Origin of the sequence: Stenotrophomonas sp. 22692 (genome assembly GCF_052045015.1) — a bacterium.
GTDB lineage: Bacteria > Pseudomonadota > Gammaproteobacteria > Xanthomonadales > Xanthomonadaceae > Stenotrophomonas > Stenotrophomonas geniculata.
On sequence record NZ_JBQEMR010000015.1, the window covers coordinates 1 to 55962 of the forward strand.

At 66.8% G+C, this 55962-nt stretch carries 52 protein-coding genes and 2 tRNA genes (1 of these 54 only partly in view); 27 read left to right on the forward strand and 27 right to left on the reverse strand.

The window, feature by feature from the left end:
- Positions 1-418 precede the first annotated feature (418 nt).
- Positions 419-1738: a M20 family metallopeptidase gene (locus ACTJJM_RS12575; RefSeq protein ID WP_418081625.1), complete on the reverse strand. Its 1320-nt coding sequence runs from the start codon at positions 1736-1738 to the stop codon at positions 419-421.
- 188 nt (positions 1739-1926) lie between these two features.
- On the opposite strand from ACTJJM_RS12575, the gene ACTJJM_RS12580 reads away from it, so the two are divergent.
- From ACTJJM_RS12580 to ACTJJM_RS12625, 10 genes are all read left to right on the forward strand, one after another.
- Positions 1927-3168: an efflux RND transporter periplasmic adaptor subunit gene (locus ACTJJM_RS12580; protein ID WP_010481017.1), complete on the forward strand. Its 1242-nt coding sequence runs from the start codon at positions 1927-1929 to the stop codon at positions 3166-3168.
- A 73-nt stretch (positions 3169-3241) separates the two neighbouring features.
- Entirely contained in the window at positions 3242-6475 is a 3234-nt protein-coding gene (locus ACTJJM_RS12585) for an efflux RND transporter permease subunit (protein WP_019336709.1), read from the forward strand.
- A gap of 31 nt (positions 6476-6506) precedes the next feature.
- Positions 6507-9629: an efflux RND transporter permease subunit gene (locus ACTJJM_RS12590; RefSeq protein WP_049453005.1), complete on the forward strand. Its 3123-nt coding sequence runs from the start codon at positions 6507-6509 to the stop codon at positions 9627-9629.
- Between the two features lie 250 nt (positions 9630-9879).
- Complete coding sequence (locus ACTJJM_RS12595; protein WP_191850120.1) at positions 9880-11940, forward strand: TonB-dependent siderophore receptor; 2061 nt, start codon at positions 9880-9882, stop codon at positions 11938-11940.
- Between the two features lie 95 nt (positions 11941-12035).
- Positions 12036-14213, forward strand: a complete 2178-nt coding sequence (gene yccS / locus ACTJJM_RS12600) for a YccS family putative transporter (protein WP_019336619.1) — start codon at positions 12036-12038, stop codon at positions 14211-14213.
- A gap of 141 nt (positions 14214-14354) precedes the next feature.
- Positions 14355-15149 carry an SDR family NAD(P)-dependent oxidoreductase gene (locus ACTJJM_RS12605; protein WP_049453012.1) on the forward strand — a complete coding sequence of 265 codons (795 nt, stop codon included), beginning with the start codon at positions 14355-14357 and terminating at the stop codon, positions 15147-15149.
- A gap of 97 nt (positions 15150-15246) precedes the next feature.
- Entirely contained in the window at positions 15247-17136 is a 1890-nt protein-coding gene (locus ACTJJM_RS12610) for an MFS transporter (protein ID WP_191863898.1), read from the forward strand.
- Between the two features lie 182 nt (positions 17137-17318).
- On the forward strand, positions 17319-17606 hold the full coding sequence (locus ACTJJM_RS12615; protein WP_005419784.1) for a CD225/dispanin family protein: 288 nt from the start codon (positions 17319-17321) through the stop codon (positions 17604-17606).
- A gap of 34 nt (positions 17607-17640) precedes the next feature.
- Entirely contained in the window at positions 17641-17919 is a 279-nt protein-coding gene (locus tag ACTJJM_RS12620) for a CD225/dispanin family protein (RefSeq protein ID WP_006473644.1), read from the forward strand.
- A 43-nt stretch (positions 17920-17962) separates the two neighbouring features.
- Complete coding sequence (locus tag ACTJJM_RS12625; protein WP_049480653.1) at positions 17963-18388, forward strand: DUF2752 domain-containing protein; 426 nt, start codon at positions 17963-17965, stop codon at positions 18386-18388.
- A 418-nt stretch (positions 18389-18806) separates the two neighbouring features.
- Here the strand turns inward: ACTJJM_RS12625 and ampE are convergent, their stop codons facing one another.
- The 5 genes from ampE to ACTJJM_RS12650 all read right to left on the reverse strand — a co-directional run bounded on the left by ampE (position 18807) and on the right by ACTJJM_RS12650 (position 22543).
- Entirely contained in the window at positions 18807-19694 is an 888-nt protein-coding gene (ampE, locus tag ACTJJM_RS12630; protein WP_010482632.1) for a regulatory signaling modulator protein AmpE, read from the reverse strand.
- Positions 19695-19840: 146 nt separating this feature from the next.
- The gene (gene nudC, locus ACTJJM_RS12635; RefSeq protein ID WP_440865677.1) at positions 19841-20746 is read right to left on the reverse strand and encodes an NAD(+) diphosphatase; all 906 of its coding nucleotides are present in this window, start codon (positions 20744-20746) and stop codon (positions 19841-19843) included.
- A gap of 160 nt (positions 20747-20906) precedes the next feature.
- The gene (erpA, locus tag ACTJJM_RS12640) at positions 20907-21299 is read right to left on the reverse strand and encodes an iron-sulfur cluster insertion protein ErpA (RefSeq protein ID WP_005419789.1); all 393 of its coding nucleotides are present in this window, start codon (positions 21297-21299) and stop codon (positions 20907-20909) included.
- A gap of 31 nt (positions 21300-21330) precedes the next feature.
- The gene (locus ACTJJM_RS12645; RefSeq protein ID WP_010482635.1) at positions 21331-21795 is read right to left on the reverse strand and encodes a bactofilin family protein; all 465 of its coding nucleotides are present in this window, start codon (positions 21793-21795) and stop codon (positions 21331-21333) included.
- 4 nt (positions 21796-21799) lie between these two features.
- The gene (locus tag ACTJJM_RS12650) at positions 21800-22543 is read right to left on the reverse strand and encodes a DUF6776 family protein (protein ID WP_019336613.1); all 744 of its coding nucleotides are present in this window, start codon (positions 22541-22543) and stop codon (positions 21800-21802) included.
- A 179-nt stretch (positions 22544-22722) separates the two neighbouring features.
- On the opposite strand from ACTJJM_RS12650, the gene ACTJJM_RS12655 reads away from it, so the two are divergent.
- The 3 genes from ACTJJM_RS12655 to ACTJJM_RS12665 are packed head-to-tail and all read left to right on the forward strand — an operon-like array spanning position 22723 to position 27504.
- Positions 22723-23340 carry a DUF4126 domain-containing protein gene (locus ACTJJM_RS12655; RefSeq protein WP_043399356.1) on the forward strand — a complete coding sequence of 206 codons (618 nt, stop codon included), beginning with the start codon at positions 22723-22725 and terminating at the stop codon, positions 23338-23340.
- Between the two features lie 44 nt (positions 23341-23384).
- Positions 23385-25271, forward strand: a complete 1887-nt coding sequence (locus ACTJJM_RS12660; RefSeq protein ID WP_010482638.1) for an EAL domain-containing protein — start codon at positions 23385-23387, stop codon at positions 25269-25271.
- Position 25272: 1 nt separating this feature from the next.
- Complete coding sequence (locus ACTJJM_RS12665; RefSeq protein ID WP_049453949.1) at positions 25273-27504, forward strand: ATP-binding protein; 2232 nt, start codon at positions 25273-25275, stop codon at positions 27502-27504.
- A gap of 1 nt (position 27505) precedes the next feature.
- Here ACTJJM_RS12665 and bfr read toward each other — a convergent pair whose 3' ends face one another.
- The 4 genes from bfr to ACTJJM_RS12685 all read right to left on the reverse strand — a co-directional run bounded on the left by bfr (position 27506) and on the right by ACTJJM_RS12685 (position 29354).
- Positions 27506-27976: a bacterioferritin gene (bfr, locus tag ACTJJM_RS12670; protein ID WP_019336610.1), complete on the reverse strand. Its 471-nt coding sequence runs from the start codon at positions 27974-27976 to the stop codon at positions 27506-27508.
- 142 nt (positions 27977-28118) lie between these two features.
- Complete coding sequence (locus ACTJJM_RS12675) at positions 28119-28328, reverse strand: (2Fe-2S)-binding protein (protein WP_010482642.1); 210 nt, start codon at positions 28326-28328, stop codon at positions 28119-28121.
- A gap of 100 nt (positions 28329-28428) precedes the next feature.
- Complete coding sequence (locus ACTJJM_RS12680) at positions 28429-28731, reverse strand: hypothetical protein (protein WP_224328682.1); 303 nt, start codon at positions 28729-28731, stop codon at positions 28429-28431.
- The gene (locus ACTJJM_RS12685) at positions 28731-29354 is read right to left on the reverse strand and encodes an RNA pyrophosphohydrolase (protein WP_010482644.1); all 624 of its coding nucleotides are present in this window, start codon (positions 29352-29354) and stop codon (positions 28731-28733) included. The genes ACTJJM_RS12680 and ACTJJM_RS12685 overlap by 1 nt, the downstream gene beginning before the upstream one ends.
- Positions 29355-29475: 121 nt before the next feature.
- Between ACTJJM_RS12685 and ACTJJM_RS12690 the strand changes: the two genes are divergently transcribed.
- Together ACTJJM_RS12690 and ACTJJM_RS12695 are read left to right on the forward strand one after the other, a co-directional pair.
- A tRNA-Met gene (locus tag ACTJJM_RS12690) sits at positions 29476-29552 on the forward strand.
- A 55-nt stretch (positions 29553-29607) separates the two neighbouring features.
- Positions 29608-29682: transfer RNA gene (locus ACTJJM_RS12695), tRNA-Gln, on the forward strand.
- A 318-nt stretch (positions 29683-30000) separates the two neighbouring features.
- On the opposite strand, the gene rpsI is transcribed toward ACTJJM_RS12695, so the two are convergent.
- Both rpsI and rplM read right to left on the reverse strand, forming a co-directional pair.
- Positions 30001-30393, reverse strand: coding sequence for a 30S ribosomal protein S9 (gene rpsI, locus ACTJJM_RS12700; RefSeq protein ID WP_005411311.1), 393 nt, complete (start codon positions 30391-30393; stop codon positions 30001-30003).
- A 2-nt stretch (positions 30394-30395) separates the two neighbouring features.
- Positions 30396-30824 carry a 50S ribosomal protein L13 gene (gene rplM / locus ACTJJM_RS12705; protein ID WP_005414692.1) on the reverse strand — a complete coding sequence of 143 codons (429 nt, stop codon included), beginning with the start codon at positions 30822-30824 and terminating at the stop codon, positions 30396-30398.
- 197 nt (positions 30825-31021) lie between these two features.
- Between rplM and coq7 the strand changes: the two genes are divergently transcribed.
- The gene (gene coq7, locus ACTJJM_RS12710; RefSeq protein WP_109815069.1) at positions 31022-31666 is read left to right on the forward strand and encodes a 2-polyprenyl-3-methyl-6-methoxy-1,4-benzoquinone monooxygenase; all 645 of its coding nucleotides are present in this window, start codon (positions 31022-31024) and stop codon (positions 31664-31666) included.
- Positions 31667-31752: 86 nt separating this feature from the next.
- Here coq7 and ACTJJM_RS12715 read toward each other — a convergent pair whose 3' ends face one another.
- A complete protein-coding gene (locus tag ACTJJM_RS12715; RefSeq protein WP_440865682.1) occupies positions 31753-32073 on the reverse strand; it encodes a DMT family transporter in 321 nt (106 codons plus the stop codon).
- Positions 32074-32240: 167 nt separating this feature from the next.
- A complete protein-coding gene (gene speD, locus ACTJJM_RS12720; protein WP_006473908.1) occupies positions 32241-33035 on the reverse strand; it encodes an adenosylmethionine decarboxylase in 795 nt (264 codons plus the stop codon).
- Positions 33036-33184: 149 nt separating this feature from the next.
- Between speD and crp the strand changes: the two genes are divergently transcribed.
- Together crp and ACTJJM_RS12730 are read left to right on the forward strand one after the other, a co-directional pair.
- A complete protein-coding gene (gene crp / locus ACTJJM_RS12725) occupies positions 33185-33874 on the forward strand; it encodes a cAMP-activated global transcriptional regulator CRP (RefSeq protein ID WP_010482649.1) in 690 nt (229 codons plus the stop codon).
- Positions 33875-33936: 62 nt separating this feature from the next.
- A complete protein-coding gene (locus tag ACTJJM_RS12730; RefSeq protein ID WP_010482650.1) occupies positions 33937-34698 on the forward strand; it encodes a sulfite exporter TauE/SafE family protein in 762 nt (253 codons plus the stop codon).
- Between the two features lie 97 nt (positions 34699-34795).
- Here the strand turns inward: ACTJJM_RS12730 and ACTJJM_RS12735 are convergent, their stop codons facing one another.
- The 7 genes from ACTJJM_RS12735 to ACTJJM_RS12765 form a co-directional block, all read right to left on the reverse strand.
- Positions 34796-35512: a haloacid dehalogenase-like hydrolase gene (locus ACTJJM_RS12735; protein ID WP_010482651.1), complete on the reverse strand. Its 717-nt coding sequence runs from the start codon at positions 35510-35512 to the stop codon at positions 34796-34798.
- Positions 35509-36303: an indole-3-glycerol phosphate synthase TrpC gene (trpC, locus tag ACTJJM_RS12740; RefSeq protein ID WP_108747535.1), complete on the reverse strand. Its 795-nt coding sequence runs from the start codon at positions 36301-36303 to the stop codon at positions 35509-35511. The genes ACTJJM_RS12735 and trpC overlap by 4 nt, the downstream gene beginning before the upstream one ends.
- Positions 36304-36377: 74 nt before the next feature.
- Positions 36378-37409 (reverse strand): anthranilate phosphoribosyltransferase, encoded by a 1032-nt coding sequence (gene trpD, locus ACTJJM_RS12745; RefSeq protein ID WP_010482653.1) that lies wholly within the window; start codon positions 37407-37409, stop codon positions 36378-36380.
- A 16-nt stretch (positions 37410-37425) separates the two neighbouring features.
- Entirely contained in the window at positions 37426-38013 is a 588-nt protein-coding gene (locus ACTJJM_RS12750) for an anthranilate synthase component II (RefSeq protein ID WP_049411794.1), read from the reverse strand.
- A 2-nt stretch (positions 38014-38015) separates the two neighbouring features.
- Complete coding sequence (locus ACTJJM_RS12755) at positions 38016-38795, reverse strand: SIMPL domain-containing protein (protein ID WP_010482656.1); 780 nt, start codon at positions 38793-38795, stop codon at positions 38016-38018.
- Between the two features lie 67 nt (positions 38796-38862).
- On the reverse strand, positions 38863-40338 hold the full coding sequence (trpE, locus tag ACTJJM_RS12760; RefSeq protein WP_049411792.1) for an anthranilate synthase component I: 1476 nt from the start codon (positions 40336-40338) through the stop codon (positions 38863-38865).
- A 178-nt stretch (positions 40339-40516) separates the two neighbouring features.
- Positions 40517-42874, reverse strand: a complete 2358-nt coding sequence (locus ACTJJM_RS12765) for an XVIPCD domain-containing protein (RefSeq protein WP_440865686.1) — start codon at positions 42872-42874, stop codon at positions 40517-40519.
- Between the two features lie 105 nt (positions 42875-42979).
- Between ACTJJM_RS12765 and ACTJJM_RS12770 the strand changes: the two genes are divergently transcribed.
- Positions 42980-43843, forward strand: a complete 864-nt coding sequence (locus tag ACTJJM_RS12770) for an ankyrin repeat domain-containing protein (protein ID WP_238379173.1) — start codon at positions 42980-42982, stop codon at positions 43841-43843.
- A gap of 15 nt (positions 43844-43858) precedes the next feature.
- Here ACTJJM_RS12770 and yegS read toward each other — a convergent pair whose 3' ends face one another.
- From yegS to ACTJJM_RS12790, 4 genes are all read right to left on the reverse strand, one after another.
- Complete coding sequence (gene yegS / locus ACTJJM_RS12775) at positions 43859-44794, reverse strand: lipid kinase YegS (protein ID WP_010482660.1); 936 nt, start codon at positions 44792-44794, stop codon at positions 43859-43861.
- 281 nt (positions 44795-45075) lie between these two features.
- Complete coding sequence (locus ACTJJM_RS12780; protein ID WP_440865709.1) at positions 45076-45558, reverse strand: N-acetyltransferase family protein; 483 nt, start codon at positions 45556-45558, stop codon at positions 45076-45078.
- Positions 45559-45570: 12 nt separating this feature from the next.
- Complete coding sequence (gene rpe, locus ACTJJM_RS12785) at positions 45571-46248, reverse strand: ribulose-phosphate 3-epimerase (protein ID WP_010482664.1); 678 nt, start codon at positions 46246-46248, stop codon at positions 45571-45573.
- Between the two features lie 57 nt (positions 46249-46305).
- A complete protein-coding gene (locus tag ACTJJM_RS12790; protein ID WP_005411327.1) occupies positions 46306-46635 on the reverse strand; it encodes a J domain-containing protein in 330 nt (109 codons plus the stop codon).
- A 141-nt stretch (positions 46636-46776) separates the two neighbouring features.
- Here ACTJJM_RS12790 and ACTJJM_RS12795 point away from each other — a divergent pair, with 141 nt between their 5' ends.
- From ACTJJM_RS12795 to ACTJJM_RS12830, 8 genes are all read left to right on the forward strand, one after another.
- Positions 46777-47703: a phosphoribosylaminoimidazolesuccinocarboxamide synthase gene (locus tag ACTJJM_RS12795; RefSeq protein WP_029379835.1), complete on the forward strand. Its 927-nt coding sequence runs from the start codon at positions 46777-46779 to the stop codon at positions 47701-47703.
- Between the two features lie 136 nt (positions 47704-47839).
- The gene (locus ACTJJM_RS12800; protein WP_049480636.1) at positions 47840-48325 is read left to right on the forward strand and encodes an Mpo1-like protein; all 486 of its coding nucleotides are present in this window, start codon (positions 47840-47842) and stop codon (positions 48323-48325) included.
- 332 nt (positions 48326-48657) lie between these two features.
- A complete protein-coding gene (locus ACTJJM_RS12805; RefSeq protein ID WP_440865690.1) occupies positions 48658-51489 on the forward strand; it encodes a monovalent cation/H+ antiporter subunit A in 2832 nt (943 codons plus the stop codon).
- A complete protein-coding gene (locus tag ACTJJM_RS12810; RefSeq protein ID WP_010482669.1) occupies positions 51489-51881 on the forward strand; it encodes a Na+/H+ antiporter subunit C in 393 nt (130 codons plus the stop codon). Before ACTJJM_RS12805 ends, ACTJJM_RS12810 begins: the two co-directional genes overlap by 1 nt.
- Complete coding sequence (locus ACTJJM_RS12815; RefSeq protein ID WP_440865692.1) at positions 51878-53413, forward strand: monovalent cation/H+ antiporter subunit D; 1536 nt, start codon at positions 51878-51880, stop codon at positions 53411-53413. The genes ACTJJM_RS12810 and ACTJJM_RS12815 overlap by 4 nt, the downstream gene beginning before the upstream one ends.
- Positions 53410-53916 carry a Na+/H+ antiporter subunit E gene (locus ACTJJM_RS12820; RefSeq protein ID WP_010482671.1) on the forward strand — a complete coding sequence of 169 codons (507 nt, stop codon included), beginning with the start codon at positions 53410-53412 and terminating at the stop codon, positions 53914-53916. The genes ACTJJM_RS12815 and ACTJJM_RS12820 overlap by 4 nt, the downstream gene beginning before the upstream one ends.
- Positions 53913-54197 carry a K+/H+ antiporter subunit F gene (locus tag ACTJJM_RS12825; RefSeq protein WP_005411334.1) on the forward strand — a complete coding sequence of 95 codons (285 nt, stop codon included), beginning with the start codon at positions 53913-53915 and terminating at the stop codon, positions 54195-54197. Before ACTJJM_RS12820 ends, ACTJJM_RS12825 begins: the two co-directional genes overlap by 4 nt.
- Positions 54194-54583, forward strand: a complete 390-nt coding sequence (locus ACTJJM_RS12830) for a Na+/H+ antiporter subunit G (protein WP_159360657.1) — start codon at positions 54194-54196, stop codon at positions 54581-54583. Before ACTJJM_RS12825 ends, ACTJJM_RS12830 begins: the two co-directional genes overlap by 4 nt.
- 135 nt (positions 54584-54718) lie before the next feature.
- Here the strand turns inward: ACTJJM_RS12830 and ACTJJM_RS12835 are convergent, their stop codons facing one another.
- Together ACTJJM_RS12835 and ACTJJM_RS12840 are read right to left on the reverse strand one after the other, a co-directional pair.
- Complete coding sequence (locus ACTJJM_RS12835) at positions 54719-55684, reverse strand: sodium:calcium antiporter (protein WP_440865695.1); 966 nt, start codon at positions 55682-55684, stop codon at positions 54719-54721.
- A gap of 74 nt (positions 55685-55758) precedes the next feature.
- Positions 55759-55962: the final stretch of a hypothetical protein gene (locus ACTJJM_RS12840; RefSeq protein ID WP_440865697.1), read on the reverse strand. Its footprint extends 453 nt past the window's final position; the window shows 204 of its 657 coding nt (coding positions 454-657); the start codon falls outside the window, past its right edge; it ends in the stop codon at positions 55759-55761.

The window sequence follows — 55962 nt, forward strand, 5'->3', positions numbered from 1 at the left end:
GTAAACCCGTCCCTGGGGGCTTGGCCGCGGCATCCATGCCGCGGACACCCCCGCCCCGCCTGCCCTCCCGGCCCCTGACAGTTCCCTGCACGCGGCTACCACCACGGGAAAGATCAGAAAATCAAGATCAAAAGCCGATCCTTCAGACGTTCATGACGTCCGCCGTGTCGACCAAGGTCGACACCTACCAAAGCAGGATGTCGTTCTGACAGCAGCAGGAAACTGTCGAAGGCGGGGTGGGTCCGGTGGCAGGGGCGTGAGCGCCATGGATGGCGCGACCGAGGCTACAGGGACGTACTTGCGCCGTCCCCTGCCACCGGACCCACCCCGCCATCCCACCGATAGCCAGCTTTTGCCGTTGCTCCGGCTGTTGCCGTTGCCTCGGGGGGTGCAGGGCTGCAAGCCCTGCCGGAAACCCTCACCCCGCCGGAGTGCCGGTACCGTGCAGGTAATCCAGGCTCACCTGCAGCAACGCGCGCAATCCCACATCCAGCGCCTTCTCATCCAGCAGGAACTTCGGCGAATGATTCGCCGGCGCCGTCGCCGGGTCGATGCCCACGCTGGTCGAACCCACGAAGAAGAACATGCCCGGCACTTCCTTCGCGTACAGCGAGAAATCCTCCGCACCCATCTGCAGCGGCGGCTCGTACACGTTGTCCTTGCCCACCACCGCCTGCAGGCTCGGCAGCATCTTCGCGGTCAGTGCCGGGTCGTTCACCGTGGCCGGGTTGCCCTCCGATTCGTAGATGTCGGTCACCGCCTTGGCACCGTGCGCAGCCGCCGTGTGTTCGGCCACGTTGCGCAGATCGGCGAAGATCTGCTGGCGCATGCCTTCGTCGAAGGTGCGGATGGTGCCGACCATCTCCACTTCGTCGGGAATGATGTTGTAGCGGATGCCGCCGTTGATCGCGCCGAAGGTCAGCACGGCAGGCTGCTTGGACAGGTTGGCGCGGCGGCTGACGATGGTCTGCGCGGTCCCCACCAGGTCGGCGGTGGCGACGATCGGATCAACCCCGTTCCACGGCGCCGAGCCGTGCGTCTGGCGGCCGATCACCTTGATGCCGAAACGGTCCGAGGCCGCCATCAGCGGGCCACCGCGCACCGCGATCTGTCCGGCCTGCACACTGGAGAACACGTGCAGGCCGAATACCGCCTCCGGCTTGAAGTCGGCGAACAGGCCTTCCTTCATCATCAGTGCGGCACCGCCCTCTTCCGGCGGCGGTGCACCTTCCTCGGCCGGCTGGAAGATCAGCATCACCTGGCCCGGCAGGTCCTTCTTCATCGCCACCAATGCTTCGGCCACGCCCAGCAGGGTGGCGGTGTGCGCGTCATGGCCGCAGGCATGCATCACGCCCACGGTCTGCCCGCGGTACTGGTCGGTGGCCTTGGAGGCGAACGGCAGGCCGGTCTGTTCGGTCACCGGCAGCGCGTCCATGTCCGCGCGCAGGGCGATCTTCGGGCCGGGCTTGCCGCCTTCGATGATCGCCACCACGCCGTGGTGGGCGATGCCGGTCTTCGGCTTCAGGCCCATCGCACGCAGGCGCTTGGCGACCTCGGCCGAGGTTCGCACCTCGCGGTTGGACAGCTCCGGGTGCTGATGGAAGTCACGGCGCCATTCGACCACCTTGGCCTGCAGGCGCTGGGCGGCGGCGGTCACTTCGGGGCGTTGCCCGTCCTGGGCATGGGCAAGGACCGGCAGGGCCAGCAGCAGGGCGGACAGCAGCAGCGAACGGCGCATCGCAATCTCCACGGCAAAGGGGGTTCCAGCTGAATGTAGGGCAACGCCGCCGCCACGGGAACCTCCGCGGCCAGATCCGGTCATAGCGCCCGTCCCATCCGTCATGCAGGAAACGTGATGTGGCGCAGGTATGCTTTGCGCATTGCCAACCGGGGCCGCGCCCCGTCCAGCCCTCTTGGAGTCCTTGAATGTCACGTGTTTGGAAGATCGTGCTGCTGGTCGTGGCGGTACTGGTGCTGGCCGTGGTCGGCCTGCGCGTACTTGGCGGGGGCAAGGAAAAGGCCGGTGGCGCGGCAGCAGCTGCGCGCCAGGGCGGTGAAGACCCGGATGCCGGCCCGGTGCCGGTCACCGTGGTGGATGCGGCACGCCAGGACGTGCCGGTCTATGCCAGCGCGCTGGGCACGGTGACGGCAATGAACACCGTCACCGTCAGCCCGCAGGTGGGCGGACAGCTGATGAGCCTGAACTTCCGCGAAGGCCAGGAAGTGAAGAAGGGCGATGTGCTGGCGGTGATCGACCCGCGCACCGCCCAGGCCAGCTATGACCAGGCGGTGGCATCCAAGCGCCAGAACGAGGCGCTGCTGGCCACCGCGCGTTCCAACTACCAGCGCTCGAACGCGCCGGAGTATCGCCAGTTCGTCGCCAAGACCGATCTGGATACACAGCGAAACCAAGTGGCACAGTACGAAAGCGCAGTCGCGGCGAACGAGGCCAGCATGCGCTCGGCGCAGGTGCAGCTGCAGTACACCAAGGTCACCGCGCCGATCACCGGCATCGCCGGCATCCGTGCGGTCGACGCCGGCAACGTGGTCAACGCCGGCACCGCGCTGGTCACCCTGACCCAGATCCATCCGATCCACGTGCTGTTCAACCTGCCCGAGCGCCAGCTCGGCGACGTGCGCCAGGCACAGGCCGCCGGTGCGGTGCCGGTGGCAGCGCTGGACCGCGCCGATTCGCACGTGCTGTCCGGTGACGGCAAGCTGGACGTGGTCGACAACCTGATCAGTGCCGACAGCGGCACGTTCAAGGCACGCGCGATCTTCGACAACACCGACAACGGCCTGTGGCCGGGCCAGTTCGTCAACGTGCGCATGCAGCTGCGCACGATTGCCGGCGGCGTGGTCATTCCGACCCAGGCGGTGCTGCGCGGGCCGGATGGCGAGTACGTCTATGTCGTGCAGGGCGACAACACGGTGAAGATGCAGACCGTGCGCAGCGGCGTGGAAGTGGGCGACAGCCAGGTGCAGATCGCCGAAGGCCTGAAGGGCGGCGAGCGCGTGGTCAGCGAAGGCCAGTTCCGCCTGAAGCCGGGCAGCAAGGTCACCGCGCTGAAGCCGGGCGAGACCCCGGTCGCACCGACCGAGGCCGAACTGAAGGCCGCCGAGCAGAAGAACGGCGGCGGTGGCCGTCGCGGTGGTGGCCCGCGCTGAGCGCAGGCTACTGACCTTCCCGCGCCGGCATGCCTGCCGGCGCTGCCATTGAAGTGCCAGCAAGGATCAGTCCGTGGGCTTTTCGACGATCTTCATCCGCCGCCCCATCGCCACCTCGCTGTTGATGGCGGGCCTGTTGCTGCTGGGCATCCTCGGTTACCGCAAGCTGCCGGTGTCGGCGCTGCCGGAAATCGATGCGCCCAGCCTGGTGGTCACCACCCAGTACCCTGGCGCCAACGCCACCACCATGGCCTCGCTGGTCACCACGCCGCTGGAGCGCCAGTTCGGTCAGATCTCCGGGCTGGAGCTGATGACCTCCGACTCGTCGGCCGGGTTGTCCACGATCATCCTGCAGTTCTCGATGGACCGGAACATCGACATCGCCGCGCAGGACGTACAGGCGGCGATACGCCAGGCCACCCTGCCCTCGTCGCTGCCCTACCAGCCGGTCTACAACCGGGTGAACCCGGCCGACGCGGCCATCGTCACCCTCAAGCTGACCTCCGATACGCGGCCGCTGCGCGACGTCAACAACTACGCCGACTCGATCCTCGCCCAGCGCCTGTCGCAGGTACAGGGCGTGGGCCTGGTCTCGATCGCCGGCAACGTGCGTCCGGCCGTGCGCATCCAGGTCAATCCGGCGCAGCTGTCGAACATGGGCCTGACCCTGGAAGAGCTGCGCAGCGCGCTGACCCAGGCCAACGTCAATGCACCCAAGGGTTCACTGAACGGCAAGACCCAGTCCTACAGCATCGGTACCAACGACCAGCTCACCAGTGCCGCCGAGTACCGCGACACCATCATCAGCTACAAGAACGGCCGTCCGGTGCGTTTGTCCGACGTGGCCGAAGTGGTTGATGGCGTGGAGAACGACCAGCTGGCCGCTTGGGCCGATGGCAAGCCGGCGGTGCTGCTGGAAGTGCGGCGCCAGCCCGGCGCCAACATCGTGCAGACCGTCGAGCGCATCCGCGCGATCCTGCCGCAGCTGCAGGGCGTGCTGCCAGCCGACGTGCACCTGGAGATCTTCAACGACCGTACCGAGACCATCCGCGCCTCGGTGCATGAAGTGCAGTTCACCCTGATCCTCACCATCGGCCTGGTGGTCGCAGTGATCTTCGTGTTCCTGCGCCGACTGTGGGCCACGATCATTCCCTCGGTGGCCGTGCCACTGTCATTGGCGGGCACTTTCGCGGTGATGGCCTTCACCGGCATGTCGCTGGACAACCTCTCGCTGATGGCGCTGGTGGTGGCCACCGGCTTCGTGGTCGACGATGCGATCGTGATGATCGAGAACATCGTGCGTTACATCGAGCAGGGCAAGAGTGGCAAGGAAGCGGCCGAGATCGGTGCGCGCCAGATCGGCTTCACTGTGCTGTCGCTGACCGTGTCGCTGGTGGCAGTGTTCCTGCCGCTGCTGCTGATGCCCGGCGTCACCGGCCGCCTGTTCCATGAGTTCGCGTGGGTGCTGAGCATCGCCGTCGTGCTGTCGATGCTGATCTCGCTGACGCTGACCCCGATGATGTGCGCCTACCTGCTCAAGCCCGACGCCCTGCCCGAGGGCGAGGATGCGCATGAGCGTGCGGCCGCGGCCGGCACGCAGAACCTGTGGACGCGCACCGTCGGCCTGTACGAGCGCAGCCTGGACTGGGTGCTGGGCCACCAGCGCCTGACCCTGGCCGTGGCCGGCGGCGCACTGGTGCTGACCGTGCTGCTGTACGTGCTGATTCCCAAGGGCCTGCTGCCCGAACAGGACACCGGCCTGATCACCGGCGTGGTGCAGGCCGACCAGAACATCGCCTTCCCGCAGATGGAGCAGCGCACCAGGCAGGTCGCCGAAGCGCTGCGCCAGGATCCGGATGTGACCGGCGTGTCGGCCTTCATTGGCGCGGGCAGCATGAATCCCACGCTCAACCAGGGCCAGCTGTCGATCGTGCTGAAGGAACGCGGCGAGCGCGATGGCCTGGATGAGATCCTGCCGCGCCTGCAGAAGGCGGTGGCCGGTATTCCGGGCGTGGCGCTGTACCTGAAGCCGGTACAGGACGTAACCCTGGACACCCGCGTGGCCGCCACCGAGTACCAGTACTCGTTGTCGGACGTCGATCCGGCGACGGTGGCCACCCAGGCCACACGCCTGACCGAAGCGCTGCGCAAGCGCCCGGAACTGGCTGACGTCGACAACAACCTGTCCAACCAGGGCCGCGCCCTCGAGCTGAACATCGACCGCGACAAGGCCAGCGTGCTGGGCGTGCCGATGCAGACCATCGACGACACGCTCTACGATGCGTTCGGCCAGCGCCAGATCTCGACCATCTTCACCGAACTCAACCAGTATCGGGTTGTACTGGAAGTGGCGCCGGAGTTCCGCACCAGCACCGCGCTGATGGAACAGCTGGCCGTTGCCTCCAATGGTGCCGGTGCGCTGACCGGTACCAATGCCACCAGCTTCGGCCAGGTCACCTCGTCGAATTCATCGACGGCTACCGGCATCGGCGCGCAGAACACCGGCATCACCGTCGGCGCCGGCAGCATCATTCCGCTCTCGGCACTGGCCGAAGGCAAGGTCAGCAGTGCGCCGCTGGTGGTCAGCCACCAGCAGCAGCTGCCAGCGGTGACGGTCTCGTTCAACGTGGCGCCAGGCTATTCGCTGTCCGACGCCGTGCGTGCGATCCAGGAGACCAAGGACAGCCTGGACATGCCGGCACACCTGCATGCCGAATTCATCGGCAAGGCCGCCGAATTCACCGGCAGCCAGACCGATGTGGTGTGGCTGCTGCTGGCCTCGCTGGTGGTGATCTACATCGTGCTGGGCGTGCTCTACGAGAGCTACATCCACCCGATCACGATCATCTCCACGCTGCCGCCGGCCGGTGTCGGCGCGCTGCTGGCGCTGATGCTGTGCGGGCTGAGCCTGTCGGTGGATGGCATCGTAGGCATCGTGCTGCTGATCGGCATCGTCAAGAAGAACGGCATCATGATGGTGGACTTCGCGATCGAGGCGCGCCGCGCCGGTGCCAATGCGCATGAAGCGATCCGCCGGGCCTGCCTGCTGCGCTTCCGTCCGATCATGATGACCACCGCCGCGGCAATGCTCGGCGCGCTGCCGCTGGCGCTGGGCACCGGCATCGGCTCGGAGCTGCGCCGCCCGCTGGGCATCGCCATCGTCGGCGGCCTGCTGCTGTCGCAGCTGGTGACCCTGTACACCACGCCGGTGATCTACCTGTACATGGAGCGCTTCTCCGAATGGCTTGCCCGCCGCCGCGAGCAGCGCGCACTGCGCGACGGATCGCTGCAGGAGCCGCAGGCATGATCCACGCCCCGCTGCCGCGGGGGGCCGCACGATGAACCTGTCCGGCCCCTTCATCCGCCGCCCGATCGGCACCGCGCTGCTGGCCATCGGCCTGTTCATGGTCGGCCTGATCTGCTACCTGCGCCTGGGCGTGTCGGCACTGCCGAACATCGAGATTCCGGTGATCTTCGTGCACGCCAGCCAATCTGGTGCCGATGCGGCAACCATGGCTTCCACGGTCACCGCGCCGCTGGAACGCCATCTCGGCCAGCTGCCGGGCATCGACCGCATGCGCTCGTCGAGCTCGGAAGGCAGCTCGTTGGTGTTCATGATCTTCCAGAGCGGCCACGACATCGATTCGGCCGCGCTGGACGTACAGACCGCGATCAACTCGGCACAGGCCGACCTGCCCTCGGGCATGGGATCGCCGATGTACCAGAAGGCGAACCCGAACGACGACCCGGTCATCGCCATCGCACTGACCTCGCAGACGCAGTCGGCCGATGAGCTGTACAACGTCGCCGACTCGCTGCTGGCGCAGCGCATCCGCCAGATCAGCGGCGTTGCCTCGGTCGACATTGCCGGTGCTTCGACGCCGGCGGTACGCGTGGACGTCAACCTGCGCCTGATGAACGCGCTGGGCCTGACTGCCGATGATCTGCGCAACGCCGTACGCGCGGCCAACGTGACCTCGCCCACCGGCTTCCTCAGCGATGGAAATACCACCACCGCGATCATCGCCAACGATTCGGTCGCGCGTGCGGCCGACTTCGCCGACCTGGTGGTGAAGACCCAGGGCGATGGCCGGGTGATCCGCCTGAAGGACATCGCCAACGTCTACGACGGCCAGCAGGATGCCTACCAGGCCGCGTGGTTCGACCACAAACCCGCCGTGGTGATGTACGTGTTCACCCGCGCCGGCGCCAACATCGTGGAAACCGTGGACCGGGTGAAGGCGCAGATTCCCGCGCTGCGCGACTACCTGCAGCCCGGCACCACGATGACGCCGTACTTCGACCGTACACCGACCATCCGCTCGTCGCTGCATGAAGTGCAGATCACCCTGCTGATCAGCCTGGCAATGGTGGTGCTGACCATGGCGCTGTTCCTGCGCCGGCTGGCGCCGACGCTGATCGCCGCCGTAACCGTGCCGCTGTCGCTGGCCGGTGCCGCGCTGGTGATGTACGTGATGGGCTTCACCCTGAACAACCTGAGCCTGCTGGCGCTGGTGATCGCGATCGGCTTCGTGGTCGACGATGCGATCGTGGTGATCGAGAACATCATGCGTCACCTCGACGAAGGCATGCCGCGGATGCAGGCGGCACTGACCGGCGCGCGCGAGATCGGCTTCACCATCGTCTCGATCACTGCCTCGCTGGTGGCGGTGTTCATTCCGCTGCTGTTCGCCAGCGGCATGATGGGCGCGTTCTTCCGCGAGTTCACCGTCACCCTGGTGGCAGCGATCGTGGTCTCGATGATCGTCTCGCTGACGCTGACCCCGGCGCTGTGCAGCCGCTTCCTCAGCGCCCACGACCACACGGCGCCGCCGTCACGCTTCGGCCGCTGGCTGGACGCCGGCCACGAGCGCATGCTGCGCATCTACACCGTGTTCCTGGACTTCTCGCTGCGCCATGCGCTGCTGCTGTCGCTGACACCGCTGCTGCTGATCGGTGCAACCATCTTCCTGTTCGGTGCAGTGAAGAAGGGCGCGTTCCCGCCGCAGGACACCGGCCTGATCTGGGGCCGCGCCAACTCCAGCGCTACGGTCTCCTTCGAGGACATGGTCAGCCGCCAGCGCCGCATCACCGACATGCTGATGGCCGACCCGGCGGTGAAGACCGTGGGCGTGCGCCTGGGCAGCGGCCGCCAGGGCTCCAGCGCACAGTTCAACGTCGAGCTGAAGTCGCGAAAGGAAGGCCGCCGCGAAACCACCGCGCATGTCCTGGCGCGTCTGAGTGCGAAGGCCGACCGCTACCCCGACCTGCAACTGCGCCTGCGCGCGATCCAGGATCTGCCCAGCAACGATGGCGGTGGCTCCAGCCAGGGCGCGCAGTACCGCATCTCGCTGCAGGGCAATGACCTGGCGTCACTGCAGGAATGGCTGCCCAAACTGCAGGCGGAGCTGAAGAAGAACCCGAAGCTGCGCGACGTCGGCACCGACGTGGACAATGCCGGCCTGCGCCAGAACATCGAGATCGACCGTGCCAAGGCAGCCCGCCTGGGTGTTTCGGTCGGCGCCATCGACGGCGCCCTGTACGGCGCGTTCGGCCAGCGCCAGATCTCGACCATCTATTCAGACATCAACCAGTACAGCGTGGTGGTCAACGCCCTGCCTTCGCAGACCGCTACGCCGGCGGCGCTCGACGAGGTGCACGTGCGTGCGCGCAACGGCGACATGGTGCCGCTCACTGCGGTGGCCAAGCAGGTGCCGGGGCTGGCGCCTTCGCAGATCACCCATGAGAACCAGTACACGACGATGGACCTCAGCTACAACCTGGCGCCGAACGTGAGCATGGGCGAAGCCAAGGCGATCATCGACGCCACCGTGGCCGGCATGCGCATGCCCGGCGACATCCGCCTGGCCGATGATGCGGGGTTCGGGTTCAACTCCGATCCCAGCGACATGCTGATCCTGGTGTTTGCCGCGATCCTGACCGTGTACCTGGTGCTGGGCATGCTCTACGAGAGCCTGATCCATCCGGTCACCATCCTGTCCACGCTGCCGGCGGCGGGCGTGGGTGCGCTGCTGGCGTTGTTCGGCACCAACACCGAACTGTCGGTGATCTCGATGATCGCGCTGGTGCTGTTGATCGGCATCGTCAAGAAGAACGCGATCATGATGATCGACTTCGCGCTGGTGGCGCAGCGCGAGCATGGGCTGGCACCGCGCGAGGCGGCACGCGAGGCCAGCATCGTACGCTTCCGTCCGATCATGATGACCACGATGGTGGCGATCCTGGCGGCGGTTCCGCTGGCGATCGGCCTGGGCGAAGGGTCCGAGCTGCGTCGTCCGCTGGGTATCGCGATGATCGGCGGCCTGCTGTTCTCGCAGAGCCTGACCCTGCTCAGCACCCCGGCGCTGTACGTGATCTTCTCCTGCCTGGCCGAGCGCTGGCGGGCACGTCGCGCGCGCAGGCGCGAAGCGAAGCTGCTCAAGCGCGCGCAGCGGGCGTAGAAGGGCCCATCCACGCACGGCGTGGATCTAGTGCAACACCTGCCTCTGGTGGGTGCGGACCGTTGGTCCGCACGCCGCTTTGGATTTGACGTGCCGTAACGAAAAGAGAACAATTCTCATCCAGCCATGGTCCTGCGCCCCTTCGCGGCGCCCCGCTGCCATCTCCGGCCAGCCTGCGTGATCCCAGCCACTGCCCCTTCCCCCACCCGTGGGCGGATGGCCTGTGGCCGTCCGTCGAGGACCACCATCGATGCTGCCTTCCCGTCTCCCCCGCCTGGCCCTGCTGGCCTCCGCCCTGTCCGCCGCCTGCGCTGCCCATGCCGAAGCGCCGGCCGTCAGCCGTAACGCCATCGATCTGGATGCGGTGAAGGTCACCGCCGAACGCACCCATACCGACGCCGGCGCACTGGGCGACCGCGCCCTGCGCGACACTCCGTTTGCGATCACCGCTGTTGGCCGCGAGCAGATCGAGCAGCGCCAGGTGGTCTCGCTGGGCGAAGCCTTCCTGCTCGACCCCTCGGTCACCACCCAGGTCAGCGCCTACGCCAGCGGCTGGAGCTCGCCCATCCGCAATCGCGGTATCGAACTGAATTTCGACAGCTATCGCGTCAATGGCCTGCAGGTCTCTTCCTGGGGTACCGAATGGCCGCTGGAAGTGATGGAACAGGTCGATCTGCTGAAAGGCCCGGGCGGTTTCCTGTACGGGTTCGGTGCACCCGGCGGCATCGTCAACTACATCACCAGGAAGCCGACGGACACGCCCACCTTCTCCGCCCAGCTGGGCTGGCGTGAACAGGGCATCGTCAGCGGCGGCATCGACGTTGGCGGACGTTTCGGCAACGAGCAGATGTTCGGCTACCGTTTCAACGCCTTCCAGGAAAAGGGCGAGACCTTCAATGGTGGGCACGTCGATCGCAAGGTTGGCGCACTGTCGCTGGATGCGCGCCTGAGCGATGTACTGACCTGGACCTTCGACGGCGTGTTCCAGTCACGCGATCTGCGCGAAGAGTCGCCGCAGTACTACTTCCGTGGCCTGACATCGCTGCCGCGACCGATTGCCGGGGATACCGACAACAGCGTACCCGGCACCTACTACGACACCCGATCCAGCCTGCTGTCGACCGGCTTGAACTGGCAGATCAACAGCAACTGGAAAGCCAGCCTGAGTTACGGCGTCACCACCTCGTGGAATGACGTCAACAAGATCTTCGCCTACATCGACAATCCCAACGGCGACTACGACGTCAACGTCTACGAACTGGGTGGCAAGAGTGAGTGGAAGCTGGCCCAGGCGATGCTGCAGGGCAGCTTCCGCACCGGCCCCCTGCAGCATCAGGTGGTGGCGGGCATCAGCCACCAGACCGGGCTGGGCTGGGACCGCCCCTACGAATGGAGCCTGATCGGCCGCGCCAACCTGTACCAGCGCCACGCGATCCGCCATGACGCCGTGGGTTTACGGGCGATGACCCGCGGCGACGAGACCGTGCAGCAGGCGGTGTTCGCGAGCGATACCGTCGATCTCGGCAGCGGCTGGTCGGTCCTGGCGGGCTGGCGCTACAACGACTACGAGACCAAGGGCCGCTACCACACCTACCCGGTCACACCGACCTACGCCGTGATGTTCAAGCCCAGCGAGGCGGTCACACTCTACGCCAGCTACATCGAATCGCTGGAAGCGGGCAGCCGCGTGGGCAACAGCTACGCCAACGCCGGCGACGTGCTCGACCCGACCATCAGCAAGCAGTACGAGATCGGCGCGAAGGTCGACGCGGCACGCTGGAATGCGAATCTGGCGGCGTTCCGGCTGGAACGTGGCGCCAACATCGACCAGCTGATCGCCGGCAGCCTGCCTCGCCTGGTGCAGGACGGCATCACGCTGTACGAAGGCATCGAAGCCAATGGCGACCTGCACGTGACAGACGCGCTGACGGTGGGGGGCGGCGTGACCTGGCTGGACCCGACCTACGACAAGTTGTCTCCGGGCAGCGCCTCGCAGGAAGGCAAGCGCACCGCAGGTGCTGCGCGCTGGAGCGGAGTACTGCATGCCACCTACCAGCTGCCATGGGTGGATGGGCTGGAGACCTACGCCGCCGTGCGCTATTACGGCGATGTCTGGTACGACGCCGACAACACCCTGAAGCTGCCCGACTACACGCTGGTCAATGCAGGCATCGGCTATCGCCTGCTCGCCTCCGGCCACCCGGTGACCGTGCGCGCCAGCGTCGAGAACCTGGCCAACCGGAAATACTGGTCCAACGCCGGCGTCGGCCTGCCGCGTACGTTCGCGGTGAGCGTGCGGTTCGACATGTAAGGCCCGGCACCGCCGGGGGTGCGGTCCGTTGGTCCGCACTCCATATTTCACGCGCAGCCCGCAATAATGGTGGGAGACCCTTCCACCGAGCCTGCATGTCCGCCCGCGAATCCCGCCTCAGCCGCCTGTGGGCCCACGAAAAGGCCAGCTACGGCCTGCGCGTGTTCATCGCCCTGACCGCAGCGCTTGCCGTGTGCTGGCAACTGGATGCGCTCACCGCCCTGCCCGGCGTGTTCCTCGGCATCATCGCCAGCGCCATCGCCGAGACCGATGACAACTGGTGGGGACGTACCAAGGCGGTACTGCTGTCGCTGCTGTGCTTCTGCCTTGCCGCCGCGTCGGTGATTTGGCTGTTCCCCTGGCCATGGATCTTCATCGGGGCGCTGGCGCTGTCCACGTTCGGGCTGACCCTGCTGGGTGCGCTCGGCGAACGCTACGCGTCGATCGCCCAGGCCACGGTAACGCTGGCGATCTACACCATGATCGGCCTGGAACAACACGGTGCCAGCGACCTGCACAGCGCGCTGGACGCGGTCAGCCACCTGCTGGCCGGTGCGGTCTGGTACGGCCTGCTGTCGATCCTGTGGACCGCGCTGTTCGCCAACCGTCCGGTCCGCGAACGCGTGGCGCGCCTGTACGTTGAACTGGGCCGCTACCTGCAGTTGAAGGCAACACTGTTCGAGCCGGTGCGCGAGGCCGACCTGCAACGTCGCCAGCTCGACCTGGCCGAGCAGAACCGGCGCGTGGTCGGTGCGTTGAACGAGGCCAAGACCGCGATCCTCGCCCGCTTCGGCCGTTCCGGGCGGCCAGGCGTGAACTCCGGCCTGTACCTGCGCCTCTATTACATGGCACAGGATTTCCACGAGCGCGCCAGTTCCTCGCACTACCCGTACGGTGCGCTGGTCGATGCTTTCTTCCATAGCGATGTGCTGTACCGCTGCCAGCGCCTGCTCGACCTGCAGGGGCAGGCCTGCGCGCGGCTGGGCGGGGCGATCCGCCTGCGCCGTCCATTCGTGTATGGCGAAAGCAACCAGCAGGCCGGACGCGATCTGGCCGATGCGCTGGCCTATCTGCGCGACCAGCAGCGGCCGCAGTGGCAGCGACTGCTCGGCTCGCTCGACCTGCTCGTGCACAACCTGCGCAGCATCGAGCGCCGCCTGCTGGATGCGGAGCGTTCCGAGGCCAGCCTGGACAACGTCGATACCCGCCTGCGCGACAGCAACCCGCACACCCTTCGCGAGATGGGCGTGCGCGTGCGCCAGCAGCTCACGCCCGGTTCGGTCCTGTTCCGCCACGGCCTGCGCATGGCATTGGCACTGATCGCCGGTTTCGCGGCGATCCGCCTGTTCAATGCCCAGAACGGCTCATGGGTGCTGCTGACCATCGTGTTCGTATGCCGCCCCAACTTCGGTGCCACCCGCCAGCGCCTGGCGCAACGCATCGTCGGCACCGTGGCCGGCCTGGTGCTGACCTGGGCGCTGCTGCAGCTGTTCCCGCAGCTGCACGTGCAGCTGCTGATCGCGCTGCTGTCGGCGCTGTTGTTCTTCTTCACCCGCACCGACCGCTACCTGGTGGCATCGGCGGCGATCACGGTGATGGCCCTGACCTGCTTCAACCTGATCGGCGATGGCTTCGTGCTGATCGTGCCGCGCATGGTCGATACGCTGCTGGGCTGCGCGATTGCCGCCGCCGCCGCGTTCCTGATCCTGCCCGACTGGCAGGGCCGCCAGCTGCACCTCGTGCTGGCGCGCGTGCTGGACACCGCCGCACGCTACCTGGATTCGGTACTGGGCCAGTACCGCAGCGGCATGCGCGATGACCTTGCCTACCGCATCGCCCGCCGCGACATGCACAACGCCGATGCCGCGCTGTCCACCGCGCTGTCGAACATGCTGCGCGAACCGGGCCACGTGCGCCGCAACCTCGATGCCGGTTTCCATTTCCTGGCGTTGTCCAACATGCTGCTCGGCCATCTCTCGGCGCTGGGTGCGCACCGCGACCAGGTGGACAGTTACGCCGGTGATCCGCTGGCGCTGGCCGCCGGTGAGCGCGTGCGAAAGGCGCTGCAGCAGCTGTCCTCGGCCCTGGCCGCACGGCAGCCGGTCAGCGAGGACGACAATGACGCCGACCGCGCGGTGGCCGCCGAGCTGGAGCAGATCGGTGAGGCGATGCCGCCGAAGCTGCAGCTGATCCGCACGCAGATGGCGCTGGTGCTGCGGATGCTGCCGAAGGTGCGGGCGGCGGCGAATGAGGCGGTAACCAGCCTGACCTGATCCCTCATCGCTGGTCGGACATCCCATCCACGCGTGGCGTGGATCTACTGCACCGTGTGCAACCGTGTGTTGCGCCTTGCGATGCATCCCGATCACGTTTCCGCGCGGATACTGGGTGATCCCCTGGTCCTGGACTCCCCCATGAAGATCGAACTCGCCGGCCGTACCGCGCTGGTCACCGCCTCCACCGCCGGCATCGGCCTGGCGATCGCCCAGGGCCTGGCCACAGCGGGTGCGCGGGTCATTCTCAACGGCCGCAGCACCGACAGCGTCGAACGCGCCCGCCAGCGCCTGCTCGCCGCCGTTCCGGGTGCCGAGGTGATCGGCCTCGCCGCCGACCTCTCCGACGCCGCCGGCGTCGACACGCTGCTGGCGGGACTGCCCAAGGTCGACATCCTGGTCAACAACGCCGGCATTTTCGGCCCCGAGGACTTCTTCGAGACCGAAGACGCCACCTGGGAGCGCTACTGGCAGACCAACGTGATGTCCGGCGTGCGCCTGTCGCGTGCGTTGCTGCCGGCGATGGTGGCAGCCGGTTGGGGCCGCGTGTTGTTCATCTCCTCCGAATCGGCACGCAACATTCCGGTCGACATGATCCATTACGGGGTCAGCAAGACCGCGCAGCTGTCGCTGTCGCGCGGCCTGGCCAAGCGCGTGGCCGGCAGTGGCGTCACCGTCAACGCGGTGCTGCCCGGCCCGACCCTGTCCGACGGCTTCGCGGCGATGTTCGAAGATGAACGCCAGCGCAGTGGCAAGCCACTGGAGCAGATCGGCCGCGAGTTCGTGATGGCACACCGGCCGTCTTCGGTGATCCAGCGCACCGCCACGGTCGAGGAAGTGGCCAACATGGTGGTGTACCTGGCCTCGCCGCAGGCCTCCGCCACCTCCGGTGCGGCACTGCGCGTGGATGGCGGCGTGGTCGACGATATCGTCTGAGATCTTTCAAAGTGTGCGGACCAACGGTCCGCACCCACAGGTCCGCACCCACAGCGGATAGGCAGGAATGCTAGGCTGCGCCGGTCAAGGAGGCTCCATGTCCGGTCACAACCAGTTCGCCCTGCTGCGCCAGCGCCGTTTCCTGCCGTTCTTCGTCGTCCAGGCGCTCGGGGCGTTCAACGACAACGTGTACCGGCAGGCGATCATCGGCCTGTTGTTCTATCTGGGCGTTTCGGAGGAGCAGCGTTCGCTTTACACCACGCTGGCGCCAGCCATCTTCATCCTGCCGTACTTCCTGTTCTCGGCGCTGGCCGGGCAGATCGCCGACAAACTGGAAAAATCGCGGCTGATCGTGATCACCACCACCATGGAGATCGTGATCATGTCGATGGCGGCTGTCGGTTTCATCACCGAGAACCTGCCGTTCCTGCTGGTCGCGCTGTTCTGTACCGGCATGCAGTCGACCCTGTTCGGCCCGGTGAAGTACTCGGTACTGCCCTCGGTGCTGAAACCCGAGGAACTGACCGGCGGCAACGGCCTGGTCGAGATGGGTACTTCGATCTCAATCCTGTCCGGCATGATCATCGGCGGCTCGGTGTTCCTGCTTGCGGGCAGCCACGGTCCGATCGTGGCAGCCACAGCGGTGATCGCTCTGGCCATCTGCGGCAACATCGCCGCGCGCCTGATCCCCAAGGTCGACGCCGGCGATCCGAACCTGAAGATCAACTGGAACCCCCTGCCGGAGTCGCGGGTTGTGCTGCGCATGGCACGGCAGCAGAAGGCGGTGCGCAACGCCATCCTCGGGGTGTCCTGGTTCTGGTTCGTCGGCACCGTGCTGACCTCGCAGCTGCCCAACTACGCGTTGGCCAACCTCGGCGGCGAACCCAAACTGTATTTGTTCGCACTGGCCCTGTTCTCGGTCGGCACCGGCGTTGGCTCGCTGCTGTGCGAGAAGCTGTCGGCACGCACGGTGGAAATCGGCCTGGTGCCGCTGGGTGCGTTCGGCATGACCGCGTTCCTGCTCGACCTGTACTTCGCCCGCAGTGGCGAAGCAACGGTGCACGGACTGACCATCGGCACGTTCCTGCAGCAGCCGGGCAGCATCCGCATCGTCATCGACCTGGTCGGCATCGGCCTGTTCACCGGCATCTTCGTGGTGCCACTGTTCGCGCTGATCCAGAGCCGCACGCCGAAAGCGCAGATGTCGCGTGTGTTCGCCGCGCTGAACATCCAGAATTCCGGCTTCATCGTGGGCGCGGCCCTGCTGTCGCTGGCCGCGCACAAGCTGCTGCACTGGACCATTCCGCAGCAGTTCCTGGCGCTGGCCATCGCCAACGCGCTGGTGGCGATCTACATCTTCACCATCGTCCCCGAATTCCTGATGCGCTTCCTCAGCTGGCTGATGGTGCGCACCCTGTACCGGCTGCGCCCGCACGGCATCGAAGCGAACGTGCCCGACGAAGGCGCCGCGCTGCTGGTCTGCAACCATGTCAGCTACATGGACGCGCTGATCCTGTCGGCGACGATTCCGCGCCCGGTGCGCTTCGTCATGTACTACAGGATCTTCAACATCCCGGTGATGCGCTGGATCTTCCGCACCGCCAAGGCGATCCCGATTGCCGGCGCGCGCGAAGACCCGGCGCTGATGCAGCGCGCGTTCGATGACATAGACGCCGCGCTGGCCGAAGGCGAGCTTGTCTGCATCTTCCCCGAAGGTGCGTTGACCAAGGATGGTGCGATGGCGCCGTTCAAGTCCGGCGTCGAGAAGATCCTCGAACGGCGGCCGGTGCCGGTGGTGCCGATGGCGCTGCGCGGCATGTGGTCGAGCATGTGGAGCCGTCGCGACAGCCGCCTTGGCCGGATGCGCGTGCCACGCCGTTTCCGTGCCACCGTCGAGGTGGTGGCCGCACCGGCCGTGGATGGCCACAGCACCAGCGCACCGGTGTTGGAGGCCCAGGTGCGGGCCTTGCGCGGCGATCACGCCTGACGGTACCGGCCCGCCAGTCGGGCCCGGCGACCTCCCCCACATACGTCACCGTCCAGTGGCGTACGCGACATGTCGTGACTGTAAACGCATACATGCAACGTCGGTTGCGGTAGATTACGCACCCACAGGGGGGAGGTCCGGTCGATACATCACGGCCGGCCACCAAGGAATGGAGTCTCGCTTTGAATCAACCACCACCGCTCAGCCGTCCGGTCTACATCCCCAACCATCTGGTCTGGGCGATCCTGACGACGCTGTTCTGCTGCCTGCCGTTGGGCGTGGTGTCGATCGTCTATGCCTCCCAGGTCGATGGCCGCCGCGCGGCCGGCGACCTGCCGGGGGCCTACAGCGCGTCGCGCAAGGCGGGCTGGTGGGCGGTGGCTTCGGCCGTGGCCCTGCCAGTCCTGTTGCTGTTGTGGTTCGGGCTGTTCGGCGGCTTGGCCGTACTGGGCGCTCTTTCCGACCAATGATTCACCACCACCACCCATCAAGGAGCTTGAACCCATGAATACCGCTACTCCGCAGGTCCCGAACAACCTGGTCTGGGCGATCCTGACCACCCTGTTCTGCTGCCTGCCGGCCGGCATCGTGTCGATCGTCTACGCCGCCCAGGTCAACGGCAAGCTGGCCGCTGGCGACATCGCCGGCGCCCAGGATTCGGCTGCCAAGGCCAAGAAGTGGGCCATCTGGTCGGCCATCGCCTGGGTCGTCGTGGTCGTGCTGTACGTGCTGTTCTTCGTTGTGCTCGGCGGCATGGGCGCGATGAGCAACAGCGGCTACTGATACGCCTGGACGGATCCGGCGCCTGCGCCGGATCCGTTGTTGCATGTCCGCGCTTCCCATCCGTTCCCGACTCGCCCGCTGGGCACCGCTGCTGGTTTCCGCCGGCCTGGCCGTGGGTGCCACGGTGGTCCTGCGCAACGTCAATCCGTATGTCGCCGGCAATCCGTTGCCGAGCTGCCCGCTCTACGCCCTGACCGGCCTGTACTGCCCGGGCTGTGGCAGCACGCGCTGCCTGTATTCCCTGGTCCACTTCGACCTGCCCGGCGCGATGGCGATGAACCCGCTGCTGGTCATCAGCCTGCCGTTCCTGTTGCTGATGCTGCTGAACATCGCCGGCATCCGCCCACGCGCGCTCGACCCGCTGATGCGGGTACTGGCCAATCCCGTGTTCTGGCTCTGGGTGCTGCCCGGGTATGCGCTGCTGCGCAACCTGCCGTGGGCACCGTTCACTGCACTGGCACCGGTCTAGGTTTCCAGCCAACGGCGCAGCCCCTCGTGGTGGGCCGGTATCTGAAGGCAAAAGCGCCCGGCCACGGACAGTTTCCGTGTGCGTCCACCACGGAAAAGAAAGAGAAGATCAAAAGCGGAAGCGGATCGCTTCGCTCTGCATCCACGCATGGCGTGGATCTACCGTGTCGACCAAGGTCGGCACCTACCCGCAATCGCAGGTCACCCACCGCCACCGGGAAACCATCGGGGGTGGGGCGGTGTGGGGCTGCAGGACCGTTGGCGCCATGGATGGCGCCATCGAGCCCCCAGGGACGGGTTTACGGCGTGTCCTGCAGCCCCACACCGCCCCGCCCAACCCTCAGCAACCCAGAGCCGCTGTTGCTGTTGCTGTTGCTGTTGCCTCTGCAGGTGCAGGGCTGCAAGCCCTGCAAAAACCACTACGTCACCCAGCCTGCAATCACCAGCAGGGCGAGGATCGCCAGCCACAGCAGCAGCATCCGCCACACCAGGCTCATCGCATCACGCAGGTCCGGCAGCCGCTGCCACACCGGCAACAGCCCCGCCTCGGTGTAATCGTGCGCGTCCTCGCGCAGCTCGGCGTTGACGCTGGCCCGCGCCACCGCGCCCAGGAACCCGATGTTGCCGGCCAGGCGCTCACCATGGGCCTGGCGCCAGGCCTTCCACGCCGTATCGAAGTTGCCCACCAGGGCCATCGAGAACGCCATCAACTGCGCCACCGGCCATTCGATCCAGCCCAGCAGGCGCTGCGCCAGCGCCAGCGGCTCCACCGGCACGCGGGCACGCATCGGGCTTTCCGCCATCAATGCCAGCAGGCGATAGCCCAGCGCACCGGCCGGGCCCAGCAGCAGGAACCAGAACAGCACCGCGAACCAGCGCCGCAGTGCATTGAGCACGGTCGCCTCGACCAGCGAGGGCACGTCCTCGCGCAGGCTGCCCCCGGCCGACTGCAGGTTGCGCACGGCCGCCTGTCGTGTCGCCGCGTCATCGGCATCGATGATGGCCTCGATATCGCGGTCCAGGTCGCGTGGCCCCCAGCACCAGGCCAGCACGCCCACGCCCAGCAACAGCGACGGCAGACCGAACAGCACCCCGCGCAGCAGCCACGCCAGCAGCGCCATCAGCAGCAGCGGCGGCAGCAATGCCAGGGCCACGCCTGCCGGACCCTGCCAGGCCTTGCCGCCGCGCGCGTCCAGCCAGCCCAGCCAGCGCCGGAAGCCGTCGAAACGGCGCAGCGAGGCGGCAGCGGCCGGGGCAACATGGCCCAGGGCCAGTGCCACCAGCACGGCGGCCAGAGTGGTGAACATGGCAGGTCTCCCTACGAAACAGAACGCGCGGCGCCGCTACCTTACCTGTCGCAGCGGCGCCCTCAGCGGTGAACCGGACTGTAACCCGGGCCGTGTTCAGGTGGCGGCAATACAGCTGCCACGACCGGACCGGCAGAGGATCGGGTTCAGCCCTTCTGCTGGCGGTACCAGTGTTCGATCAGGCCGCGCGAAATCGAGATCGGCGGCGACAGGCGGATGCCCTGGCCATCGTCCTCCACATCGCGTGCCAGTGCCGCGCCCACCTCGTCGGCACTGAACCAGCGCGCGTCTTCCAGCTCGCCATCCACCGTCGGCAGGTCATCCTGCGCCTGTGCACGGAAGCCGATCATCAGCGCGCCCGGGAACGGCCACGGCTGCGAGCCGAGGTACTGGCACGCGGTCACCCGCACCTTGCTCTCCTCATGCACTTCACGCACCACGGTCTGCTCGAAGGTCTCGCCGGGTTCGACGAAGCCGGCCAGCACCGAGTAACGCCGCGGTGCCCAGTTGGACTGCCGGCCCAGCAGCAGCCGGCCCTGGTTTTCCACGGCGACGATCACGGCGGGGTCGACGCGCGGGTAGTGCTCGGTGGAACACTGCGCGCAACGACCGACGAAGCCGCCGCGGGCAAACGCCACGGCGCCGCCGCACACACCGCAGAAGCGGGTGCGCGAGTGCCAGTAGGACATGCCGCGGGCATAGCTGAAGGCGGTCGCATCGGCCATCGACCACAGCAGAGCAGCCTGGCGCAGGTCGAGGCGACGTGGTGCGGTGACGGTGACGCTGGCGGCTTCAACCGAGAACCACGCTTGTTCCCCGCGCAGGCCGAGGAAGATCGCGGAGCCGGGACCACCCCCGATGTCGGCGCCGGTCAGCGCCAGCGGCTGGTCTTCATCGCCGGTGAAGGCGCTGCCGTCCTGATCGAGCACGAGAATGCGCGCGCCCGGCCACAGGCGCGCCAGTGCATCGGCATCGTCGCGCAGGGCATCGGCGCGCTCCAGCGGTTCGCCAACGAAGGCAAAACCGGAAAGCGGCGAAGAAGTATTGGGCATCCGGCAAGCGTGCCGCCAATCGATGCGGGTGGCAAGGTCGGCGCTGTGCGCAATCTGCTGTTGTGGGCTGGAGGGCACAGAGCATCCACGCATGGCGTGGATCTACGGATCCGCTCTGGCAGGTGCCAACCTTGGTTGGCACATCCTGGCCACAGGGCTCTTACATGCTGAAGCTGCTGCCGCAGCCGCAGGTGGTCTTCGCGTTCGGGTTGCGGATCACGAACTGCGCACCGGTCAGGCTCTCGGTGTAATCCACCTCTGCGCCCATCAGGTACTGCAGGCTCAGCGGGTCGACCAGCAGGGTCACCCCGCTGGTCTGTACCGCCAGGTCGTCCTCGGCACGGTTCTCGTCGAACTCGAACCCGTACTGGAAGCCCGAACAGCCACCGCCTTCGATGTACACGCGCAGGGCCAGGTCGGGGTTGCCCTCTTCCTGGATCAGGGATTTGACCTTGGCGGCCGCCGACTCGGTGAAGTTCAGCGGGCGCTCCAGCGACTGGTAATCGGGCGCGGCAACCGGGGTGGCGCCGGGCAGGGAGACTAGCGTGCTCATGCCGTCAGCATGGGGGTGCCGACGATGGCTTTCAAGCCATCGCCTCGGCCAGCTTGCGGCGTGCGGCGGTGTCACCCTTGCCACCATTGGCCTCTTCGCCTTCCGGAGCCGGCAGGGCGGCCATCGGGGCGCTGGCATGGATCAGGCGACCGTTCAGCTGGGCGCCCGCATTCATCTCCACCACCTGGTAATGGACGTTGCCATTGACCCGTGCGCTCGGGGTCAGTTCGACCTTCTCGGTGGCATGCACGTCGCCGTCCAGGCGGCCACTGATGACCACCACCTGGGCACGGATCTCGCCCTCGATCACGCCATGCTCGGCGACCGTCAGGGTCGCGCCACTGGCGCCCTCGGCGGCGATCACCTTGCCATGGATGCGGCCTTCCACATACAGGCCCCCACTGAATTCCACATCACCGCGGATCACCACCTGGTTGCCGATCAGGGCATCCACCACCAGCTGGCCTTCACGGTTGGATTTGCTGCTTCCGAACATCTGCCTACTCCCCTTTGGCGGCCGGCGCACCGGCCTGTTTCCAGTCGAATACCTGGGTGGTACCCCCCGTACCACTCCCCAATGTCACCCGCACGCGTTGCGGGGTGAAGTCAGCCGGCAGCATCACGCTGCCGGTGAGCTGCTGGAAGTACCGGAACGAGTAATCCTGTCCCGGCACCTTGCTGCGCTGGTGCAGATCATCCCAGCTGATCGTGGCCAGCTTGCCGTTCTTGACGCCTTCCACGGTGAAGCGCATCTGCCCCTGGCTGATGGCGCCACGGTTGAGGTTCTGGGTCAGCACCGCGGTGTACTGCCAGGTGCCGGCCGCTTCCGGGCTGAACTCGATCGAATGGGTGTTCAGGCCCTTGCGCTGGCTGGTGGAGCCCACCAGGCGCTCATAGAAGGCGACGTCGGCACGCAGGCCTGCGATTTCCTCATCGCGCTCGGCCAGCGAGGACTGCACCTCGGTGTTGGCGGCGCGGCTGATGCGGTCGGAGGCTTCCAGCGTGGCCTGCTTCTGGCGCAATTCGGTCAGCTGCGCCTGCAACGTCTCGGCACGCTTCTCGGCAGCCTGCAGGCGCTGGCCCTGGGCGTCGCGCGGCGTGGCCATCCAGCAGCCACCCAGCACGGCCAGCACCAGGCTGAGCAGCCAGATGCCGCCGATCACCAGCAGGCGGCGACGGTCGGCCGGCGGTTGTGGCGCGCCGGGCAGGCGGACCTGCACGCGCATGGGAGGACGGTTGGTCATGGGTGGATTCCGGGGCATCGCGAGGGCGACACCGGTACGGCCCCTGTGGCAAACGACGCGCTAGTGTATGACAGGACGGGTGGGTTTCCTGCGCAGTGGCGAGCCACGGTCTGTGGCGTTCAGGCATGCCATCGTCGATAGTGTGGTCCCCTGCACAGTTCCGTCGCCGGAGCATCGCCATGACCGAAGCCCACCTGTTCGTGATCGGCATCCTGCTGGCCTGGCTGGCCGGCATCCGCGTCTACCTCACCGTGTTCGGTGTCGGCCTGGCCGGCCTGCTCGGCTGGGTCGACCTGCCGCCGGCCCTGCAGGCCACTGAATCGTGGTGGGTGCTGGGCACCTCGGCGGCGCTGGCGGTGGCCGAATTCTTCGCCGACAAGATTCCCGGCGTCGACTCGGCGTGGGATCTGGTGCAGACCCTGGCACGTGTGCCAGCGGGGGCTTTCCTCGCCGCCGCCACGCTGTCGCCGGATGGGCAGCTGGGCACCGGTGCGCTTGCCGCCGGCGCCGGTGTGGCGCTGGCCAGTCATGGCCTGAAGGCCGGCACCCGCGCTCTGCTCAATACCTCGCCCGAGCCTGCCAGCAACTGGGTGGCCTCCGCCGCCGAGGACACCGTGGTGGTCGGTGGCCTGGCCCTGGCCCTGGCACACCCGTGGATCGCGCTGATCGTGGTGCTGGCCTGCAGCCTGGCCGGTGCGCTGCTGGTGTGGCTGGTCTGGCGCGCACTGTGGAAGGGCGTGCGCTGGCTGGCACGCGGTGCGTCGCCCGACAGTCCACGCCAGCCCGGTACCGGTTGATCGCCGGGCTTGTCGCATAATGGACGCGAACACCAGGAGCACCGATGGCCGCAAACGAATCCCCCGCGGGCGCCCGCCCGGGACGCGCTGAATCCCCTCCGGCCGATCATTGGCAACGCTGGACGGCTGAATCGGCGAGCGCCGTCGCCGCAGCGCCGGCAGCAGTTCCGCCGCTGGCAGCCTCCGACGCACCCGCATCGATCGGCAGCGCACCACCGCCGCTGCCGGGTCCGGGCATGCTGGCCGAGGCTGGCAACAACGACCAGGCACCGCCGACCTCCGATTCGCCCTACCGCGTGCTGATCGTCGAGGACGACCGCGCGCAGGCCCTGTTCGCACAGAGCGTGCTGCATGGCGCCGGCATGCAGGCCATCGTGCACAGCGATGCCGACGGTGCGCTACAGGCGATCAAGGAGCATCGCCCCGACCTGATCCTGATGGACCTGCACCTGCCCGGCCTGGACGGCATGCGCCTGACCGCGCTGATCCGCCAGCAGCCTGGCCTGCAGTTGCTGCCGATCGTGTTCCTGAGCGGCGATCCGGACCCGGAGCGCCAGTTCGAAGTGCTCGACAGCGGCGCCGACGATTACCTGAGCAAGCCGATCCGGCCGCGCCACCTGATCGCCGCCGTGGCCAACCGCATCCGTCGCGCACGTGCGCAGGCAGCAACCCTGCCCGGTGCAACCGGCGCACCGGCCACCAGCAATCCGGAAACCGGCCTGCCGACGCGTCACCACGTGCTGCAGCAGCTCAATGCCGCCCTCGCCCATCGCGACCGGGGTGGCGTGTTCTTCGTTGAAGTGGCCAGCGCGCTGGGCCTGCGCGAACGCTATGGCTACGCCGCCTTCGAGCGCCTGATGGTGCAGGCCGGGCAGCGCCTGGCCGAGGCCGGCCATCCGCACCTGCTGGCACGCCTGAACGACAACAGCTTCCTGCTGCTGGCCCGCAATACCGATGAAGACAGCCTGGAAAGCATCGCCGCGACCCTGCGTGAGCAGCTCTCGGCGCGCGCCTTCGTGATCCGCGACGATGAATCGGTGCACCTGCGCGGCGTGGTGGGTTACGCGCCGCTGTCGCCGGGCTTCGACGATGCCAACGCTGCACTGGAAGCGGTCGAGCGCACCACCCTGCAGGCACGCCTGCTCAGCGCCGGCGTGGCGGGCCACGTGCACCGCCAGGCCGTCACCGAACAGGAACACCTGGCACTGCTGGAAGGCCAGCTGGAGCTGGCCTATCAGCCGATCGTCGCCGTCGCCGGTGGCAACACCGCGCAGTACCAGCTGCTGCTGCGCCTGCGCCAGGCCGATGGCACGGTGCTGGCGGCCGGCCAGGTGATTCCCGCCGCCGAGGCGGCAGGCCGCATCGCCGACCTCGACCAGCAGGTGATGGACCATGCGCTGGGCCTGCTGGACCTGTACCGGCACGCAACGCAGCCGCTGAACCTGTTCGTCTCGCAGTCGCTGCGCACGCTGCAGCGCGATGCCTTTGGCGACTGGCTGCTGGAATCACTGCAGCAGCGTGACCTGCCCGGCAGTGCGCTGGTGATCGACGTGCGCCTGCCCGACGCGCTGATCCACACCGTGCCGCTGCAGCAGTTCTGCCAGCGCATGGCCGGCGCCGGCGTGCGCTTCTGCCTGAGCCAGTTCGAGCCCAGCGGCGAAGCCGATGCACTGCTGACCCAGCTGCCGCTGTCGTTCGTGCGCATGGCCGCGCGCTTCTCCAGCAGCCATTCCAACCCAGCCACGCGCGAGGAACTGCGCAAGGCGATCGAACAGGCGCATGCGGCCGGGCTCCAGATCATCGGCCAGCAGATCGAAGACCCGCAGGCCGCGGCCGCGATGTGGGTCGGCGGCGTCGATTACATCCAGGGCAACATGGTGCAGTCGGCCGGCAGCGACCTGAACTTCGACTTCCACAACGCGGTGCTCTGACGTGCCGCTGTGGGGCGTGCTGCTGGTTGCCCTTGCCGCGGCCGCCATGGCGCTGCTGTTGGGCCTGCGCCTGCGCACGCGCAGCCGGGCACTGGCCCGGCTGCAGCGCGAGCACAGCGCGCTGGCCGCCGACCGCGACCAGCTGCGCCATACCACCGAACGCCAGGGCCAGCTGGAACAGCAGCTGCTGCAGGCCAAGCAGGCCGCCGAAGCGGCCGTGCTGGCCAAGGGCGAGTTCCTGGCCACGATGAGCCACGAGATCCGCACCCCGCTCAACGGCATCCTGCCGATGCTGGAGCTGATCGCGCGCGGGCCGCTGGGCGAGGACCAGCGGCAGATGCTGGCCACCGCTTCGGCCAGTTCACAGCAGCTGCTGCGCATCGTCGACGACATCCTCGACTACTCCCGGCTGGAAGCACAGGCGCTGGAACTGGAGATCACCAGCTTCAACCTACGCGACCTGCTCGATGGCGTGGTGCAGCTGATGCAACGCGCCGCCGACGCCAAGGGCCTGGCCCTGGGCCTGCAACTGGATCCTTCGGTGCGCCTGCCGGTGCGCGGCGACCCGGTGCGCCTGCGCCAGGTGCTGAGCAACCTGCTGGCCAACGCAATCAAGTTCACCGCCCGCGGCCAGGTGCAGCTGCGCGTGCTGCGGCTGGGCGAAGGTGCCGCGCAGCACCAGCTGCGCTTCGAGATCATCGATACCGGCATCGGCATCGACGACACGCTGCAGGCACGCCTGTTCCAGTCCTTCAGCCAAGCCGACGCATCCACCACCCGCATCTACGGCGGCACCGGCCTGGGCCTGGCCATCTGCAAGCGCATCATCGACCTGATGCACGGGCAGATCGGCGTGCAGTCCACGCCTGGCCAGGGCGCTACGTTCTGGTTCGAGATCCCGCTGCTGAAGGTTCCTGGCGACCTGCCGGCGATGGCGCGCGCGCCAGCACCGCTGCTGCTGTTCAGTGCCGATGCAACGCTGCGGGCACGCATCGAGCGCATCGCGGCCCATCATGGCCTGCTGGTGCACGCCATGGCGCAGCTCGATGCCGTGGTCGAGCGCCTGCGCGCGGTGCCGAGGCCGGGGCAACCGGCGCCGGCCTGGCTGCTGGTCGATGCACGTGCGCGCCACATCGGTGAAGCGACGCTGCAACAGGCGTTGGCCGAACGTGGCGAGGACGATGCCCTGCAGGTGCTGTGGCTGCAGGACGATACCCTTCCGGCACGCCCGCGCCAGCGGCAGCTACCCTCGCATTTCGACGACGCTGCGCTGCATGCACTGCTGGCTGCACCGGTCGCGCATGCGCGCCCTGCCGCGCTGCTGGCCAACGCCGAACAGGGGCAGCCCACGCCCACGCTGCCGCCGTTGCACCTGCGCGTGCTGCTGGTGGAAGACAACACGGTCAACCGGATGGTGGCCGAGCATCTGCTGCGCGTATTCCAGTGCGAGGTGCGCAATGCCGCCGATGGCGAGCAGGCGCTGGCCGCCCTTCGCGAAGGCGGCGTGGACGTGGTGCTGATGGATTGCCAGATGCCGGTGCTGGACGGCTACGCCGCCACGCGCCACTGGCGTGCGGAAGAAGCGGAAACCGGGCGCACGCGGTTGCCGATCATCGCGATGACGGCCAACGCCATGGCCGGTGATCGCGAGCGCTGCCTGCAGGCCGGCATGGACGACTACCTGTCCAAGCCGATCGCACGTGCCACGCTGCATGCGCTGTTGCAGCGCTGGGGTGGCGGGAAAGCTGCATCACCTGGACAGCCTTCCGTAGAGCCGAGCCATGCTCGGCTGACGGCCAATTGCAGTCGCACGCCATCAGCCGAGCATGGCTCGGCGCTACAGAATCCGGAAAAGCAGGTGGCGCCAGCACCGCAACCGGTACTGGACCGCGACGTGCTGGACGAACTGCACGCGGTAATCGGCGATACCGCCCTCCAGATCGTCTCGGTGTTCCTGGAAGATGCGCCGGCGATGGTGCAGCAGCTGCAGCAGGCCGCGCAGAACGGCGACGAGCCCCGCCTGCAGGCGGTCGCGCACAGCCTGAAATCATCAAGCGCGAACGTGGGGGCCTTGTCGCTGTCGGCGGTGGCGCAGCGGATCGAACATGAGGCCCGCAGCGGCAGCCTGCAGCGCCCCGCCGTAGCGGTAGCGCTGCTGGTTGCCGAATTCGCCCGTGCGCGCGTGGCACTGACGGGCTACCTGGCACAGCATCGCGCCGGCCAGGCCGGCTGAGTCAGTCTTCCAGCTTGCTCAGCAGGTACTTCGGCTCGCCGATGCGCTCGATCAGGTCGAGCTGGGTTTCCAGCCAGTCGATGTGCTCTTCTTCCGAGTCGAGGATCTTCACGAACAGCTGGCGGCTGACGTAGTCACCCACCGAATCGGAATAGGCCACGGCCTCGCGCAGGGTGACCACGCCATCGCGTTCCAGCGACAGGTCGCACTGCAGGATCTCGGTCGGGTTCTCGCCGATGCGCAGCTTGCCCAGCGCCTGGAAGTTCGGCAGGCCTTCAAGGAACAGGATGCGGTCGGCGAGCATGTCGGCATGCTTCATCTCGTCGATCGATTCCTTGTACTCATGTTCGGCCAGTTCCTTGATGCCCCAGTTCTTCAGCATCTTGGCGTGCAGGAAGTACTGGTTGATCGCGGTCAGCTCGTTGTAGAGGACCTTGTTGAGGAATTCGATGACCTTGGTGTCGCCCTTCATGGGGATGCTCCTGCACGCTGAAAACGCAGGCACTTTAACGCCTTGCGTGCGGTCGTGAAGGAACGCGAATCGTGCGCATTGGCCTATGCGGCCACGCGTGAAGGATGCGGAAGCGCGGCGTCAACGCGCCGCGAAAGAGACGTCAGGCGACCTGGGCCAGACCGAGGACCGGCAGCGGCAGATCGTGGGTGGCACGTGCCTTGGACAGCAGGTCGCCTGCCATGTCCAGGCAGGAACCGCAGGTCGCGCCACAACCGGTACGCATGGTCAGCTCGGCCACCGTGCTGACGCCATTGCTGGCGGCTTCGCGGATCTGGTGGTCGGTGACTCCGTTGCAGATGCAGACGTACACAGGCGTGAACCGGGCTGACAGGCCAAGAGTGGCCTGTTGGCTATTTCAATGGAAACGAGAATGGTTGTCAATCAGAGACCTGAACCATTCTCGATACGGTTCAGAGTGCGATCGAATACAACAGGGCCAGCACCGGCGTACTGAAGAACATGGTCAGCCAGTGCAGGCCACCGCCTGCCGCCCTCAGGCGCAGCAGGTAGTCCGCCAGATACAGGGCACCGGCACAGTTCACCAGGATGAGGACCATGCCCAGCCCAAGCGGGATCGTTGCGCTGCCGCCAAGCACCACCACGCCCAACGCCATCCAGGGCAGGCTGGCCAGCCGGACAACCAGGCCCTGCTGGAAATACCCGGCGGGGACGCGTTGTGACGGATCGACCCGCGGCCTGCGCGGCCTCCCCATCAAACCGCCCCCGGCTCACCCTTGGCCTTGCGCGGCCAGTAGCCACCGCGCTTGGGCGTGCGCTTGCGGGGCCTGTCGTGGCCGGCAGCGTGACCCGGCATCCAGGCCTCCGCAGCGCTCTTGGGCATGGCGGTGACGCCCTGCCCGGCCACCCCGCGCGCCAACGGTGCCAGATGTCGCAGAGCGCGCGCATAGACGCCACGCTTGAACATCACCACGTGCTCCACCGGGTACCAGAAGTCCACCCAGCGCCAGTGGTCGAACTCGGGCGAATCGGTATGGTCCAGCTGCACATGCGATTCGTCGCCGGTCAGGCGCAGCAGGAACCAGACCTGCTTCTGGCCGATGCAGACCTGCCGCTCATTGCGGCGGATGGCCCGCGCCGGCAGCTTGTAGCGCAGCCAGCCGGGCGTCGCCCCGAGCACTTCCACGTGCTCAGGCAGCAGGCCGGTCTCTTCCTGCAGTTCACGATACATGGCCTCGACAGGCGTCTCGTCGGTGTTCATGCCACCCTGCGGGAACTGCCAGCCGTCCCGGCGCACACGTCGTGCCCAGAACACCTGGCCGTCCTGCCGCATCAGCACAATGCCGACGTTCGGTCGATAGCCGTCCGGATCGATCACGATGCGGACTCCTAAGAAAATCTACTGGTCGGGACTATCCCATGCCCTCTGTCGACCCACAAGCACGACACAAAAGTGTTGACAGGGTCGATACACATCCGCAGAATAGCGGGCTCACCAAGGCTATGTAGCTCAGCCGGTTAGAGCACAGCACTCATAATGCTGGGGTCGGTGGTTCGAGTCCACCCATAGCCACCACACTGAAAATCAAGTTGTTTTTCAGTGTGAAAAGTGAGAAAATAGTTGCACGTTTTGCCCCGTCGCCAAGCGGTAAGGCACCTGACTCTGACTCAGGCATTCGGTGGTTCGAATCCATCCGGGGCAGCCAAACAAAAAAGAAAAAAGCCTGATCGAAAGATCAGGCTTTTTTCTTTTTTGTTGGGTCACGCATCCCACCTTATCCCCGCGCCTGTCGGCGCCCCCCCCCTTGAACAACAAGGGGTTGCTCTCCAGAGAGATCCGGGATCGGATCCTTTTTCAGAGAAAAGGCTCCACCCCCTTCTGACATGTGAAGCCACGGGTAGTACCGACCGCTGGCCGGCAACCCGGGAATGCATGACCCCGAAACGACAAAAGCCCGGCCGAAGCCGGGCTTTTGCTTTTCCATCCAGCGGGCTCCCGAAGGAGCCCAACCAGGCGCGGTAGATCAGCGCTTGGAGAACTGGGTGGCGCGGCGGGCCTTGTGCAGACCGACCTTCTTACGCTCGACTTCACGGGCGTCACGGGTCATGAAGCCGGCCTTGCGCAGCTCGGACTTCAGGGTTTCGTCGTACTCGACCAGAGCACGGGCGATGCCCAGACGGATCGCACCGGCCTGGCCGGTGGTGCCGCCGCCAGCGGCGGTGACCAGGATGTCGAAGCTTTCGGTGTTCTTGGTCAGCTCGAGCGGCTGGCGCACGATCATGCGCGCAGTCTCACGACCGAAGAACTCGTCCAGCGGACGGCCGTTGACGGTGATGTTGCCCGAACCCTTGCGCAGGAACACGCGAGCGGTGGAGGACTTGCGGCGGCCAGTGCCGTAGTTTTGAGTGATAGCCATGATTAGATATCCAGAACCTGCGGCTGCTGTGCGGCGTGCGGATGCTCAGTGCCGGCGTAGACCTTGAGCTTGCGGTACATCTGGCGACCCAGCGGGCCCTTCGGCAGCATGCCCTTCACGGCGATCTCGATCACGCGCTCCGGGTGGCGCTCCAGCGCCTGTGCCAGGGATTCGGTCTTCAGGTTGCCGATGTAACCGGTGAAACGGTGATACATCTTGTCCTGCAGCTTCTTGCCGGTGACGGCAATCTTTTCTGCATTGATGACGACCAGGTAGTCACCGGTATCAACGTGGGGGGTGTAGACCGGCTTGTGCTTGCCGCGCAGACGGCGGGCCAGCTCGGTGGCGAGACGGCCCAGGGTCTTGCCCTCGGCGTCGACGAGGTACCAGTCGCGCTGGACGGTCTCGTTCTTGGCAGTGAAAGTGCTCATGAAGAACTCTAGGTTAGGTCGGGCTCATTGCGGCGAAAGGCTCACCGGAACTCTGCCACGCGTTGTGAAAAGGTGAAGCGTAAGAGGCGGGATTGTACGCAGGTCAGACCCCCGTTGCAAGCCGGCCCCTGACCGGGTTGGCAGGGGGACGGGGCCGGGCGAGAATCGCGGGGTCTTCCGCCCCACCGTGTACCGCCATGACCGTGCTCCGCCAGATCACCCCGCTGGACCACCTGCTGACCGAGGCGCAGCGCGCCCTGGACACGGTGTTCGGCAACCCGCCGGCGGCCCGTCCCTACCCGGCTGCGGACACCGACGAGCCGGGCATGGACAGCACTGAACGCCGCCATGCGGCCGGGCTGATGCGGATCAACCATGTCGGCGAGGTCTGCGCGCAGGGCCTGTACTTCGGCCAGGCCGCCGTGGCCCGCGACCCGGCCACGCGTGAACACCTGCTGGAAGCGGCCCAGGAAGAGACCGACCACCTGGCCTGGTGCGCCACCCGCCTGGGCGAACTGGACAGCCGTCCGAGCCTGTTCAACCCGCTCTGGTATGCCGGCAGCTACACCATCGGCACCCTGGCCGGGCTGCGTGGCGACGGCTGGAACCTGGGCTTCGTGGTCGAAACCGAGCGCCAGGTGGAAGCCCATCTGGACGAGCACCTGGTCGACCTGCCGGCCAGCGACCTGCGCAGCCGCGCGGTCATCCAGGTGATGAAGGAAGACGAGGCCCGCCATGCGGAGCACGCCGAGCAGGCCGGCGCACGCCGCCTGCCGTTCCCGATCCCGGGCGCGATGGCGCTGGCATCGAAGGTGATGAAGCACATCGCTTACCGCATTTGAACGGCCGCCCCCACCAACGGTGGGGGCCTACCGAAGAGGTGCGGCGGGGCCTGACGGTGGGGCCCGACCGTTGGTCGGGCCATCAATCAGTTCGGCGACACCAGCTTCAGGCCGATCACACCGGCCACGATCAGGCCCACGCAGGCCAGGCGGGACGGCGATGCGCTGTCGTTGAACAGGTAGATGCCCAGCACCGCCACGCCCATGGCGCCGATACCGGTCCAGATCGCGTAGGCCGTGCCGACCGGGATGCTCTTCATCGCCTGGCTCATCAGGTACAGGCTGATCAGCGCGGACACGACCGTGGCAGCAGTGGGAAGGGGTTTGCTGAAGCCTTCGGAGTACTTCATTCCGAGGGCGAAACCGATCTCGAACAGGCCGGCCAGCAGCAGGTAGATCCAGGGCATGGGTGGGGGCTCCTTACCTTTTTGAGAAAAACGAAACGGCCCGGTGTTTTCACACCGGGCCGTGGGTCGGTACATCACCGTGGAACCACGTCGCTTGCGCGACACCAGTTCCACGGGGCGGGTCGTCCCGCCTGGGTGGCGATGCCTGCGGGCATCGCGCATGGGGCTTACTCGGACAGGTTCCGGCCGTGGAACAGCTCTTCGATCTCGCGCTTGAGCAGCGCTTCGATCTTCATGCGTTCCTTGAACGACAGGTTCTTGGCCTTTTCCTCGAACAGGTACTGGTCCAGGTCGAAGTCCTTCAGGTGCATCTTCGTGTGGAAGATGTTTTCCTGGTAGACGTTGACGTCGAACATCTCGTAACGCGACTTGATGTTCTTGGCCAGGAAGTTCTGGATCGAGTTGATCTTGTGATCGATGTAGTGCTTCTTGCCCTTCACATCGCGGGTGAAGCCACGGACGCGGTAGTCCATGATCACAATGTCCGACTCGAGGCTTTCGATCAGGTAGTTCAACGCCTTCAACGGCGAAATGACGCCGCAGGTGGCCACGTCGATGTCGGCGCGGAAGGTGGCGATACCTTCCTGCGGGTGCGTTTCCGGATAGGTGTGCACGGTGATGTGCGACTTGTCCATGTGCGCGACCACGGCGTCGGAGATCAGCTCCTTGCCGGCCTGCTTCTTGTCGATCACCGGTTCTTCGGAGATCAGGATGGTCACCGAGGCACCCTGCGGGTCGTAGTCCTGGCGGGCCACGTTCAGGATGTTGGCGCCGATGATCTCGGCGACATCGGTCAAGATTTGAGTCAGCCTGTCGGCGTTGTACTCTTCATCGATGTATTCAATGTAACGCTGACGCTCCTCTTCGGTGCGCGCGTAACACACGTCATAGATGTTGAAGCTCAGCGCCTTGGTGAGGTTGTTGAAACCCTGCAGCCTCAGGCGAGGCAACGGCTTGACCACGGCGGTCGATTCCTGTGTAAGAAGGGAAAGGGGGAATTATGGGGCAAACTGTCCCCGGGGGGAACGTGAAGATCGCTCACATCTGGCACACTGTTTGCCCTTAACAATTGCGCTGGTTAAGCTCCGCTATCGACCCCGTGAATCCGTTCATGCGCAGAGGGAGCGCTCCTATCGTGTCAACCGTGCGCCTAGCTAGCAGTCCACTGGCCCTGGATATCGCCACAATCGATCGTTTCCTGGCGCACAGCCACAGGCGGCGATACCCCACCCGTACCGACGTCTTCCGACCCGGTGACCCGGCGGGAACCCTGTATTACGTCATCAGCGGCTCGGTTTCGATCATGGCCGAGGAAGATGACGATCGCGAGCTCGTGCTGGGCTACTTCGGTGCTGGCGAGTTCGTCGGCGAGATGGGCCTGTTCGTTGAATCGGACCGCCGCGAGGTGATCCTGCGGACCCGCACCGCCTGTGAGCTGGCCGAAATCAGCTACGAGCGCCTGCATCAGCTGTTCCTCGGCCCGCTGTCGGCCGATGCCCCGCGCCTGCTGTACGCGCTGGGCCAGCAGATCTCCAAGCGCCTGCTCGACACCAGCCGCAAGGCCAGCCGACTGGCATTCCTGGACGTCACCGACCGAATCGTGCGCACCCTGCACGACCTGGCGCAGGAACCGGAAGCAATGAGCCACCCGCAGGGCAGCCAGCTGCGCGTCTCGCGCCAGGAACTGGCGCGCCTGGTCGGCTGTTCGCGCGAAATGGCCGGCCGCGTGCTGAAGAAGTTGCAGACCGACGGCCTGCTGCATGCCCGCGGCAAGACCGTGGTGCTGTACGGCACCCGTTGACCGTTGAGCACCCGGTGGGTGCGGACCTTGGTCCGCACTCCTTCGCGCGCTAGGCTCGGGGCATGGAGCTGAGCAGCGAATTCTGGTGGTTCATCCTCATCGGCCTCGGCGCGCAGCTGGTCGACGGCGCGCTGGGCATGGCTTTCGGCCTGGTCTCATCGTCGGTGATGCTGAGCATGGGCCTGCCGCCGGCGCAGGTCAGCGCCAGCATCCACACCGCGGAAGTGTTCACCACCGGCGCCTCGGGTGTGTCGCACCTCGCCGCCGGGAATGTCGATAAACGCCTGTTCCTGCGCCTGGCCCTGCCCGGCGCGGTGGGCGGCGCGGTGGGCGCCTACGTGCTCACCCAGATCCCGGGCGAGATCATCCGGCCACTGATCTACCTGTACCTGCTGGTGCTGGCGATCATCATCCTGGCCCGCGCGGCCGGACGCTGGATGCCCAAGGGCGAAATCCGCCGGGTACCGGTGCTGGGCTTCTTCGCGGGCCTGCTCGACGCCAGCGGCGGTGGCGGCTGGGGGCCGATCGCCACGTCCACCCTGCTCGCTCGTGGTGGCCAGGCGCGCACCACCATCGGTACGGTCAATGCGGCGGAGTTCGTGGTCACGCTGACGGTGTCGGCGACCTTCCTGCTGTCGATGGGGGTGCAGCACCTGCAGATCGTCGCCGGCCTGCTGATCGGCGGCATGATGGCCGCGCCGGTGGCGGCGATCCTGGTCAAGCGGGTGAAGGAGCGCTGGGTGCTGGTGGCCGTTGGCGTGCTGGTGCTGGGCATCAGCCTGTTCCAGATCGGCCACGCGGTGTACGGGCACCTGTATCGCTGAGGCATTCCCTGTAGAGCCGGGCCATGCTCGGCTGATCGCGCACGGATACCGCAACGAAGAGCAGCCGAGCATGGCTCGGCTCTACAACAGGCTCGGATCAGGCCTTGTCGCCACCACGGTCCACGCAGCCCCAGTTGAGGATGCGGGTGCCGGCCGGCAGCACGCGGCGGAAGAAGTCCACCCTGCCCGGCTTCGGGTTCACCACCACCGGCGCCTTGGCCGCCAGCAGCAATGGCAGGTCGGCGGTGCTGTCGGAGTAGGCGATATCGATATCGCCGTAGCCGCGCTCGCGCAGCATGCGCATCTTCTCTTCGTTGTGGCAGTGGCGGGTCGGGCCGACGCCGCCCAGCCGTGGGCCAACCTCGGTGCCGATCACCGGTACGTCCTGGTGGGCGACGAAGGCCAGGATCGCCCGTGCCAGCTCTGGCGGCGCGCCGGTGGCAACCACCACGCGGTCGCCCTTGGCGCGGTGCGCGGCGAACACCTCCAGCGCCTGCGGCAGCAGCTTGGCGCGCATCTGCGCCTCGTTGCGCAGCACATAGGCGTCGATGACCTTGTTGAAATCACGCGCACGGTGCAGGCCGAAGCTGCCGATCCACACATAGACCGAAATACCGGCACGACGGGTCGGCAGCAGCGCCACCATCGGCCCGGCGATCGGCGTGACCAGCAGCGCCGCCAGCATCCGCAACGGGTTGCGCTTGATCAGCGAGGCGAACAGGTGGGTGCCCGAATCGCCGTCGTAGAGGGTGTGGTCGAAATCGAAGACCACCAGCGGCGCATCGTCGCGCGGCGTCGGATAGTGCGTTTTCATGCCGCGAAGAATAGCTGACGCAGGCCCTCGCCCGGTTCTTCCACGCGCATGAAGGCCTCGCCGACCAGGAACGCATGGATGCCGGCGTCGCGCATCAGCGCCACGTCCTGCGGGCCGAGAATGCCGCTCTCGGTCACCAGCAGGCGGTCACGCGGCACCGCCTTCTGCATGTCCAGCGTGGTCTGCAGCGACACCTCGAAGGTGCGCAGGTTGCGGTTGTTGATGCCGATCATCGGTGCCGGTACCTGCAGCGCACGCTCCAGCTCGTCGATGTCGTGCACTTCCACCAGCACGTCCATGCCCAGCGACAGTGCCAGTTCGGACAGGGTGGCCAGCTGGGTGTCGTCCAGCGCAGCGACGATCAGCAGGATGCAGTCGGCGCCCAGCACGCGCGCCTCGTACACCTGGTAGGCGTCGATCACGAAGTCCTTGCGCAGCACCGGCAGCGTGCAGGCTTCGCGAGCCTGCTGCAGATAGGCGTCGGCGCCCTGGAAAAAGTCCACGTCGGTCAGCACCGACAGGCAGCTGGCGCCGCCGAACTCGTAGCTGACGGCGATGTCGGCCGGGCGGAAATCCGGACGGATCACGCCCTTGGAGGGACTGGCCTTCTTCACCTCGGCAATCACCGCCGGGTCGCCGTTGGCCACCGCCGCCTGCAGCGCGCGCACGAAGCCACGTACTGGCGGGGCGCTGGCCAGGGCGGCCTGAAGCGCCTCGAGCGGGCGCTGGGCGCGGCGCTGGGCCACTTCTTCGGCCTTGCGGGCCAGGATCGTCTGCAGGATGTCGCTCATCGTCGTCGGTTCGGTGCGGGGGCGGTGAGGACGGCCATTATCGGCCATCGAGAGGGTCAGGCTGAACCGCGCGCTCAGGCAACCAGCGCGCGGGTGGTCTCCACATACTGCTGCAGGCGCTGGCGGGCGCTGCCGTTGGCGATGGCGGCACGTGCGCGGGCCAGGCCATCGCCGATGTCGCTGGCCACGCCGGCCACGTACAGGGCGGCGCCGGCGTTCAGCGCGACGATGTCCAGTGCCGGGCCCGGCTCGTTGTCCAGCACGGCGCGCAGCATCTGGATGGACTGCTCCGGGCTGTCCACGCGCAGGTTGCGGCTGGCCGACATGGCGATGCCGAAGTCCTCCGGGTGGATCTCGTACTCGCGCACCTTGCCGTCGCGCAGCTCGCCCACCAGGGTGCCGGCGCCCAGCGAGATCTCATCCATGTTGTCGCGGCCCCAGACCACCATGGCGCGCTCGGTGCCCAGCTCGCGCAGCACGCGCGCCTGGATGCCCACCAGATCGGGGTGGAACACGCCCATCAGCACCGACGGCGCGCTGGCCGGGTTGGTCAGCGGGCCGAGGATGTTGAAGATGGTGCGCACGCCCATCTCGCGGCGGACCGGCGCGACCACCTTCATCGACGGATGGTGGATCGGCGCGAACATGAAGCCGATGCCGGTCTGCTCGATGGCCGCGGCCACCTGGGCCGGCTGCAGTTCGATGGCGGCACCCAGTGCTTCGACCGCATCGGCGCTGCCGGACTTGGACGACACGCTGCGGTTGCCATGCTTGGCCACGCGCGCACCGGCTGCGGCCGCCACGAACATCGCGCAGGTGGAGATGTTGAAGGTATGCGAGCCATCGCCACCGGTACCGACGATGTCGACCAGGTGGGTGGTATCGGCCACCGGCACCGCCAGCGCGAATTCGCGCATGACCGTGGCCGCGGCCGCGATCTCGTCGATGGTTTCCTTCTTCACCCGCAGGCCGGTGAGGATGGCGGCGGTCATCATCGGCGAGACATCGCCGCGCATGATCTGCCGCATCAGGTCGACCATTTCGTCGAAGAAGATTTCGCGGTGCTCGATGGTGCGTTGCAGGGCTTCCTGGGGGGAGAAGCTCATGGGAATGCTCCTTGGATCAGGCCGCCGGACGCTGCAGGAAATTGCGCAGCAGGGCGTGGCCGTGTTCGGTGAGGATGGATTCGGGGTGGAACTGCACGCCCTCCACCGGGAACTGGCGGTGACGCAGGCCCATGATCTCTTCGATCGAGCCGTCCTCGTTCTCGGTCCAGGCGGTCACTTCCAGCACATCGGGCAGGCTGTGCTTGTCCACCACCAGCGAGTGGTAGCGGGTGGCCTGGTAACGATCCGGCAGGCCGGCGAACACGCCCTTGCCTTCATGGCGGATGGGCGAGGTCTTGCCGTGCATGATGTTGCCCGCGCGGATGACCGTGCCACCGTAGACCTGGCCGATGCCCTGGTGGCCCAGGCACACGCCGAGGATCGGCGTGGTCGGGCCCAGGCGCTGGATCAATTCCAGCGACACGCCCGCCTCGTTGGGCGTGCACGGGCCAGGCGAGATGACGATGCGCTCGGGCTTCTGCGCGGCGATCTCGTCCACGCTCATCGCATCGTTGCGCACCACCTTCACTTCGGCGCCCAGCGTCTGCAGGTACTGCACGAGGTTGTAGGTGAAGCTGTCGTAGTTGTCGATCATCCACAACATGGTCAGGTTCCGTCGCTTATCAGGAAAATGGCGTATACGTTTTCGGTGTAGGTGATGGGGCCGGCTTCAATGGACTCCGGTGCACCGGGCGCAGGTGCCGAGGCCGGTGCATAGCTGCCGGTCACCGAGATCCTGTCCAGATACTCACCATCCTCGCCCGGCTGCGGCCATTGCCCGGCCTGGATGCCGTAGGCGAAGTCGGGCGCCACGTCGGAGATGCTGTACAGGCCACGCACTTTCGTTCCATAGGCCTTGGCCAGGCCCTGCGCGGACTCGCGGGTCTTGGCCGCTGCTTCGCCCTTGAGTTCGCGTCGCAGCGCCACTTCGCCCGAGTAGGTCGGGGCCACGCTGCTGACCTGCACGTTCTCGTTGGCCTTCAGCGCACCCAGCACGTCCTGCATCGCCTTCACGCTGGCGAAGCTGGCACGCAGCTGGCGCGACACGCGGGTGCCGATGAAGACCTGCCGGTTCTGCTCATAGCGCGTCGCCGGACCGATACGCAGGTTGTCCGCGCGCACGCTGCCTTCCACCGCCTTGTGCTGCTTGAACAGCGCCAGCACGCGCGCGACGTTGTCCTGCACGCGGTGGCGCGCGGCGTCGGCATCCATGTCGGTCTCTTCGATGTTCAACTGCAGGCCGAACCGGTCCGGCATCACCACGCGGCGCGCCTCGCCCTTCACCAGCAGGTGCGGCTGCGAAGGAATGGTATTGGCCTGTGCCCACGCAGACGGGGCCATCGTGGCCAGCAGCGACGACCACAGCAATGCGCTCAGCAGCTTCATGCGGTACTCCTTGTCTTGAATGGGAACAGCAGGAGGTGCCGCGGCGCAGGCCACGGCACGGAAAGGCTCACAGGCCCTTGGCAGCCTGAGCGACGGCGCGGAACAGCGCGCGGCCCTTGTTCATCGTCTCGTCCCATTCCTTGTCCGGGTCCGAGTCGTAGACGATGCCGGCGCCGGCCTGCACGTACAGGCGGCCATCCTTGATCACCGCGGTGCGGATCGCGATCGCGGTATCGGCATCGCCGTGCCAGCCGATGTAGCCGATGCTGCCGGCATAGACATTGCGCTTGATCGGTTCCAGCTCGCGGATCACCTCCAGCGCGCGGATCTTCGGCGCGCCGCTGACCGTGCCGGCCGGGAAGGTGGCGCGCAGCACATCGGCATAGCTCAGCCCCGGCTGCAGCTGCCCGGTCACTTCGCTGACGATGTGCATGACGTGGCTGTAGCGTTCGATCACGAACTGCTCGCCCACTTCCACGGTGCCGGCCTTGGACACGCGACCGGCATCGTTGCGGCCGAGGTCGATCAGCATCAGGTGCTCGGCGCGTTCCTTCGGATCGGCCAGCAGTTCGGCTTCCAGCGCCAGATCCTGCTCGACGGTGGCACCGCGCGGACGGGTACCGGCGATCGGGCGCACGGTGACTTCGCCATCCTGCAGACGCACCAGGATTTCCGGCGACGAGCCGACCACCTGCAGGTCGCCGACATCCAGGAAGTACATGTACGGCGACGGGTTCAGTGCACGCAGCGCGCGGTACACATCCACCGGGCGCGCCTTGAACGGCACGCTCAGGCGCTGGCTGAGCACCACCTGGAAGATGTCACCGGCGCGGATGTATTCCTTGCTGCGCTGGACCGCATCGACGAAGCCTTCGCGGGTAAAACCGGAGACGAAATCGGACTCGTCCAGCACATCACTGTTGAGCGGGGCGGGATAACCGGCGCCCGGTGCGCGCAGCTTGGCGGTCAGTGCATCCAGGCGGGCCTGGGCCTGCTCGAAGGCGCCCTCGACCCGGGGGTCGGCATGCACGATCAGGTACAGCCGGCCCTTGAGATTGTCGAACACCGCCAGCTCATTGGAATCCAGCAGCAGGATGTCCGGGGTGCCCAGTTCATCACGGCCGGCCGGCGGCGCCAGGCGCGGTTCGATGTAGCCGATGCATTCGAAACCGAACCAGCCAACCAGGCCACCGGTGAAGCCCGGCAGGCCGTCCAGCTTGGGCACCGAGTGAGCACTGCGCAGCGCCTCGACCTCGGCGAACGGGTCGGCCACCTCGCGGGTTTCCACCATCTGGCCGTCTTCGCGCACGGTCAGCGTATGGCCGTGGAAGGCGTACACGCGGCGCGCCGGCAGGCCGATGATCGAGTAACGACCAAAGCGCTCGCCGCCTTCGACGGATTCAAACAGGTAGGTATTGGGGCCGTCGGCGAGCTTCAGATAGACCGAAAGCGGCGTGTCCAGGTCGGACAGCACTTCACGGACGACGGGAATATGGGTGTGGCCTTCAGCGGCCTGCTGCTGAAACTGAGCGTGCGAGTTCAAGACGACTTTCCTTCCGGGACACAGCGTTATGGGGGCGGACGACGGCAACGGGCCACCATCGCCACCAACGGCGTGCGGAAGAAAGGGTATGCGGGGTCGTCAGGCTGGACACCCCTTGACTGTATCGCAGCCGGGGCGGGAGGGGAACCCCGCCGCCGCGGCGCGGTTCATTCGGCCATTAGCCCATCCGACGGGCATTCTCCTGGGCCTCCAGCCCCTGTTGCTGGGCCAGTCCAGCCGCCGTCGCCTGTTCGCGACCGGTGTTCAGGGCGTCAACCTGCGCCGTGCTCACGGCCAGCGGCTGGGCCATGCCGGCCGCCACGTCCACGTGCGCATGTCGGCGGTGGGCCGCCTGCAGATCCGGGGTGTCGACCGCGAATGCCCGCGTGCGGTCGTCACTGAGCAGCACATGGGAAATGGCCTGCAGCCCATCGCGCTTGGCCTGCGCAGCCAACGCCCCGGCCAGCTGGTCGCTCTGCAGGTTCGGGATGCGGCCATGTGCCACATCGAGGCCGTGCACGCCGGTCTGCGCGCCCTTGAACAGATGGAAGTCGATGTGCCCCGGATCGTTCAGCGCTGGCATCTTCGCGGCCCCCTCCTGCAGCTGCGCATGCGGCCGTCCAAGCAGCTTGCGCGCGGCCGCCTCCTGGCTCGCGATTGCCGCGTCGAGACTGGGGTTCATCGTCTCGCTCATGCCATGCCGGTCCACCGACTCCCCCATGGTCGCACTGCCGCGCCCGATCACCCACGACGTCTTGGCAAGGTTGACCAGGTTCTGCGGCAGTGCCGGCGTGGGCAGGTGCGTGGCAATGCCCTTGTTGGCCATCGCACCCAGCCCGACGGTGCCGGCCAGCACGGCCGGCGCCTGCGAGGTCAGCCCGGTGATCTGATGGCTGCTCCAGTTCATGCCCATGTGGAAAGTCGCGCCGTACACGGCATAGCCATTGCGCAGCCCATTGGCCACGCCATGCACGCCCTGCTGCAGCTGGCCGCCCAGATGATGGCCGCCGGCGCGGATGCGGCCGGCATCCGCCGCTGCTTCACGGGTGGCTTCACGAGCCTTGGTTTCGTGTTGATTGCGGGCCGCGTCACCGTGCTCGCGCATCTGCCTGGCCATGTCGTCGGCACCGAGCGCACCCAGCACGCTGGCCCCGATGTTCCAGCCGTAACTGCCCTTGGCCTGCACGCGGTGGCTGACCGATTCGACCAGACCCTGCAGCTCGCGTCCCTTGGCAATGACCGTCGCGCCGCCTTCGATGCCGACCCGCATGCTCTTTCCACCGTAGTCGACCACGTTGCCGATCGCATTTCCCTGCAGGGTCGACGCACGCTCGACGGCCACGCCGGACAGGCTCATGCCCCGGCCCGCCAGCGCGCCGACCTGCTCGACATGTTCACCGGCAACCCGTCCGGCACGCATGCCACGCGCACCTGCGATCAGCACCTCGGCCAACGGGCCACCGTATTCGGCAAGCTGGCTTGGCGCTTCTCGATGGCGGCGGTCCACCACCTTTCCGTTCACTTCGGTCTTGGCGTCCAGCAACAGTTCCATCCTGCCCGCGGCCACCGGAACATTGCGCAATGCCTCCGCCCCGGATTTCGACGCCAGCTGGTCAACCAGCTGGGCGGTGGCCGTCTGCGCACCGGCCGGCATCATCTCCTGCAGCTTGCGCGTAACCATCTGCTGCACGCCGGGCTGGCGCAGCAGCTGGCTGGTCTCGCTGGCCAGCAGGCCAAAGCCCTGCCGGTGATGCTCGTTGAGCCGCTTCAATCCGTTCTGCACATCGTTGAGCACTTCACCCGAGGTCTGGTAGGTGTGCACCGTGTCGCGCGTGTTGAACACCGGCAATCCGTGGGATTTCGCGTAGCGATCGGCGGTGGCCGGATGCAGGCCCGCCGAATTGAAGGTGGTCGCACGTACACCGGTCACCGCCGAAGCGGCAGAGGCCATGCCGCCGCCAAGCGAATGACCGGCGAGTTCAAAGTGGGTACCGGAGGTCTTCAAGCGACTCGCCAGTGCCATGGCCCGATCGTAGTAGTCACTCTGCATGCCCACGCCCTGGCGTCCGTTGTTGAGGAAATCCTCGCCTCCGGACTCACGCCGCCCGCCTTTCGCCCGGGGATCGATGATTTCGCCCGTGGATCCCTTGAACACCAGCACCGGCTTGGCGTCATCACCGAACACCCTTTTGTCCGGAATGTAGATCTCTGCGCGGAAACCCGAGTCGTTCGGCCGCATCAGCTTCTTCAGGTCGGCTGCCCCCAGGCTGATGCCCGCTGCTTTGAGCGTGTCCGGGTCGGTCACGGCACTGGCTCGCGTCCACCCGACCGGCGGTTCTCCTTTGCCCTTTGCCGAGGCATACACATCATCAGCAAGCGAACCCAGCTCGCGGGCGTGATAGGTCTCGCGCAGGCGCGCCGCTTCGGTGGCGTGTCCACCGCCCTGCAGTTGCTCGACCAGGTGCTGCTGCGCCTGGACGCTCCTGGCGCGGGCCTGCAGCAGGCGTTCCTGCTGCTCGGGATCGTGACCGCTCATGGCAGACTCCATTGCTCATCAGTGAAGACGTGGTCATCCAGGACCTGCTGGAATGACCACGGCCAACGCTATCATCCCCCGAACGCGTCCATGTCAAGGAATCACATGCACCGTCACCCTCACAGTTCCTTTACGCCATTCTCCTGGCTGGCGCTGATGCTGCTGATACTGCTGAGCGCCTGCGCGCGCACGTCTTCACATGGCGCGGAGCGCTATTTCGAAGGCAAAGCCCTGGAGCTGGCCATTGCCGCCGAACAGGGTGATGCGGCGACGATCACGCGCCTGATCAAGACCGAAGGCGTGAACCCCGACAAGGAGTTCTCGAAGCAGGATGGCATTCCGCTCATCGCGTGGCCGTTGCGCGCGCGGAACCTGGAAGGCCTGCGCGCGATGCTCGACAACGGCGCCAATCCGAATGCACGGCGTATTGAAACGCTGGACGGCGAGACGTTCCGCCACAACAACGCCATGGTCTATGCCGCGAAGATGGACGATCCGCGCTACCTGGCCCTCCTGCTGGATCATGGCGGCGACCCGGACACGCGCACCTCCAATACCGAAACGCTGCTGTTCCAGGCCTTCATTTCCGGCAACCTGTGGAAGAACATCCAGCTGCTGGTGGAGCGCGGCGCACACGTCAACGAATCCAACATCGGCCAGGCCGATACGGTCCTGAGCTGGTACACCGGCCGTGGCGGCTTCGAGCAGGCCTACTGGCTGCTTGAACATGGTGCGGACCCCACGATTGCATCGCCGTCATCGGCGCAACCGGGCGCGCCCGATCGGATGGCCATGGTCGAAGCGATCTACTGGGAAATCACCACACCGGACCTGCTGCCGTGGCAGAAGAAGTGCCAGCAGTGGCTGATCGATCACGGCATTGCCCGGCCGCCGCTGCCGCAGTACATCCGCGAGAAGCGTGAAGCATTCGGGTTCCCGGCGAAGGAGCAGGACATACCGCCGTTGTAGGACTTCCGGTGCGGCTCAGCGCGGCTCGGACAACAGTGCACAGCCCACGGGCAGGTGCATCCGCACCCTGCCCGGCACGCACGCGATGCGGAACTGGCGCGCCTGTACCGGTTCACCGTCCAGGTTGAGCGTCAGCGGGCGCTCGGACTCCACCTGCAACCATGGCAGCCGCGCGCGCGTTGCCAGCTGTTCCAGCGCGGCCTGGGTGCCGGACTTCAGCATCTGGCCGAGCGTGGCGGTGACTTCCCCCTCCAGCTCCGGAAGCACCGTCACGTCCAGCTGCCCATCATCGATCAGTGCCTGCGGGCACAATTGCTGGCCACCGCCTGCCTGGCGGCCATTGCCGATGCCGAGCGCGATGAAGTCGCCTTCCCACGCGAAGTCCGGGCCGGACAGCCGCGCGGTGATCGGCTCGATGCGACCGAGTTTGGCGATGCCGGTGATCACGTAGGCCAGCCCGCCCAGCATCTTCTTCAAGCCGGCATCGGTCTCCACCGTTACCTGCGTGCCAAAACCACCGCTGGCAAGGTTGGCGCACCACCAGTGGGTGCCATCGGCGTCCACGCGCAGGAGATCGATCGCATGCGGCGTCGCCTGCCCGATCAAGCCGAAGGCCTCCTTCGGCTCGGTGGGAATGCCGGCAGCAGTCGCGAAGTCGTTGGCGGTCCCCATCGGAATCAGCGCCAGTGATGGCAGCGCATCCGCCGGTTCCTCACGGTGGGCCAGGGTCTCGGCCACCGCGCTGAGCGTGCCATCGCCACCGGCGGCCACGATCACGTCCACACCATGATCGATCGCCTCGGCCACGTAGCGCTCGGCATCACCGTCCTCCCAGGTCACCCGCACTTCCAGCTGCACACCCTGCCCGCGCCAGTGGCCGACGGCGTCGCGCAACTCATCGTTGCCAGCGGATTTGCCATTGAGGATCAGGCGCCAGCGCGGTGCGGCCATGTGGTGCTTCCAGGACGGGGGCGCACAGGCTAGCAATGCGCTGTTTGTCCGCGGTGAATGTCACGCAGATGTCATTCAGCAACCGGAGAATGGAAGGCCATAGCAGGGACGACGGATGGAGGCAGGATCAGCCTCCCACGCATGCAGCGAGGCCACGCCAGTGATTGGCGTGGCTTTTTTTTCGGCGTTCGCAGGGAGTGCGAACCAAGGTTCGCACCTACCTGGTTGCGGTTCGCCCCATCGGGTTGGTAGATCCACGCCATGCGTGGATGCATTTCATTTCAACCGTTGGCGAAATCGTGCAGCGCCTGGCCCTGCAGCCGATACACGGTCCACTCGTCCTGGGGCTTGGCACCAGCGGCGGTGTAGAACTCGATGGCCGGGGTATTCCAGTCCAGCACCGACCATTCGAAGCGGCCGCAGCCTTCGGCCACGGCCTGCCGGGCGATGTATTTCAGCAGCGCCTTGCCTGCGCCGACGCCGCGCTTTTCCTGGCTGACGTACAGGTCTTCCAGGTAGATGCCCTTGCGGCCCAGCCAGGTGGAGTAGTTGTAGAAATACACCGCATAGCCGATGGCCTCACCGTCGGCTTCGCAGATCAACGCGCGTGCGGTCGCGTCGGCACCGAACAGGCTCTCGGCGATGCCGATCTCATCGGTCTGCACCGAATGCTCGGCCTTCTCGTAGATGGCCAGCTCACGGATGAAGCGCAGGATCAGGCCGGCATCGGCCACGGTGGCCGGACGGATGTTCAACACGGCCACCGTACCCATGGCTCAGCCCCTTGCCGCAGCAACGTTCGCGCGCATCTGCGCGATCACGTCCTGGTAGCTGGTCTTGGCGTTGAAGATGGCCGAGCCGGCGACGAAGGTGTCAGCGCCAGCGGCGGCGATCTCACCGATGTTGTCGGCCTTCACGCCACCGTCGATCTCCAGGCGGATGTCCTTGCCGCTGGCGTCGATCATCTTGCGCACCACGCGCAGCTTGTCCAGCGCCGAGGGGATGAAGGCCTGGCCACCGAAACCCGGGTTGACCGACATCAGCAGCACCAGGTCCAGGTCATCCAGCACCCAGTCGAGGATATCCACCGGGGTGGCCGGATTGAGCACAATGCCCGGCTTGCAGCCCAGCGAGCGGATCAGCTGGATGGTGCGGTGCACGTGGCGACTGGCCTCCGGGTGGAAGCTGATGTAGGTGGCACCGGCTTCGGCGAAGTCCGGGATGATGCGGTCCACCGGCTCAACCATCAGGTGCACGTCGATCGGCGCGGTGACGCCGTGCTTGCGCAAGGCCTGGCAGACCATCGGGCCGATGGTCAGGTTCGGCACGTAGTGGTTGTCCATCACGTCGAAGTGGACCCAGTCCGCACCGGCGGCGAGGACGTTGTCGACTTCCTCGCCGAGGCGGGCGAAGTTGGCGGAGAGAATGGACGGGGCGATGAGGCAGTTGGACATGGCCGGGGCCTTCGGAACGGGGAAAGGATTCTCCCGCCCGCAGGCGGGACTGTCGGGTCAGCGCTTGCGCAGGGTCTTGATGCGGTCGTAGGCGGCGTTGATCCGCCGCGACTTCTGCTCGGCCTGCTGCTGCAGCTCGGGGGCGGCACCGCCCAGCTTGTCGGGGTGGTACTGCGAGATCAGCTTGCGATAGGCGCGCTCTACCTCGGCATCGGTGGCCTCGGAGGTCAGCCCCAGCTCCCGGTACGGGTTCTCCTTGTTCAGGCGGAACCAGTCCGAGTCGAAGGCATGGCCGATCAACAGGCCGACCACCGCGCCAAACAACGGATTGGGCCGGAACAGCAGGGCGCCGGCGATGAATCCGAGCAGTTTTCCGTACCAGCGCATGGCGCTCCGGGGTCGACCGACGAAATGGACGCTCATTTTACGTCACAGCGGGCCCGGACGGCTTTACACTAGGCCGCCCGCTGGTCAGCGGGCCCGCCGGGTCCGTTGGGCAGCCGTATCGACAACGCCCCAGGAGTGCCCGTGCCAACCACGCTGTTGCAATCCGATCTCCCCGGCCTGCCCTTGCGCCATCGCGGCAAGGTGCGTGATGTGTTCGATATCCCGCGCGAGCGGCTGCCTGCAGGGACCCCGCCGGGCGACTACCTGCTGATGGTGGCCACCGATCGCCTGTCGGCGTTCGACGTGGTCCTGCCCGACCCGATCCCGGGCAAGGGCGAGATGCTCTGCCAGGTGTCCAACTTCTGGTTCGCCAAGACCGCGCACCTGATGCCCAACCACCTGACCGGCATCGACGTGGCCAGCGTGCTGCCCGAGGGCGTGGATCCGGCCCTGTACGCCAAGCGTGCGGTGGTCACCCGCAAGCTGAAGCCGGTGCCGGTGGAAGCGATCGCCCGCGGCTACCTGATCGGCAGCGGCTGGAAGGACTACCAGCGCACCGGGAAGGTCAGCGGCATCGACCTGCCCGATGGCCTGCGCCAGGCCGAGCAGCTGCCGGAGCCGATCTTCACCCCCTCGACCAAGGCCGCCGTCGGCGACCATGACGAGAACATCGATTTCGATGCGATGGTGAAGCAGGTCGGTGCGGACCTGGCCGAGCGCGTGCGCGACGCCACCCTGCGCATCTACAAGTTCGCCGCCGACTACGCCCGCGAGCGCGGCATCATCCTGGCCGATACCAAATTCGAGTTCGGTACCGACGCCGATGGCCGCCTGTACATCATGGACGAGATGCTGACGCCGGATTCCTCGCGTTACTGGCCGGCCGACGAGTACGAAGTGGGTACCAGCCCGCCGAGCTACGACAAGCAGTTCGTGCGCGATTACCTGGAGACGCTGGACTGGGGCAAGACCGCCCCGGGCCCGACCATCCCGGCCGAGATCATCGAGCGCACCCGCGCCAAGTACGCCGAGGCGCTGCAGCGCCTGGCCGGGATCAGCGTCGACTGATCCGCCTGCGCCCCCGGCCGGAAAGGCGGGGGCACTCTGAAGGGGTAGTGCCGGCCGCTGGCCGGCAACCTCGGCGAATCCGCAGCCAGGCATGGCCTGGCTCTACTGTCGGCTCTGGCGGGAGTATGCTGGCCACATGCAGACATCCACCAAGCTTGCGCGGCCGATCGACCGCTATTTCGCCAGCTACTCCGACGACCACCGCAATGTGATCAACCAGCGCATCCACGTGGTGGCGGTACCGGCGATCCTGTGGTCGGTGGTGGCCCTGCTGTGGTGCTTGCCGCCGCTGATCACCTGGTTCCAGTACGGCATCTGGTCGGCGTTCGCGATGTTCAGCGCCTGGTGCTTCTACAACAAGCTGTCCCGCCCGCTGGGCATCGGCATGCTCATCCAGTTCTTCGTGTTCGGCTGCCTGTGCCGCCTGCTGGAAGCCGAAATCGGCCTGCAGGCCCTGCGCTGGCTGGCGGTGGGCGTGTTCGTGGTGGCCTGGATTGCGCAGTTCATCGGCCACACGTTCGAGGGCCGCAAGCCCAGCTTCCTGACTGACCTGACCTACCTGCTGATCGGCCCGGCCTGGGTGATGGCCAAGTTCTACCGCAAGCTCGACTGGCGCTATTGAACTGCGGGCGGCCGACGGCGGCCGTCGTTTCCTGAACGGGCAGATTCCGTCACCCGCACTCCACGACGGCCCTGCCAGCCTGCCCCGGTGACTCGCTCCCCACTTCCCGCCCGTCGACGGCAGCCCCTGTGCGACAGGGCCTGCGGTCTCCCTGCGTGGGCGTAGGGTGTTCCCGAGGGCAACCGGGGAAGGACTGCAGGAACGTGATGCTGCACCGCAGAAAAAATGAATCAGCGAACGTTACATGCAATTGATCGCTGTTCGATGGGTTTCGGCGACATTTCGCGGCCTGTTATCCTCCCTGACCTGCTCGTGAATCATGGATTCCCTGCATGCTCCCCAGCCTGCCCCTGCTGCTGGCCCTGCCGTTCCTGATGGCAGCGGCTGTTGCGGCCTTCCCCCGTAGTTCGCGCTCGACTGCTGCCTGGCTGGCGGCGCTGGCGCCGTTGGGCGGGCTGGCCATCCTCGGCTGGCTGACCCCGGCGGTGCTTGATGGCCAGGTGGTTCGCACCCTGGTCCCCTGGCTTCCTCAGATCGGCCTGGACTTCACCCTGCGCCTGGACGGGCTGGCCTGGATGTTCGCCGGGCTGGTGCTGGGCATCGGCGCGCTGGTGGTGCTGTATGCGCGCTACTACCTGAGCCAGCAGGACAACGCGCACCGCTTCTACTCCTACCTGCTGCTGTTCATGGGCGCCATGCTGGGCATGGTGCTGTCGGGCAACCTGCTGTTGCTGATGATCTTCTGGGAAATGACCAGCATCAGCTCGTTCCTGCTGATCGGCTTCTGGTCGCACCGCCAGGACGCCCGCGAAGGCGCGCGCATGGCGCTGGTGATCACCGGCGGCGGCGGCCTGGCCCTGCTCGGCGGCGTGCTGCTGATCGGCCGCATCGTCGGCAGCTTCGACCTGGACGTGGTCCTGGCCGCCGGCGAGCAGATCCGCGCCAGCGCGCTGTATCCGTATGCCCTGTTCCTGATGCTGGCCGGCATCTTCACCAAGAGCGCGCAGTTCCCGTTCCACTTCTGGCTGCCGCACGCGATGGCGGCGCCGACCCCGGTCTCGGCCTACCTGCACTCGGCCACCATGGTAAAGGCCGGCGTGTTCCTGCTGGCGCGCCTGCATCCGGCACTGGCCGGCAGCGACCTGTTCTTCTACACGGTCAGCGGCATCGGCGCACTGACCCTGCTGATCGGCGCCTGGAATGCGATCTTCCAGCATGACCTGAAGGGCCTGCTGGCGTACTCGACCATTTCCCACCTGGGCCTGATCACCCTGCTGTTCGGCCTGTCCACGCCAATGGCGGTGGTGGCCGGCGTGTTCCACATCCTCAACCACGCCACCTTCAAGGCCTCGCTGTTCATGGCCGCCGGCATCATCGACCACGAAACCGGCACCCGTGACATGCGCAAGCTCGGAGGCCTGCGTAAGCTGATGCCGTTCACCAGCGCGCTGGCGATCATCGCCTCGCTGGCGATGGCCGGCATCCCGCTGCTCAACGGCTTCCTGTCCAAGGAAATGCTGTTCGCCGAGGCACTGACCGCCGGTGGCGGCCCGGGCGCGATGCGCACGGCGGTGTCGATCGCCGCGCTGCTGGCCGGCGTGCTGGGCGTGGCCTACAGCCTGCGCTTCGTGCACGACACTTTCTTCGGCCCCGGCCCGCACGACCTGGACCGCGTGCCGCATGAACCGCCGCGCTGGATGAAGGTGCCGGTGGAACTGCTGGTGGTGATCTGCGTGGCGGTAGGCATCGCCCCGGCACTGACCGTGGCGCCGGTGCTGCATGCCGCTGCGGCCTCGATCCTCGGCAACGCCATGCCCGAGTACAGCCTGGCGGTGTGGCACGGTTTCAACCTGCCGCTGGCGATGAGCGCGATCGGCGTAGTCGGTGGCGTGGCGCTGTACTTCGGCCTGCGCAGGCTGATCAACCTGCACGGCGTGGAAACCCGCACCACCGGGCGCAACGTGTTCCATGCACAGCTGGATGCGATCTCCGCGCTGGCCATGCGCCTGACCAACGGCATCGCCAATGGCAGCCTGCAGCGCATGCTGCTGGGCCTGGTGCTGGTGGCCATCACCGTGGCCGCCGCGCCCTACATCGCCAACCCGGCCTCGCCGAACTGGACCAAACCGCAGCCGATCCCGCTGCTGGGCTGGGCGCTGTGGCTGGTGATGATGGCCTGTGCGGTGGCCACCCTGCGCGTCTACAAGCAGCGCCTGCTGGCGGTGCTGCTGGTGGGCGGTGTCGGCCTGATGGTGGCGCTGACCTTCGTGTTCCTGTCCGCACCCGATCTGGCCCTGACCCAGCTGCTGGTCGAGATGGTGACCCTGGTGCTGATGCTGCTGGGCATGAACTACCTGCCCGCGCAGTCCGGACCGGAGCGGCCGCGCTGGCGCAAGCGGCGCGATGCGGTGATCGCCATCATCGCCGGTGCCGGGCTTGGCGCGCTGGCCTATTCGGCGATGACCCTGCCGCCCAACACCATGGCCGGCGAGCTGCTCGCCCGCGCCCTGCCCGAGGCGTACGGCCAGAACGTGGTCAACGTGATCCTGGTCGACTTCCGCGGCTTCGATACCTTCGGCGAGATCACCGTGTTCGGCATCGCCGCGCTGGTGGTGCACGCCCTGCTGCGACGCACGCGGATGGCGCCGGAGCAGATCATGCCCGGCCCGCCGATCAAGCTGCCGGTACCGGCCGACCTGGCGCAGATCATGTTCCCGCTGACCCTGACCGTATCGATCTTCCTGTTCCTGCGGGGCCACAACGCGCCGGGCGGTGGCTTCATCGCCGGCCTGGTGCTGGCGGTACCGCTGCTGATCCAGTACGTGATCCAGGGCACCGCGTCGGTGGAATCGCGCTTCGGCTTCGACTACATCCGCTGTATCGGCATGGGCCTGCTGATCGCCCTGCTCAGCGGCAGTGCCTCGATGCTGTTCGGCGTACCGTTCCTGACAAGCGGGCACCTGGACCTGCACCTGCCGCTGATCGGCGACGTGCCGCTGGCCAGTGCCATCGGCTTCGACATCGGCGTCTACCTGGTGGTGTTCGGAGGCGCCATGCTGATGCTGTCGATGATGGGCACGATCAAGCCGTCGCGTACCCGCACTGCCCGCAAGGGTGAGATCGACCTGCAACGCCGTTCGGCCCGCACCGGGGAGATGCACTGATGGAACTGGCCCTGGCGACCGCGATCGGCGTGCTGACCGCCATCGGCATCTACCTGCTGCTGCGTGCGCGCAGCTTCGATGTGATCCTCGGCATGACCTTCCTGTCCTACGCCACCAACCTGCTGATCTTTGCCGGTGGCCGCGTGGTGCTGGGCAAGGCGCCGGTGCTGCAGGAAGGTGTGGACAGCCATCTCGGCAACTACACCGACCCGTTGCCGCAGGCACTGGTGCTGACCGCGATCGTGATCGCCTTCGCGATGACTGCCGTGAGCATCGTGCTGGCCATGCGCAGCCGCAGCGACAACCACAGCGACCACGTGGACGCCCACGAACCGGATGACGACCTGCAGGATGAGCGCGTGCCGCCGCGCCAGGACGAGGACCGCGCATGAATCATCTGGTGATCCTGCCTATCCTGATTCCGCTGCTGGGTGCTGCACTGTCGCTGTTCGTCGAACACCGCCGCTATGGCCCCAGAGTGCAGCGCGCGGTGGCCTGGACCGCGCTGTCGGCGCTGGCCCTGGCGGTGGGCCTGCTGTTTGCCAGCACGGCCAGCGGTGACATCAACGTCTACCTGCTGGGAGACTGGCCGTCGCGGCTGGGCATCGCGCTGGTGGCCGACCGGCTGTCGGCGTGGATGCTGCTGACCACCCTGCTGCTGGCCATTCCCTGCCTGCTGCATGCCTGCTCGGGCTGGGACCGCCGCGCACCGCACTTCCATGCACTGTTCCAGTTCCAGCTGGTGGGCCTCAACGGTGCGTTCCTGACCGGCGACATCTTCAACCTGTTCGTGTTCTTCGAGGTGATGCTGATCGCCTCCTACGGCCTGCTGCTCAGCGGTGGCCGCGGCCTGCGCATGCGCATCGGCCTGCACTACGTGGTGTTCAACGTCACCGCCTCGACCCTGTTCCTGATCGCGCTGGGCCTGCTGTACGCCTCGCTGGGCTCGCTGAACATGGCCGAGCTGTCGCAGCGCATCGCCGAGGTGCCAGCGGCGCAGCTGCCCCTGGTGAAGGCGACGATGGGCCTGTTGCTGCTGGTGTTCTGCGCCAAGGCCGCACTGATGCCGCTGTACCTGTGGCTGCCGGAAGCCTATTCGCGCGCGCCGGCCGCTGTGGCTGCGCTGTTCGCGATCATGACCAAGGTCGGCCTGTACTCGGTGCTGCGCATCCAGATGCTGTGGTTCGGCGACGATGCCGGCGCGATGACCGGCTATGGCCGCGACTGGCTGCTGTGGGCCGGCGTGGCAACGCTGGTGCTCGGTGGCCTGGGTGCGCTGGCCGCAACCCGCCTGCGCGTGCTGATCTCCTACCTGGTGATCGTGTCGGCAGCCACGCTGTTCATCGCCTTCTCGGTAGGCACGCCGCAGGTGCTGTCAGCCGGCCTGTACTACTTGCCACACAGCAGCTTCGTCGCCGCCGCGCTGTTCCTGATTGCCGACCTGATCCGCCGCCGACGTGGTGGCGCCAGCGACCGCAAGGAAGTGGTGGCACCGATGCCGGGCAAGGAAACCCCAGCGGTGCTGTTCCTGATCGGCGCAGTGTCGGTGGCCGGCCTGCCGCCGCTGTCCGGCTTCCTGGCCAAGGCCGCGCTGCTGGCTGGCATGCCGGCACAGTACACCGCCCCCGTCTGGACCGCGGTGCTGGTCAGCAGCCTGCTGGTGATCATGGGCCTGACCCGCGGCGGCATCCGCCTGTTCTGGCGCGTGCCACCGGTCGATCCCGAGGCACCGAAGCCGCGCAAGGCACGCCTGCGCCGGGTCGAGCTCTACGCCGCCTGCCTGCTGCTGGGTTACGGCATCGGCATGACTCTGGCCGCCGCCCCACTGATGCGCTACACCGACGCCACCGCCGCACAGCTGCTGCACCCCAGCGAGTACGTGCAGCAGCTGCGCGCGACCACGCCGGAGATCCGCCAGCCATGACCGCCCAGCGCTCCCTGTTCCGCCGCGTCATTCCCTCGCCGATGCTCAGCATCATGGTGGTGGCATTCTGGCTGCTGATGTCCGACAGCTTCACCCTCGGCCAGATCGTGCTGGGGCTGGTGCTGGGCGTGGTGGTGCCGCTGTTCGCCGCGCGCCTGGATCGCGAGTTCGCCCGCATCGGCACTCTGCGCCCGTTGCCGAAACTGCTGTGCGTGACCCTGTGGGACATCCTGATGTCCAACATCCGCGTTGCCCTGCAGGTGCTGGGCCCGGAGAAGAACATCCACCCGGGTTTCATCTGGTTGCCGCTGGACATCGCCAACATCCACGGCATCGCCGCGCTGACCAGCATGATCACCCTGACCCCGGGCACGGTCTCGGCCGCGCTCAGCGACGACCGCAAGTTCCTGCTGGTGCATGTGCTGCACCTGGAGGACCCACAGGACCTGATCGATACGATCAAGCGCCGTTACGAGGCACCGTTGATGGAGATCTTCCCATGACCGGTTTTGAAGTCATCCAGACCACCCTGGTGGTGTGCATGCACGTGGTCGGCCTGGCGATGCTGCTGGCCACCTGGCGCCTGCTGCGCGGGCCGACCGTGCCCGACCGCATCCTCGCGCTGGACACCCTGTCGGTGACCGCGATCGCCGAGCTGATGCTGTTCGGCATGTACCTCAACTCGCCGATCTACTTCGAGGCCGCGCTGATCATCGCCATGCTCGGCTTCGGCAGCACCGTGGTGCTGAGCAAGTTCGTGCTGCGCCGGGACATCGTCGAATGATCACCGCGATCCAGATCGGCCTGTCGATCCTGCTGCTGTTCGGCTGCTTCTTCATCCTGGTCGGCGCACTGGGCCTGGTGAAGCTGTCCACCTTCTTCAAGCGCCTGCACGCACCGACCAAGGCCAGCACGCTGGGCGTGGGCTGCGTGCTGGTGTGCTCGGTCTGCTACCACATCTTCCTGGGCCAGGACCCGCAGCCGCGCGAGCTGCTGATCACCGTGTTCCTGTTCATCACCGCGCCGATCAGCGCACACATGATGGCCAAGGCCGCGCTGTCGCTGCTGATGGAAACCCGCCCCAGCCTGCCGGGCAACGAGCCGGCCGCCGAAGAGCAGCTGCCGCCGCCGAAACCGGTGCGGGAAGAAGAGACCACGCAGGGCCGGTAAATCCGGTAGCGGCCGACCTTGGTCGGCGCATTGTTTGCGCGAGTGCCAACCAAGGTTGGCACCCACCGGGTGATCGGTGGTGGGTGCCGACCGTTGGTCGGCACGAAATCAACCGCATCCACGCATGGCGTGGATCTACAACGCCGGTGCGCCCACCAGCAGCAGCTCCAGCACGAACCAGCCGACGAACGCGACCAGCAGGATCACGCCTTCGCCACGGCTGATCTTCAGATCGCCACGCAGCATCGGGTACAGCACCAGCGCGAACGCCAGCAGCGCCGGCAGCTCCAGGCGCACGAACGAGGCCGGCAACGCCAGCGGCTGCAGCACTGCCATCGCACCAATCACCAGCAGCAGGTTGACCACGCTGGAACCCAGCACGTGGCCCAGCACCATGTCGCCATGCCCGCGACGCGCGGCGGCGATGGCGGTGGCCACCTCCGGCAGTGCGGTGCCGATCGCCACCGGCAGCAGGCCGACCAGCAGGGGCGTCCAGCCCAGGGCTACGCCGAAGTCCGCGGCGGCGCCCACCACCAGGCGCGCGCCCCAGTACAGCGTCAACGCGGCGATCAGCACGCGCAGCACGTTCAACGGCAGGCTGGTGCGGCTCAGCGCGGATTCGGCAATGGCCGCCTGCACCGCCGCGCCTTCGCTGCGGCCACGGCGCAGCAGCAGCACCTGCACCACGATGAAGCCGCCCAGCAGTATGCCGCCCTCCCAACGTGCGAGGCCGCCATCAAGCCCGAACAGGATCAGCAGCACACCCGCCGCCAGCAGCGACCACCACAGCACCGTCTGCAGGCGGGCGCGCAGCAGCAGGGGCGCAGCCATGGCCGCCACGGCCAGGGTCAGGCCCAGGTTGACGATGCTGCTGCCCACCGCGTTGCCCAGGGCCAGCTCCGGTTGGCCCACCGCCAGCGCGCGCGCATTGACCGCCAGTTCCGGCAACGAGGTGGTTACCCCGAGCAGCAGCAGCCCGGCAGTGAACGGGCTGGCCCCGAAACGTTGGGCCAGTCCGGACACGGCCTTGACGATGGAGTCCCCGCCCAGCGCCAGCAGCAGCAGGCCGAACAGGAACCAGGCAATGGCAATGGCGATCATCGAGCACTCCCCCCAGCAGTGGTGGCGCGATTCTACGCTTGGCCCGCACGCGCGGCTGGGCCGTGGATCAAGGATCAGCCACACCCTTCCGCATAATCGACCTGCGGGGTCTGCCCGACGCGCCAGGCACCCACCCGGCCATCGGCACCGAGCGCGAAGTCGATCACCGCCCCGCCCTCCTGCGCCGGGCGAACGCGCAGGTGCTGGGCCTTCTCGTCGTACTTGTCAGGGCCGACATCGGCCCGCTCCGGATACAGCACCTGCAGCTCACCCAGGGT

Excerpts from the sequence above, each read along its gene's own strand:
- ACTJJM_RS12575 (WP_418081625.1), bottom strand. The coding sequence starts at position 1,738 with ATGCGCCGTTCGCTGCTGCTGTCCGCCCTGCTGCTGGCCCTGCCGGTC.
- ACTJJM_RS12580 (WP_010481017.1), top strand. The coding sequence starts at position 1,927 with ATGTCACGTGTTTGGAAGATCGTGCTGCTGGTCGTGGCGGTACTGGTG.
- ACTJJM_RS12590 (WP_049453005.1), top strand. The coding sequence starts at position 6,507 with ATGAACCTGTCCGGCCCCTTCATCCGCCGCCCGATCGGCACCGCGCTG.
- ACTJJM_RS12595 (WP_191850120.1), top strand. The coding sequence starts at position 9,880 with ATGCTGCCTTCCCGTCTCCCCCGCCTGGCCCTGCTGGCCTCCGCCCTG.
- yccS (WP_019336619.1), top strand. The coding sequence starts at position 12,036 with ATGTCCGCCCGCGAATCCCGCCTCAGCCGCCTGTGGGCCCACGAAAAG.
- ACTJJM_RS12605 (WP_049453012.1), top strand. The coding sequence starts at position 14,355 with ATGAAGATCGAACTCGCCGGCCGTACCGCGCTGGTCACCGCCTCCACC.
- ACTJJM_RS12610 (WP_191863898.1), top strand. The coding sequence starts at position 15,247 with ATGTCCGGTCACAACCAGTTCGCCCTGCTGCGCCAGCGCCGTTTCCTG.
- ACTJJM_RS12620 (WP_006473644.1), top strand. The coding sequence starts at position 17,641 with ATGAATACCGCTACTCCGCAGGTCCCGAACAACCTGGTCTGGGCGATC.
- ACTJJM_RS12625 (WP_049480653.1), top strand. The coding sequence starts at position 17,963 with ATGTCCGCGCTTCCCATCCGTTCCCGACTCGCCCGCTGGGCACCGCTG.
- ampE (WP_010482632.1), bottom strand. The coding sequence starts at position 19,694 with ATGTTCACCACTCTGGCCGCCGTGCTGGTGGCACTGGCCCTGGGCCAT.
- nudC (WP_440865677.1), bottom strand. The coding sequence starts at position 20,746 with ATGCCCAATACTTCTTCGCCGCTTTCCGGTTTTGCCTTCGTTGGCGAA.
- erpA (WP_005419789.1), bottom strand. The coding sequence starts at position 21,299 with ATGAGCACGCTAGTCTCCCTGCCCGGCGCCACCCCGGTTGCCGCGCCC.
- ACTJJM_RS12645 (WP_010482635.1), bottom strand. The coding sequence starts at position 21,795 with ATGTTCGGAAGCAGCAAATCCAACCGTGAAGGCCAGCTGGTGGTGGAT.
- ACTJJM_RS12650 (WP_019336613.1), bottom strand. The coding sequence starts at position 22,543 with ATGACCAACCGTCCTCCCATGCGCGTGCAGGTCCGCCTGCCCGGCGCG.
- ACTJJM_RS12655 (WP_043399356.1), top strand. The coding sequence starts at position 22,723 with ATGACCGAAGCCCACCTGTTCGTGATCGGCATCCTGCTGGCCTGGCTG.
- ACTJJM_RS12660 (WP_010482638.1), top strand. The coding sequence starts at position 23,385 with ATGGCCGCAAACGAATCCCCCGCGGGCGCCCGCCCGGGACGCGCTGAA.
- bfr (WP_019336610.1), bottom strand. The coding sequence starts at position 27,976 with ATGAAGGGCGACACCAAGGTCATCGAATTCCTCAACAAGGTCCTCTAC.
- ACTJJM_RS12680 (WP_224328682.1), bottom strand. The coding sequence starts at position 28,731 with ATGGGGAGGCCGCGCAGGCCGCGGGTCGATCCGTCACAACGCGTCCCC.
- rpsI (WP_005411311.1), bottom strand. The coding sequence starts at position 30,393 with ATGGCTATCACTCAAAACTACGGCACTGGCCGCCGCAAGTCCTCCACC.
- rplM (WP_005414692.1), bottom strand. The coding sequence starts at position 30,824 with ATGAGCACTTTCACTGCCAAGAACGAGACCGTCCAGCGCGACTGGTAC.
- coq7 (WP_109815069.1), top strand. The coding sequence starts at position 31,022 with ATGACCGTGCTCCGCCAGATCACCCCGCTGGACCACCTGCTGACCGAG.
- ACTJJM_RS12715 (WP_440865682.1), bottom strand. The coding sequence starts at position 32,073 with ATGCCCTGGATCTACCTGCTGCTGGCCGGCCTGTTCGAGATCGGTTTC.
- crp (WP_010482649.1), top strand. The coding sequence starts at position 33,185 with ATGCGCAGAGGGAGCGCTCCTATCGTGTCAACCGTGCGCCTAGCTAGC.
- ACTJJM_RS12730 (WP_010482650.1), top strand. The coding sequence starts at position 33,937 with ATGGAGCTGAGCAGCGAATTCTGGTGGTTCATCCTCATCGGCCTCGGC.
- ACTJJM_RS12735 (WP_010482651.1), bottom strand. The coding sequence starts at position 35,512 with ATGAAAACGCACTATCCGACGCCGCGCGACGATGCGCCGCTGGTGGTC.
- trpC (WP_108747535.1), bottom strand. The coding sequence starts at position 36,303 with ATGAGCGACATCCTGCAGACGATCCTGGCCCGCAAGGCCGAAGAAGTG.
- trpD (WP_010482653.1), bottom strand. The coding sequence starts at position 37,409 with ATGAGCTTCTCCCCCCAGGAAGCCCTGCAACGCACCATCGAGCACCGC.
- ACTJJM_RS12750 (WP_049411794.1), bottom strand. The coding sequence starts at position 38,013 with ATGTTGTGGATGATCGACAACTACGACAGCTTCACCTACAACCTCGTG.
- ACTJJM_RS12755 (WP_010482656.1), bottom strand. The coding sequence starts at position 38,795 with ATGAAGCTGCTGAGCGCATTGCTGTGGTCGTCGCTGCTGGCCACGATG.
- ACTJJM_RS12765 (WP_440865686.1), bottom strand. The coding sequence starts at position 42,874 with ATGAGCGGTCACGATCCCGAGCAGCAGGAACGCCTGCTGCAGGCCCGC.
- ACTJJM_RS12770 (WP_238379173.1), top strand. The coding sequence starts at position 42,980 with ATGCACCGTCACCCTCACAGTTCCTTTACGCCATTCTCCTGGCTGGCG.
- yegS (WP_010482660.1), bottom strand. The coding sequence starts at position 44,794 with ATGGCCGCACCGCGCTGGCGCCTGATCCTCAATGGCAAATCCGCTGGC.
- rpe (WP_010482664.1), bottom strand. The coding sequence starts at position 46,248 with ATGTCCAACTGCCTCATCGCCCCGTCCATTCTCTCCGCCAACTTCGCC.
- ACTJJM_RS12790 (WP_005411327.1), bottom strand. The coding sequence starts at position 46,635 with ATGCGCTGGTACGGAAAACTGCTCGGATTCATCGCCGGCGCCCTGCTG.
- ACTJJM_RS12800 (WP_049480636.1), top strand. The coding sequence starts at position 47,840 with ATGCAGACATCCACCAAGCTTGCGCGGCCGATCGACCGCTATTTCGCC.
- ACTJJM_RS12805 (WP_440865690.1), top strand. The coding sequence starts at position 48,658 with ATGCTCCCCAGCCTGCCCCTGCTGCTGGCCCTGCCGTTCCTGATGGCA.
- ACTJJM_RS12810 (WP_010482669.1), top strand. The coding sequence starts at position 51,489 with ATGGAACTGGCCCTGGCGACCGCGATCGGCGTGCTGACCGCCATCGGC.
- ACTJJM_RS12815 (WP_440865692.1), top strand. The coding sequence starts at position 51,878 with ATGAATCATCTGGTGATCCTGCCTATCCTGATTCCGCTGCTGGGTGCT.
- ACTJJM_RS12820 (WP_010482671.1), top strand. The coding sequence starts at position 53,410 with ATGACCGCCCAGCGCTCCCTGTTCCGCCGCGTCATTCCCTCGCCGATG.
- ACTJJM_RS12825 (WP_005411334.1), top strand. The coding sequence starts at position 53,913 with ATGACCGGTTTTGAAGTCATCCAGACCACCCTGGTGGTGTGCATGCAC.
- ACTJJM_RS12830 (WP_159360657.1), top strand. The coding sequence starts at position 54,194 with ATGATCACCGCGATCCAGATCGGCCTGTCGATCCTGCTGCTGTTCGGC.
- ACTJJM_RS12835 (WP_440865695.1), bottom strand. The coding sequence starts at position 55,684 with ATGATCGCCATTGCCATTGCCTGGTTCCTGTTCGGCCTGCTGCTGCTG.